At 63.0% G+C, this 55,915-nt stretch carries 59 protein-coding genes and 1 pseudogene; 32 read left to right on the plus strand and 28 right to left on the minus strand.

Annotation, left to right across the window (positions count from 1 at the left end; genetic code table 11):
* Positions 1-207: 207 nt before the first annotated feature.
* Entirely contained in the window at positions 208-378 is a 171-nt protein-coding gene (locus tag C7450_RS33960) for a hypothetical protein (protein WP_170147248.1), read from the plus strand.
* Here C7450_RS33960 and C7450_RS14390 read toward each other — a convergent pair.
* Positions 365-1,513, minus strand: a complete 1,149-nt coding sequence (locus C7450_RS14390) for an acyl-CoA dehydrogenase family protein (protein WP_110375169.1) — start codon at positions 1,511-1,513, stop codon at positions 365-367. The two genes, C7450_RS33960 and C7450_RS14390, sit on opposite strands and share 14 nt — an antisense overlap.
* A 169-nt stretch (positions 1,514-1,682) precedes the next feature.
* Between C7450_RS14390 and C7450_RS14395 the strand changes: the two genes are divergently transcribed.
* The 3 genes from C7450_RS14395 to C7450_RS14410 all read left to right on the plus strand — a co-directional run bounded on the left by C7450_RS14395 (position 1,683) and on the right by C7450_RS14410 (position 4,343).
* Entirely contained in the window at positions 1,683-2,882 is a 1,200-nt protein-coding gene (locus C7450_RS14395; RefSeq protein WP_110375170.1) for a CaiB/BaiF CoA transferase family protein, read from the plus strand.
* Positions 2,883-2,901: 19 nt separating this feature from the next.
* On the plus strand, positions 2,902-3,504 hold the full coding sequence (locus tag C7450_RS14400) for a TetR/AcrR family transcriptional regulator (protein WP_110375171.1): 603 nt from the start codon (positions 2,902-2,904) through the stop codon (positions 3,502-3,504).
* A gap of 638 nt (positions 3,505-4,142) precedes the next feature.
* Positions 4,143-4,343, plus strand: coding sequence for a hypothetical protein (locus tag C7450_RS14410; protein ID WP_110375173.1), 201 nt, complete (start codon positions 4,143-4,145; stop codon positions 4,341-4,343).
* A gap of 326 nt (positions 4,344-4,669) precedes the next feature.
* On the opposite strand, the gene C7450_RS14415 is transcribed toward C7450_RS14410, so the two are convergent.
* Positions 4,670-5,428, minus strand: a complete 759-nt coding sequence (locus C7450_RS14415) for an IclR family transcriptional regulator (RefSeq protein WP_210206448.1) — start codon at positions 5,426-5,428, stop codon at positions 4,670-4,672.
* 227 nt (positions 5,429-5,655) lie between these two features.
* Here C7450_RS14415 and C7450_RS14420 point away from each other — a divergent pair, with 227 nt between their 5' ends.
* From C7450_RS14420 to C7450_RS33965, 15 genes are all read left to right on the plus strand, one after another.
* Entirely contained in the window at positions 5,656-6,534 is an 879-nt protein-coding gene (locus C7450_RS14420; protein ID WP_110375175.1) for an amino acid ABC transporter permease, read from the plus strand.
* Complete coding sequence (locus C7450_RS14425; protein WP_110375176.1) at positions 6,531-7,307, plus strand: amino acid ABC transporter ATP-binding protein; 777 nt, start codon at positions 6,531-6,533, stop codon at positions 7,305-7,307. The genes C7450_RS14420 and C7450_RS14425 overlap by 4 nt, the downstream gene beginning before the upstream one ends.
* 28 nt (positions 7,308-7,335) lie before the next feature.
* A complete protein-coding gene (locus C7450_RS14430) occupies positions 7,336-8,193 on the plus strand; it encodes an ABC transporter substrate-binding protein (protein ID WP_110375177.1) in 858 nt (285 codons plus the stop codon).
* Between the two features lie 40 nt (positions 8,194-8,233).
* Complete coding sequence (locus C7450_RS14435; RefSeq protein WP_210206449.1) at positions 8,234-9,937, plus strand: M24 family metallopeptidase; 1,704 nt, start codon at positions 8,234-8,236, stop codon at positions 9,935-9,937.
* Positions 9,934-11,091, plus strand: coding sequence for a M20 family metallopeptidase (locus C7450_RS14440; RefSeq protein ID WP_110375179.1), 1,158 nt, complete (start codon positions 9,934-9,936; stop codon positions 11,089-11,091). Before C7450_RS14435 ends, C7450_RS14440 begins: the two co-directional genes overlap by 4 nt.
* Before the next feature lies 1 nt (position 11,092).
* The gene (locus tag C7450_RS14445; protein ID WP_110375180.1) at positions 11,093-12,859 is read left to right on the plus strand and encodes a M28 family peptidase; all 1,767 of its coding nucleotides are present in this window, start codon (positions 11,093-11,095) and stop codon (positions 12,857-12,859) included.
* Between the two features lie 21 nt (positions 12,860-12,880).
* A complete protein-coding gene (locus tag C7450_RS14450; protein ID WP_110375181.1) occupies positions 12,881-13,567 on the plus strand; it encodes an aspartate/glutamate racemase family protein in 687 nt (228 codons plus the stop codon).
* Positions 13,560-14,771 carry an amidohydrolase family protein gene (locus C7450_RS14455; protein WP_210206450.1) on the plus strand — a complete coding sequence of 404 codons (1,212 nt, stop codon included), beginning with the start codon at positions 13,560-13,562 and terminating at the stop codon, positions 14,769-14,771. The genes C7450_RS14450 and C7450_RS14455 overlap by 8 nt, the downstream gene beginning before the upstream one ends.
* An 11-nt stretch (positions 14,772-14,782) precedes the next feature.
* Positions 14,783-15,814, plus strand: a complete 1,032-nt coding sequence (locus C7450_RS14460) for an ABC transporter substrate-binding protein (RefSeq protein ID WP_110375183.1) — start codon at positions 14,783-14,785, stop codon at positions 15,812-15,814.
* 9 nt (positions 15,815-15,823) lie between these two features.
* Positions 15,824-16,894, plus strand: coding sequence for an ABC transporter ATP-binding protein (locus C7450_RS14465; protein ID WP_110375184.1), 1,071 nt, complete (start codon positions 15,824-15,826; stop codon positions 16,892-16,894).
* A gap of 4 nt (positions 16,895-16,898) precedes the next feature.
* A complete protein-coding gene (locus C7450_RS14470) occupies positions 16,899-17,753 on the plus strand; it encodes an ABC transporter permease (protein WP_110375185.1) in 855 nt (284 codons plus the stop codon).
* Positions 17,750-18,550: an ABC transporter permease gene (locus C7450_RS14475; RefSeq protein WP_110375186.1), complete on the plus strand. Its 801-nt coding sequence runs from the start codon at positions 17,750-17,752 to the stop codon at positions 18,548-18,550. The genes C7450_RS14470 and C7450_RS14475 overlap by 4 nt, the downstream gene beginning before the upstream one ends.
* A gap of 33 nt (positions 18,551-18,583) precedes the next feature.
* Positions 18,584-19,450, plus strand: a complete 867-nt coding sequence (locus C7450_RS14480) for a polysaccharide deacetylase family protein (RefSeq protein WP_110375187.1) — start codon at positions 18,584-18,586, stop codon at positions 19,448-19,450.
* 491 nt (positions 19,451-19,941) lie between these two features.
* Positions 19,942-21,783: an amidohydrolase gene (locus C7450_RS14485; protein ID WP_110375188.1), complete on the plus strand. Its 1,842-nt coding sequence runs from the start codon at positions 19,942-19,944 to the stop codon at positions 21,781-21,783.
* Positions 21,784-21,964: 181 nt separating this feature from the next.
* Positions 21,965-22,177, plus strand: a complete 213-nt coding sequence (locus C7450_RS33965; RefSeq protein WP_170147249.1) for a hypothetical protein — start codon at positions 21,965-21,967, stop codon at positions 22,175-22,177.
* Positions 22,178-22,289: 112 nt separating this feature from the next.
* Here the strand turns inward: C7450_RS33965 and C7450_RS14495 are convergent, their stop codons facing one another.
* Genes C7450_RS14495 through C7450_RS14515 form a run of 5 tightly spaced genes read right to left on the minus strand, consistent with a single transcriptional unit; the run spans position 22,290 to position 25,267 of the window.
* Positions 22,290-22,979, minus strand: coding sequence for a type 1 glutamine amidotransferase domain-containing protein (locus tag C7450_RS14495; protein ID WP_110375189.1), 690 nt, complete (start codon positions 22,977-22,979; stop codon positions 22,290-22,292).
* Positions 22,980-23,018: 39 nt separating this feature from the next.
* Positions 23,019-24,005 carry an MDR family NADPH-dependent oxidoreductase gene (locus C7450_RS14500; protein WP_110375190.1) on the minus strand — a complete coding sequence of 329 codons (987 nt, stop codon included), beginning with the start codon at positions 24,003-24,005 and terminating at the stop codon, positions 23,019-23,021.
* Positions 24,002-24,355 carry a TfoX/Sxy family protein gene (locus tag C7450_RS14505; RefSeq protein WP_110375191.1) on the minus strand — a complete coding sequence of 118 codons (354 nt, stop codon included), beginning with the start codon at positions 24,353-24,355 and terminating at the stop codon, positions 24,002-24,004. The genes C7450_RS14500 and C7450_RS14505 overlap by 4 nt, the downstream gene beginning before the upstream one ends.
* Positions 24,352-24,729, minus strand: a complete 378-nt coding sequence (locus tag C7450_RS14510; RefSeq protein ID WP_110375192.1) for a nuclear transport factor 2 family protein — start codon at positions 24,727-24,729, stop codon at positions 24,352-24,354. The genes C7450_RS14505 and C7450_RS14510 overlap by 4 nt, the downstream gene beginning before the upstream one ends.
* The gene (locus tag C7450_RS14515; RefSeq protein ID WP_110375193.1) at positions 24,719-25,267 is read right to left on the minus strand and encodes a TetR/AcrR family transcriptional regulator; all 549 of its coding nucleotides are present in this window, start codon (positions 25,265-25,267) and stop codon (positions 24,719-24,721) included. The genes C7450_RS14510 and C7450_RS14515 overlap by 11 nt, the downstream gene beginning before the upstream one ends.
* Before the next feature lie 49 nt (positions 25,268-25,316).
* Between C7450_RS14515 and C7450_RS35115 the strand changes: the two genes are divergently transcribed.
* The gene (locus tag C7450_RS35115; protein ID WP_425351210.1) at positions 25,317-25,550 is read left to right on the plus strand and encodes a hypothetical protein; all 234 of its coding nucleotides are present in this window, start codon (positions 25,317-25,319) and stop codon (positions 25,548-25,550) included.
* Positions 25,551-25,865: 315 nt separating this feature from the next.
* Here C7450_RS35115 and C7450_RS14525 read toward each other — a convergent pair whose 3' ends face one another.
* Complete coding sequence (locus C7450_RS14525) at positions 25,866-26,441, minus strand: TetR/AcrR family transcriptional regulator (RefSeq protein ID WP_110375194.1); 576 nt, start codon at positions 26,439-26,441, stop codon at positions 25,866-25,868.
* A 105-nt stretch (positions 26,442-26,546) separates the two neighbouring features.
* Here C7450_RS14525 and C7450_RS14530 point away from each other — a divergent pair, with 105 nt between their 5' ends.
* On the plus strand, positions 26,547-27,233 hold the full coding sequence (locus tag C7450_RS14530) for a glutathione S-transferase family protein (RefSeq protein WP_110375195.1): 687 nt from the start codon (positions 26,547-26,549) through the stop codon (positions 27,231-27,233).
* A 159-nt stretch (positions 27,234-27,392) separates the two neighbouring features.
* Positions 27,393-27,800: pseudogene (locus C7450_RS14535) on the plus strand (type IV secretory system conjugative DNA transfer family protein); the annotation flags it as partial.
* A gap of 39 nt (positions 27,801-27,839) precedes the next feature.
* Here C7450_RS14535 and C7450_RS14540 read toward each other — a convergent pair.
* From C7450_RS14540 to C7450_RS14555, 3 genes are all read right to left on the minus strand, one after another.
* A complete protein-coding gene (locus tag C7450_RS14540; protein WP_110375196.1) occupies positions 27,840-28,121 on the minus strand; it encodes a DUF4326 domain-containing protein in 282 nt (93 codons plus the stop codon).
* A 253-nt stretch (positions 28,122-28,374) separates the two neighbouring features.
* Positions 28,375-29,010 carry an NrsF family protein gene (locus tag C7450_RS14550; protein ID WP_110375197.1) on the minus strand — a complete coding sequence of 212 codons (636 nt, stop codon included), beginning with the start codon at positions 29,008-29,010 and terminating at the stop codon, positions 28,375-28,377.
* A gap of 13 nt (positions 29,011-29,023) precedes the next feature.
* On the minus strand, positions 29,024-29,572 hold the full coding sequence (locus C7450_RS14555; RefSeq protein ID WP_110375198.1) for a sigma-70 family RNA polymerase sigma factor: 549 nt from the start codon (positions 29,570-29,572) through the stop codon (positions 29,024-29,026).
* 196 nt (positions 29,573-29,768) lie between these two features.
* Between C7450_RS14555 and C7450_RS14560 the strand changes: the two genes are divergently transcribed.
* From C7450_RS14560 to C7450_RS14580, 6 genes are all read left to right on the plus strand, one after another.
* Positions 29,769-30,056, plus strand: a complete 288-nt coding sequence (locus C7450_RS14560) for a BufA1 family periplasmic bufferin-type metallophore (protein WP_110375199.1) — start codon at positions 29,769-29,771, stop codon at positions 30,054-30,056.
* Between the two features lie 63 nt (positions 30,057-30,119).
* Positions 30,120-30,974 (plus strand): MNIO family bufferin maturase, encoded by an 855-nt coding sequence (bufB, locus tag C7450_RS14565; RefSeq protein ID WP_425351211.1) that lies wholly within the window; start codon positions 30,120-30,122, stop codon positions 30,972-30,974.
* 3 nt (positions 30,975-30,977) lie between these two features.
* A complete protein-coding gene (locus C7450_RS14570) occupies positions 30,978-31,736 on the plus strand; it encodes an HvfC/BufC N-terminal domain-containing protein (RefSeq protein ID WP_110375200.1) in 759 nt (252 codons plus the stop codon).
* A 53-nt stretch (positions 31,737-31,789) separates the two neighbouring features.
* Entirely contained in the window at positions 31,790-32,203 is a 414-nt protein-coding gene (locus tag C7450_RS14575; RefSeq protein ID WP_245449816.1) for a DoxX family protein, read from the plus strand.
* Between the two features lie 56 nt (positions 32,204-32,259).
* Positions 32,260-32,400, plus strand: coding sequence for a hypothetical protein (locus tag C7450_RS33970; RefSeq protein ID WP_170147250.1), 141 nt, complete (start codon positions 32,260-32,262; stop codon positions 32,398-32,400).
* 389 nt (positions 32,401-32,789) lie between these two features.
* Positions 32,790-33,248 carry a M10 family metallopeptidase C-terminal domain-containing protein gene (locus C7450_RS14580; RefSeq protein WP_170147251.1) on the plus strand — a complete coding sequence of 153 codons (459 nt, stop codon included), beginning with the start codon at positions 32,790-32,792 and terminating at the stop codon, positions 33,246-33,248.
* Between the two features lie 167 nt (positions 33,249-33,415).
* Here C7450_RS14580 and C7450_RS14585 read toward each other — a convergent pair whose 3' ends face one another.
* Complete coding sequence (locus C7450_RS14585) at positions 33,416-33,829, minus strand: 3-hydroxyacyl-CoA dehydrogenase NAD-binding domain-containing protein (RefSeq protein ID WP_210206451.1); 414 nt, start codon at positions 33,827-33,829, stop codon at positions 33,416-33,418.
* Between the two features lie 160 nt (positions 33,830-33,989).
* On the opposite strand from C7450_RS14585, the gene C7450_RS14590 reads away from it, so the two are divergent.
* The 4 genes from C7450_RS14590 (at position 33,990) to C7450_RS14605 (ending at position 37,715) form a co-directional block, all read left to right on the plus strand.
* Positions 33,990-34,811: an ABC transporter permease gene (locus tag C7450_RS14590; RefSeq protein ID WP_146227341.1), complete on the plus strand. Its 822-nt coding sequence runs from the start codon at positions 33,990-33,992 to the stop codon at positions 34,809-34,811.
* Positions 34,811-35,815 carry an ABC transporter ATP-binding protein gene (locus tag C7450_RS14595; RefSeq protein ID WP_110375204.1) on the plus strand — a complete coding sequence of 335 codons (1,005 nt, stop codon included), beginning with the start codon at positions 34,811-34,813 and terminating at the stop codon, positions 35,813-35,815. The genes C7450_RS14590 and C7450_RS14595 overlap by 1 nt, the downstream gene beginning before the upstream one ends.
* 14 nt (positions 35,816-35,829) lie before the next feature.
* Positions 35,830-36,870 (plus strand): ABC transporter substrate-binding protein, encoded by a 1,041-nt coding sequence (locus C7450_RS14600; RefSeq protein WP_110375205.1) that lies wholly within the window; start codon positions 35,830-35,832, stop codon positions 36,868-36,870.
* Between the two features lie 65 nt (positions 36,871-36,935).
* Positions 36,936-37,715, plus strand: coding sequence for an ABC transporter permease (locus C7450_RS14605; protein WP_170147252.1), 780 nt, complete (start codon positions 36,936-36,938; stop codon positions 37,713-37,715).
* Positions 37,716-37,864: 149 nt separating this feature from the next.
* Here the strand turns inward: C7450_RS14605 and C7450_RS14610 are convergent, their stop codons facing one another.
* The 16 genes from C7450_RS14610 to C7450_RS14685 form a co-directional block, all read right to left on the minus strand.
* Positions 37,865-38,653: an SDR family NAD(P)-dependent oxidoreductase gene (locus C7450_RS14610; protein WP_170147253.1), complete on the minus strand. Its 789-nt coding sequence runs from the start codon at positions 38,651-38,653 to the stop codon at positions 37,865-37,867.
* Between the two features lie 134 nt (positions 38,654-38,787).
* Positions 38,788-40,101, minus strand: coding sequence for an aspartate aminotransferase family protein (locus C7450_RS14615; protein WP_110375208.1), 1,314 nt, complete (start codon positions 40,099-40,101; stop codon positions 38,788-38,790).
* Complete coding sequence (locus tag C7450_RS14620; protein WP_110375209.1) at positions 40,098-41,609, minus strand: M81 family metallopeptidase; 1,512 nt, start codon at positions 41,607-41,609, stop codon at positions 40,098-40,100. Before C7450_RS14620 ends, C7450_RS14615 begins: the two co-directional genes overlap by 4 nt.
* Positions 41,606-42,730 (minus strand): CaiB/BaiF CoA transferase family protein, encoded by a 1,125-nt coding sequence (locus C7450_RS14625; RefSeq protein ID WP_110375210.1) that lies wholly within the window; start codon positions 42,728-42,730, stop codon positions 41,606-41,608. Before C7450_RS14625 ends, C7450_RS14620 begins: the two co-directional genes overlap by 4 nt.
* Positions 42,727-43,353 carry a 3-hydroxyacyl-CoA dehydrogenase family protein gene (locus tag C7450_RS14630; protein ID WP_245449753.1) on the minus strand — a complete coding sequence of 209 codons (627 nt, stop codon included), beginning with the start codon at positions 43,351-43,353 and terminating at the stop codon, positions 42,727-42,729. The genes C7450_RS14625 and C7450_RS14630 overlap by 4 nt, the downstream gene beginning before the upstream one ends.
* 5 nt (positions 43,354-43,358) lie before the next feature.
* A complete protein-coding gene (locus C7450_RS14635) occupies positions 43,359-44,237 on the minus strand; it encodes a 3-hydroxyacyl-CoA dehydrogenase family protein (RefSeq protein ID WP_110375212.1) in 879 nt (292 codons plus the stop codon).
* Entirely contained in the window at positions 44,234-45,400 is a 1,167-nt protein-coding gene (locus tag C7450_RS14640) for an acyl-CoA dehydrogenase family protein (protein WP_110375213.1), read from the minus strand. Before C7450_RS14640 ends, C7450_RS14635 begins: the two co-directional genes overlap by 4 nt.
* The gene (locus C7450_RS14645) at positions 45,400-46,107 is read right to left on the minus strand and encodes an SDR family NAD(P)-dependent oxidoreductase (protein ID WP_110375214.1); all 708 of its coding nucleotides are present in this window, start codon (positions 46,105-46,107) and stop codon (positions 45,400-45,402) included. The genes C7450_RS14640 and C7450_RS14645 overlap by 1 nt, the downstream gene beginning before the upstream one ends.
* Entirely contained in the window at positions 46,100-46,867 is a 768-nt protein-coding gene (locus C7450_RS14650; protein WP_110375215.1) for an enoyl-CoA hydratase/isomerase family protein, read from the minus strand. The genes C7450_RS14645 and C7450_RS14650 overlap by 8 nt, the downstream gene beginning before the upstream one ends.
* Positions 46,864-48,480 carry a class I adenylate-forming enzyme family protein gene (locus C7450_RS14655; RefSeq protein ID WP_110375216.1) on the minus strand — a complete coding sequence of 539 codons (1,617 nt, stop codon included), beginning with the start codon at positions 48,478-48,480 and terminating at the stop codon, positions 46,864-46,866. The genes C7450_RS14650 and C7450_RS14655 overlap by 4 nt, the downstream gene beginning before the upstream one ends.
* Positions 48,481-48,482: 2 nt before the next feature.
* A complete protein-coding gene (locus tag C7450_RS14660; RefSeq protein WP_110375217.1) occupies positions 48,483-49,262 on the minus strand; it encodes an enoyl-CoA hydratase-related protein in 780 nt (259 codons plus the stop codon).
* 8 nt (positions 49,263-49,270) lie between these two features.
* The gene (locus tag C7450_RS14665; RefSeq protein ID WP_110375218.1) at positions 49,271-50,515 is read right to left on the minus strand and encodes a CaiB/BaiF CoA transferase family protein; all 1,245 of its coding nucleotides are present in this window, start codon (positions 50,513-50,515) and stop codon (positions 49,271-49,273) included.
* A gap of 6 nt (positions 50,516-50,521) precedes the next feature.
* Positions 50,522-51,301, minus strand: a complete 780-nt coding sequence (locus tag C7450_RS14670) for an SDR family NAD(P)-dependent oxidoreductase (protein ID WP_110375219.1) — start codon at positions 51,299-51,301, stop codon at positions 50,522-50,524.
* 12 nt (positions 51,302-51,313) lie between these two features.
* Positions 51,314-52,624, minus strand: coding sequence for an MmgE/PrpD family protein (locus tag C7450_RS14675; protein WP_170147254.1), 1,311 nt, complete (start codon positions 52,622-52,624; stop codon positions 51,314-51,316).
* Between the two features lie 29 nt (positions 52,625-52,653).
* Positions 52,654-54,150, minus strand: coding sequence for an aldehyde dehydrogenase (locus C7450_RS14680; protein WP_245449759.1), 1,497 nt, complete (start codon positions 54,148-54,150; stop codon positions 52,654-52,656).
* Positions 54,143-55,876: a thiamine pyrophosphate-binding protein gene (locus C7450_RS14685; RefSeq protein WP_110375222.1), complete on the minus strand. Its 1,734-nt coding sequence runs from the start codon at positions 55,874-55,876 to the stop codon at positions 54,143-54,145. The genes C7450_RS14680 and C7450_RS14685 overlap by 8 nt, the downstream gene beginning before the upstream one ends.
* Between the last annotated feature and the right edge of the window lie 39 nt (positions 55,877-55,915).

The raw sequence follows: 55,915 nt of genomic DNA on the forward strand, positions 1-55,915 counted from the left end.
GCCAAGACCGCCGCTGCCTTCGAGGTGAAGCTCTAGGATCAATCGATCCTTGGCGACAGGGATTGGCCCGTCCGCAAGGGCAGCGGGCGACCGGACGACCGAGCATTCTCAATACTGTCCTATCCTGAAGTCGACTTCAGCGCTGTCGACCCTGGTTGCCGGTTCACGGGAACACAATTCCCCAGTCGTCAAGGAACGGCAGGGCGAATGGCGCTCGCCTTCATTTCGCTGAAGTCTCGGATCGTGATGAAAAAGCGGCTTCATAATCGTCCAGGCATCGCCTTCATTCCAGATGGCTTCCAACGTCGGGAGAACATGATCATTGGCCTAATTCCGACCGGCTGGTACGAGGGCCAGGCGATGCTCAGAGATCCCTGACCATGTTGCGTGCGATGACGATCTGCTGGATCTGCGAGGTACCCTCGTAGATCCGGAACAGCCGCGCATCCCTGTAGAAGCGCTCGATGCCGTGGTCGGCGATGTAGCCGGCCCCACCATGGATCTGCACGGCCCGGTCGACGACACGGCCGACCATCTCGCTGGCGAAGAGCTTGCAGCAGGCGGCGTCGGTCGCGACGTCCGCACCGCGATCCTTGCTGCGCGCCGTCTCCAGCACCATGCAGCGCGCCGCGTAGGCCTCCGTCCGGCTGTCGGCGAGCATGGCCTGGACGAGCTGGAACTCGGCGATCGGCTGGCCGAACTGCTTGCGCTCGACGGCATAGCGCAGGCTGTCGTCGATCACACGCTCGGCCATCGCGACGCAGACCGCGGAGATGTGCAGCCGCCCGCGGTCAAGCACCTTCATCGCCGTGCGGAAGCCCTGCCCTTCCCGCCCGCCGAGCAGAGCGTCGCTTGGCACATGGCAATCCTCGAAGATCACGTCCGACGTATGAGAGCCGCTCTGGCCCATTTTCCTGTCGATCGGACCACACGAAAGCCCCGGCGTCCCCGCCTCGACAAGGAAGGCCGAGACCCCCCTCGCGCCCGGCTGCGACGGGTCTGTCCGCGCGAACACCGTGAACAGGCCGGCATGCGGGGCATTGGTGATGAAGCGCTTGGTGCCGTTGAGGACATAGCCGCCCTCGCCCCGCCGCGCCGAGGTCTTGAGCGAGGCCGCATCCGAGCCCGCTTCCGGCTCGGTCAGGGCGAATGAGCTGATCAGCTCACCAGAGGCCAACCGCGGCAGGTAGCGCTGCTTCTGCTCTTCCGTGCCGTCCATGATCAGCCCTTGCGAGCCAATGCCGTTATTGGTTCCGATCAGCGAGCGGAAGGCCGGCGAGGTCTTGCCGAGTTCGAAAGCGACCCGGACCTCCTCCTCCATCGTCAGGCCGAGGCCGCCATAGTCTTCCGGGATCGACAGGCCGAACAGGCCCATCGCGGCGATCTCCCGCCGAATCTCGGCGGGGATGCAGTCCTCCCGCGCCACCTGATGCTCCAGGGGCCGCAGACGCTCGCGGACGAAGCGCGCAACGCTCTCCAGCAACCCCTGCATCGTCTCGTTATCCAAAGCCATCGCACACCGCCCTCACGTCGCCCCCGGCAGGGCACTTCTTGACAACAGATTCGCGTTATATACCATCTAGCCGGTATGTAAATTGGGTGATCGTTGGCCGCCCGGGAGATAGCGATGTCTTCACGTCTCCTATGGATGAGCGTCCGATTATGAGCAAAGACGAGGGGTCATGAGCACTGCACTGGAAGGCATCAAGGTCCTCGATCTGTCCCGCGTCCTGGCCGGCCCCTGGGCAACCATGACGCTGGGCGATCTCGGCGCGGAGATCTGGAAGATCGAGCAGCCCGGTTCGGGCGACGACACGCGCAGCTTTGCGCCCCCCTTGGTCAAAGGGATTTCGACCTACTATCTCGGGGCCAACCGCAACAAGAAGAGCCTTGCCATCGATATCGGCACCTCAGAGGGTCGCGAAATCATTGTCGACCTTGCCCGCAAGGCCGATATCCTCGTCGAGAATTTCCGGCCAGCGTCGCTACGCAAGTTCCGGCTCACCTATGACGACCTGAAAGTGATCAATCCGCGCCTGATCGTCTGCTCCATATCCGGCTACGGGCGCGGGCACGCGCTGGAGGAGCGCCCGGGCTACGACTTCATTCTCCAGGCTGAATCCGGCTTCATGGCGATCACCGGCGAGCGTGACGGCGAGCCGATGCGGCTGGGTGTCGCGTTCATCGACCTCGTCACCGGCATGAATGCCGTGCAGGCCGTGCTCGCTGCGCTCTACATGCGTGAGCGGACCGGCGAGGGACAATGGCTTGACATCGGGCTCAACGACAGCGCCCTGTTCCTGCTGGCGAATGTCGCCTCGGGCTATCTCAACACCGGCAAGGAACACGGCCGCTACGGCAATGCCCATCCCAGCATCGTGCCCTACCAGATATTCGCCTGTATCGGCGGCCGGATTGCCATTGCCGTGGGCAACGACGAGCAGTTTCGCCGCTTCTGCCGCGCGATCGGGTTAATCGAGCTTTCGGATGACCCCCGATACGCCACCAACCGCAGGCGCACCGAACATCGCGAGACGCTCCTCCCCCTGCTCGAGAAGCATCTCGGCAACCTTGAACTCACGAAGCTGCTCGCCGATCTGCGCGCCGCCGGCGTTCCGGCCGGCGATGTCCGCAGCGTCGGGCAGGCCCTGACGAGCGACATCGCGGAACTGCGCCGGAGCGTCATGTCCGTTGAGGATCCCAGGATCGGCACCTTCCGGTCGGTCCGCAACCCGGTGCGCATGTCCGCCAGCATGTCCGGGCCTCCGACGCCACCACCAGATATCGGCCAGCACACGGCCGAGGTTCTTGCGGAGCAACTCGGTTTCGCGCCACACCACATCAGAAGGCTCCAGGAATCGGGTGCGATCAGTTGCCCCTGAGGAATGCGGGAAAGTTGTGATGAAACCGAAGCGCCAGGGCCGCCCGCCCGTTATTGAGAATGCCCGGGACCGCATCCTCGACGATGCGGCCCATCTCTTCGCGCGGGAAGGCTACGAGGGGACATCCCTTGGCGACGTCGCCGACGCGATAGGCGCGACCAAGGCGGCGATCTATCACTATTTTCCCAACAAGAAGGATATCTACGAAGCCATCATCGTGCGGACGTTGGAGGGACTGCTGCGCTCAGTCTCCGCTGCCACGGCGCAGGCTGCCGGTCCCGAGGAGAAGTTGGCGCGGTTCATGACCGCTCACGCCGACTTCTTCGAGAACAATTACGACGGGTTTCTCGCCATGCTCGTCGGGTATGGCGGCATGCAGAACGTCGTGATGATCGCGGAGGCTCAGCGCCTACGCGACAGCTACGAACATGCGCTACGGCAGATCATCACTGACGGCATTGTCCAAGGGGTGTTCCGGCAGGTTGATGCCAAGGTCACGAGCCGTGCCGTCCTCTCGATGCTGAACTGGATGGTGCGCTGGTTCAAGCCAGGCAAGGACCGTCGCGCCGCATCCTTCGCGCAGGAATATTGCGATCTCATGCTTGGAGGCATCCGCAACTGAACCTGTAAAGCCCAAGCCTCGCAGGAAGCACGCAGCTCAAAGCTGTCTCGAGTTCCGCATAGATGCTTAGGAGTGCATGAACGGCACCGCTTTCCTCTCCGCCGGCTTGTCTCGACTATCCCCGAGCCAGCGGCAAGCTTCGCTCGGTCAAAGCCGATGGACTCGGTCCACTCGGAACCAGATCCACCGGCCTCCCAACAACCGTTTCGCATGGCGGTTGATGCGCGCTGAGGGACAGTGATTTGCCAGGCCCTTGGATTGGGACGCCTCTGGGCAGGCCGGTCGAATCTCGGCATGTCGTAAAATGGCAAGTGCGATCGCCGTCATCCCTGTAAGGGTGTCGTTCTGAGTGGATGCTTGGGCGGGCCGCACCCGGCCCGACGCAATGAGGAGATGTCAATGAAAGCTGTTCTCTATGCTTGCGGTGTGCTTTTCGCGGGTTCCATGCTCACGGGATGCCAGACGTCGGAAGCACGGTCGGCGCAGCTTGCGAAGATATGCGCGGACCCAGGCAATCGGCAGCCCGGATCCTTTTACTTCGCGGAATGCCAGGCGGTGGATCCGTCGTCGGACAGGTCCCTGCAGAAAGACTATGTACTTGGTTCGCCCACGGGGGATTGATCAAACGCGGAGCTCCCATGCCCGGAGTTCATCGTTTTCTGGGGGGCTGGGCAGGCCGTCTCTACGGCGTCGGGCGGGCGCCGGAGCCGAACGGCTATGCCTGGTGGGTCTTGCTCTATCCCACCATGACCGAGACCGCCTTCATCAATGAATGGGCGGCCACGTCCGAGGCCAAGGCCCTCATGCGGCGGATGTCCGCAACCGGAATCCCAGCCTGATGCACCTTCAGCACCGAAATGCTCTGCCTTTCGCTGAGCCGGCTCTTTTTTCATCTCCGTCTCCTTCCGACGGAGTCCAATTCAAACCGAGGGCGCTCCGGGGAGCAGCGTCAGACTCAATGCACTTTTGAGCGCGATAAAATGATTAGGTAACTAGGATTGCGGATCTCATCGTGGCCAGCGGTCGATGACCGATTTTACGGGCCGGACATAGGACTGAAACGTCGGACGGCGATTCACGCGGAAAATCCTTTCTAACCGGGCCGTTACATATATGAGTCAGAGCCGAATTGACCCGGCTATGGTTCCGCTCCTGCTGAATGTTTTCAGCGGGCCGAAATGACGGCTTTCGTGTCGAATTCGACATTGGGCATCTGTCCATCCAGTGTTGCCCTTAATTCGATTGCCATTCGCTTGGCAACTGCGCCAAGTTCCTGGAGCCGGTTGTTTGAAAAATAGACGGTTGCACCGTTGATGGAACAAGCAACGCGTAACCGGTCGTTTACCTGAAAGCTCGAGGCGACACCGCAGGTGCCGAAATTACATTCATCAATGTCGATCGCGACGTTGTTTCGTTGTGCGTTCTTGAAGTCGGCCATGATGTCTTCGGCGGTTCGCGGATAGTCCGCCGGTATCTTGTCGATGAAGGTTTGCCATTGCTTCTGTGGCAGATTGCCGATGAGAACCTTCCCCACCGCCGTCATGTAAGCTGTGTTGCGAAGGCCAGGAAAAGAATTGATCCGTAGTTGTCGGTCACCGAACACGCGGTCGAGAAGCACGATGTCCTTTCCATCCAGAACGGCCAAATGGATGGTGTCGTTTGTCAGCGTTGCATATTTATTTAATACGGGGCGTAGAGCATCGAGAAAATTGAGATTCCGCCGCTTGGCTTCGCCAAGCTCCAGCAATCGATAGCCGAGGCCGTATTTTTTGCCTTCCAACAGAAGGTAGTTGTGCTCGACGAGCGTTGCGAGCAGGCGATGGGTGGTGCTGCGGGACATGCCCGATGCCGTCGCCAGGGCGGAAAGAGTCTCCACGCCCTCCGCAACCAAATCGACCAGGCGGATCGCCTTCTCCAAAACCATACTCATTTCAATGACCTAACCCGTTATCGTGTCTGCCTCCGGCGAGAGATTACAAGCGGCCTGCGCGCTTCGCAAGGCATTTTTCCCAAATATTGGGATGATCATCCTGACTATTGACACAAAAATCCCCGTGTGCGAACTTTCTATCCGGCAATCCCGCGTTGCCTAAAAAATAGACAACATTTCGGGCGCAACGCTGCGGACCGAGGGTGAACAACGGACAAGTCATGGATGAGATTGGAACGCGGCTCCCGCCCATGGCGGGGGTCGTCAGGGTGGGCCTGCGCCATCCGGTCAGGTGGATAATCGCCGCCCTATGCGTCGTCGTTCTCGTAATTGTCGGGCGCGCCTTCGCCTACGGCCAGATCGAATGGGCGTATGTTGGCCGCTTCCTCACGGCCAAGGCCATTGTCCAGGGGTTTGGCAACACCCTACTGTTGACCGCTTTGGCCATGGCACTCGGTATTATCCTCGGCCTGATAGCGGCCTTGATGCGGCTGTCGGAAAACCCTGTCGCGAAAGCGATTGCGGGCGGCTACATCTGGTTTTTCCGTGGCACGCCGATCTACCTGCAGCTTCTCCTGTGGTTCAATCTCGCGCTGATCTTCCCGAGCGTCGGCATTCCCGGCCTTTGGGAAGCGCGGATGGTGGATGTCATGACACCGTTCTGGGCGGCATTGCTGGGTCTGGGCGTTTGTCAGGGCGCATATACTGCCGAAGTCATTCGCGCCGGGATTCTCTCCGTCGATGCAGGGCAGGTCGAGGCGGCTCGCGCCGTCGGTATGCGCGGCCCACAGGTCATGCGCCACATCGTGCTGCCACAGACGCTGCGCATTATCACCCCGCCGATCAGCAATGAAGTGATCGGCATGCTCAAGCATACCTCCATCGCTGCGGTCATCAGCTACAATGAGGTGATGCATACGGCGTCGATGATCTACTTTGTCAATAACCGCGTCATCGAGATGCTGATCGTCTGCTCGATCTACTATCTGGCAGCGGTTACGATCCTCAGCATTTTGCAATCCCTGCTTGAAAAGCGCCTTGGCCGTTCCCTCAACCGCTCTTCCCGGCGCGTTGCTTCCGAAGAAGGTGCCGGCGCATGATCCCTGCCATCGTTGCAAGAAATGTCCGCAAGTCGTTCGGCCAGGTGGAGGTGCTGCGTGGCATTACGCTCGAAGTCCGCTTCGGCGAGGTCTTCGGCATGATCGGCCCTTCGGGAAGTGGCAAGAGCACTTTCCTGCGTTGCCTGAACAGCCTTGAAACGGTCGATGACGGCGACGTCTACGTCAACGGCGAGTTCGTCGGCTACCGCTTTCAGGACGGCGTGTTGCGCCAGCTCGATGACCGTGAACTTTCGGCGCAACGTATGCGCACCGGCATGGTTTTTCAGCGCTTCAACCTGTTCGCCCATATGACGGCGCTTGAGAATGTCTGCTGTGGCCCGATGGTCGTGCAAGGCGTCGCGCGGGAAGAGGCGCATAAAACCGGCCGCGCCCTCCTCGATCAGGTGGGGCTGAAGGGCTATTACGACCGCTACCCAGTCCAGCTTTCCGGCGGCCAGCAGCAGCGCGTGGCAATTGCCCGCGCCATGGCCATGAAGCCGGAGATTCTTCTGTTCGACGAACCGACATCGGCACTCGATCCCGAGCTTGTCGACGAGGTTCTTGAAACCATCAAGGCGCTGGCCAAGGAAGGCCGGACGATGGTGGTGGTCACCCACGAACTCGCCTTCGCCCGCGATGTCTGCGACCGGGTCGCTTTCATGGACGAGGGTCAACTCGTGGAATGCGCCACATCCGCCGAACTGTTCGGCGCACCGAAAATGCCGCGTACGCGGGACTTTCTGCAGCGCCTCAATGCCCAGGCCGCAGCCTGAAACCAACGATACAGAGAGGAACTGACCGATGAAGAAGACCGTCTTGGCCGCTTGCGCCGCGCTGCTCGGAGCCTGCATATCCATGGCTCATGCGCAGGATGCGGTGAAGGTCCCGGCAAAGATCAAGCAAGCCGGCAAGCTGGTTGTCGGCACCAGCCCCACCTATCCGCCGCTGGAGTTCAAGGATCCTGCGACGCTTGAACTGAAGGGTCTCGACATCGATCTGGCGGAAGAAATCGGCAAGCGCCTTGGCGTGAAGGTCGAGTGGCAGGAGCAGTCTTTCGACCAGCTCATCAACTCGCTTGATACCGGCCGTATCAATATGGGCGCATCGGGTATGACGGATATTCCCGCGCGCCGCGAAAAGACCGATTTCGTGGACTATTTCGCGACCGGCTCGCAGCTCTTCACCACGGCGGATGCAGGCCCCGACCTGAAGAAGGCCGAAGATGTCTGCGGCAAGCCGGTGGCGGTGAACCGCAACGGCATTTTCTTCATCCGTCTCAAGGAGTTCAACGAAACGGTCTGCAAAGCCAAGGGGCTGGCAGAGGTCAAATACGTGCTGGTCGACAAGACGGCTGATGCCCGCCTTCAGCTTATCCAGAAGCGTGCCGTCGCGGCCGTGCAGGGCGTCGATGCCATCCGCTATCTCAACGAGCATGAGGGCTCCGCTGACAAGGGCAAGTTTATCCTGATCGATCAGCCGATTGCCGTCGATTATGCCGGCTTCGGCTTCTCCAAGGCAGAGACGGAACTGCGTGATGCGGTGGCGGTGGTGGTCGACGCGATGATCGCGGACGGCACCTATTCCAGGATCTTCGCCAAGTGGGAAATGCCCTACGCGGAAGTGAAGAAGACCATGATCAACACTCAGCCGCGCAACTGATTGCGGCTAGTCCCGGAACGACCCATCCGCCTGTCGGCGGATGGGTGACAGACAGAACGTCGGCCCTTGCTTGCCGCGCGGAAGCAAAATCATGACGGTTAAACTTATCGCTTGCCTTGAAGACGTTGTCGCACGTCTTGGCACCGCGTTCGGTGAACAGCTCACCTATCCCGGTATCTATCGCGGTTCACGCCTCAACGTGACGCCGGTGGTGATCGAGAAGGATGGCGTGTCGAGCGTCGTCATCAGCGATGCGGATTCCGATGCCTGCAAGGTTATGCCCGCAACGGTCGGAAAATCCGTCTACGGTCGCTACTTCGATTGGCTGAAGGATAGCAGCCAACCGCCGGTGAGCTTTGAGCAGTCCGTGCGCTCCATCACAGGCGATGAAACGATTTCATGCGATCCGTCGCTGCCTGTCACGCGGTATCAGGCCCTTGCGCGCAGCGGGCCGGTGTCGCTTTGGCCAGCAGCCCCCCTTCCGGCGGTACATATCTATCGCAAGAGACGATCCGAAATTGAAGCCCAATGGCTGGTAACCCGAACCGCCGATGCGGCCGCCTTCACCCCCTTCGTTCAGACCTTGCGCGATGGGAAGAGGCTTGTCGCAGCCATGACCGCGACGGCAAAGGGTTTTGCCCCGCTTGACGCACTTTGCGCCGAAACGGGTTCTCCGGCGCTCTACATCACCGCGTCGCATGAAGTGGAAATGTTTACCGGACTTCCAGCAACTGCCTGCGAGCAGTTCGGCGTTACGGCCCTGTTTCATCCTGATGCAGAAGACATCACCGTCTTCGCGGAGCAGCCCCTGCCGCGGTCCGATTTTCATCGCGCAGGAGAAGCGGCGAATATCGTGGATGCGCTCGCCAGCGCGGGCACCGGGACGATTGCGATCCAGAAAGACAGTCTTTCCGCTGGCATATACGTCGAATTGGAAAAGACGGCGATCCGGTTCGAGGATGCGAGCTATGTCATTCGTCGCTGGCAGGATCGGCGTGCAAGCGACGACGCTGTGTATTTCTTCTTTGCCGCCAATGCGGTGCTGAAGGGGATCGACGCCGCTCGCGCGTTCTTTCACCGCAATGCTGGTGCGCAGATGACAGAGCGCGATCTGGTCGCGGCCTACCATCAGGGCGTTTCGCGCTTTGCCGGGCGCTATGGATTTGCCGACCGTGTGGGGGCCTATTTCGACATCGTTCATTCCGGCGCGCGGACGCTGCTTCCGGCCACGGCTGGTGACTACCCCGTTAGCGCCACCGACAAGACAATCAAGTTCGACATGGGGCTGACCGTTGCCGACGCATTCGGCTGTATTCGCGCCGTCTCGGATATCGCACGCACGATCTGCCGTGACCCCGAGCTTGAAGCGCTCCACGACCGCCTGCGCGACATTCTCATCGATGGCCTGATCCCGTCGATCAAGGCCGGCCTGAGCGGCGGCCAAATCCATGCCATCGGCGTCGATCTGCTGCGCCCGTTGGAAGGCGAGTTTCGGCGGCTTGGCCTCCTGCCCGCGGGCAAGGGGATCGATGACTATACGCGCGATTGCGGCCACACGATTCAGCGGCAGACGATTTCCGCCGTCTACTTCCTGCCCGGCGTTCAGGAGACGGTCGAGGCGGATATGCTCGGCTGTGCCGAATACGTCTGGCCCATCGGTGACGTGCTGATCGCCGTCGAAGACGGTTACATCGTGATGACGGACGGCGGGATCGCATTTACGGCTGAAGGCGCCGGCCAATGACATCCGCCGCCAACACCTATGATGAGGAACTCATCGGTCTGCTGAGCGATCTCGTTTCCATCCAGAGCTTCTCCGGTGAGGAGGGCGATGTCCAGACCTGGATCGCGAACTGGTTCGAACGCCAGGGCATGGAAGCGATATTGGAAGAAGCGGATGGCGGTCTGAAGAACGTCGTCGTGACCGTCGAAGGTAACGGACACGGCCCCGCTCTGTGGATCGGCGGCCATTGCGACACCGTTGGCATCGCGTCGAACTGGACCAAGGCGCCGCATGCACCCGTTATCGCGGACAATCGCCTTTACGGGTTGGGTGCGATGGACATGAAGGGCGGGCTCGCCGCCGCCATGCTGACCGTTCGCGCTCTGCATAGCGCGCGCGACAGATGGGCGGGCAAAGTGATTTTCGCCGCGCTTGCCGATGAAGAAGCCTGGTCGCGCGGCGCCAACGCCTTTGTTCGAACGGAGCGCGGCATCGATGCGGCTATCATGTGCGAGCCGCATTTCCACGACGTCGTCATCGGCGCCATGGGCAAGATCAATATTCGCGTCGACGTCACCGGTCGTTCCGCCCACGGCTCTCGCCCGGAAGAGGGGGTGAATGCGGTGATCGAGGCGGCTCGCCTGCTCGTCGCCATCGACGCGATGGAACGGTTCCGGCACCCTGAATTTGGCGCGGCAACGCATTGCGTCCTGAACGTCAGTTCCGGCGATGGCCGATATGAGATCCGCGTTCCCGATCAAACAGCCTTCGTCATCAACTGGCATTTCATGCCGGGCGAAACGGTGGAGGGCACGCTGGAAGCCCTGCGGGAATTGGCGGACTCGCTAGGCTCCGCCGCAAGCTTTTTGATTACCGTGGGCGAACCGCGATATGAAAGCTTTCTCCTCGACCGACAAAACTCGTTCATTCGCCAGTTTTCCGAGAGCTATCGGACCTTACTTGGCAAGGAACCCGATCTGCGCTTCGGCCGTGGTGTCTCGGACGCCAATATTTTTATGGGCCGCGCAGGCATCCCCACGCTTCTCTTCGGGCCGGACGGGGCGAACATGCATTCCGGCGACGAGTGGGTCGACCTCGATCAACTCCATCTTGCGCGAACCGTCTATCTCGATTTTGCCCGCCGGTTCCTGACATCCAATCATGAAAGCCAATAAAATGAAGACCGGCACGACCGCGCTCGATTACTCCTTCCCGACTGTGATGCAGCATGTGGACCACATGCGCGCCCACTTCCTGAACCGCAAAAGCGGACAGGGCGTCGATCTTGCGGCTGGAAAATATGTGGTCGAGACGATGAATACCTATGGTCTCGATGCGTATTTGCAGGAATTCGAAACCTACGACAGCGACATCGGTGCGTCTTTTGTGGCGCTGGGCGGGCCCGATGGCCAAATACTGGATTCACGACCTTGCCTGCATATCGAGCCGACGCCTGAACAGGGACTGACTGCCGAACTGGTCGACGTCGGCCCCGGCGGCTTGTCGGACTATGAGGGCAAGGACGTGCGCGGCAAGATCGTGCTGGCGGAAGTTTCCTATGCTCCGGCAACCCCGGAGAAAGCGCGCATTGCTGCATCGCTGGGGGCTGCCGGCATCGTGCTGATGAACTGGGGCGAAGACGACAGCCGGTATATTCCCTGGCGCGCGCTGAAAGCCGTCTGGGGCAACCCGACGCCTGAAAGCTGGAACGACATCCCCCGGCTCTTCGGTGTCAGCATTTCGCGGGCGGATGGCATCATGTTGCGCAGGAGAATGAAGGACGGTCCGGTTTCCCTTCATGTCCGTGCCACGGCGTCGCGCGTCTGGCGCACGCTGTCGCAGCCTCTCGCATGGTTGCACGCCCCTGAGGCCTCGACGGAACGCGAGCAGTTCGTGGTCGTCTCCGGCCATATCGATTCCTGGAATCCCGGTGTAACCGACAATATGACCGGCATGTCGGTCATGCTCGAGATTGCCCGGCTGCTGGCCAGCAAACGTGAGACCTTGCGCCGCTCGGTGGTGTTCTGCTTCTGGAACGGCCACGAGGTGGCGGAAGCCGCAGGTTCCACCTATTTCGTCGACAGCCATTGGGAGCGCATCAACCGCGATGCAGTCGCTTACTTCAATATCGACTCCGTCGGCATGAAGGGGACGAGCGAGTTCCACATCAACAGTTGCCCCGAACTCGCCGCCTTCTCGGAAACACTATCCCACGCTGTTTTCGACGACAGCCTGCCGCAGAAAGTGACGACGCTAGGCCGCGTCGGCGATCAATCGTTCTTCGGTATCGGCGTTGCCGCCGCCACGGGCCGTCACAGCTACGGCGCCGACATCGTGAAAGCGCATAACGGCGCGACACTCGGCTGGTACAACCATACCGAATACGACACGATTGACGTGATGGACCCCGAAGCCCTGGAGGCCGATCTCGACTGGTGCAGCCGTTATGTACACGCGCTGGCGACTGAACCAGTCTTGCCGCAGCGCTTTACGGCACGTCTGAGCGATATGCGGCAGCGTTTCGCGGCAATACTGCCCGAAGCAAATACACCGCCGGAACTCGCGCCGATCCCCGCGGGATTGGCCGATCTTGAACATCGGATCCACTGGTTTGATGCCTTTCTGGAGCGCGCTTCCAGCATGGAAGACGCACTTCGCCAGCGTGCGAACCGCATCGTGCTTCGCCTGTCTCGTCTTCTTACCTTCCCGACGGCATCGGCATCGGGCCGCTATGGCCAGGACAGCTACGGCATCAGTACCTTGGCCTATCCCGTACCTCTGCTGGCCGAACTCGAGATATTCCGGGCGCTGGACAGAAACTCCACGGATGGACGGTTGCTCTCCACGAAACTGATCCGCCTGCGGCATGAGATTACCGATGCGCTTCAGGCGGCCAGCGATCTCATTGACGATTTCCGTTTCACCGTCGAGCACAGCACCTGAAGCGATGAGGAGAGTGTTTCGATGAATGGCGTCATTCATGTCATCAACGCTTCGAGCCGCACGGATACCGGCATTACCGAAGACATCGCTCTCAGCCTTGCCTGGGCAACGGGCGAAGGCCTGCCGCGCGTGAACTGCGTGACGCTGGAGGACGGGCCCCACGGCATCAGCACCGCCCGCGATAGCGACGATGCCGCACCGGCAATTCTTCGCTTCATCGAGCGGGAAGCAAAGAATGCGGAAACAGCCGGTTTTGTCGTGGCCTGTTTTTCAGATCCCGGCGTGTTCGCCGCCCGTGGATTGACGAGCAAGCCGGTGGCCGGCATCGGCGAAGCAGGCTTTTTCGCCGCGCTTTCCATGGGCGAGACGATCGGCACCATCGGCGTTGCCGCCGGCAAGGGCGCAAAGAGCATGCGGCTGGCCCGCCATATCGGGGTCGGCCAGCGCGTCGCGGGCCATCGCGGGCTGGGGCTGGATTACGGCCAGCTGCAAGACCCGGCGCTGGTGACAGCACGGCTGATTGAAGCCGGACAATCGTTACGCGATGAGAACGGTGCGGAGTCCCTGCTTTTCGCAGGTGCCGGCCTTGCCCGCTACGTTGCACCGCTGGAACAGGCAGTTGGCCTGCCGGTCATTGACCCAACACAAGCCGCTTTCGCCATTGTGCTGGGGCAAGTCATGCAGCAGAGGTATGCGCACCGTGGCTGAACCCGTCTTCTGCCGCATATGCACACCAGCGCTTTATGCGCCCGCCAATCTCGGCGCGCAGGAGCTGCTCGTCGGCGGCGGCAGGATACTGGCAATCGGGCCGGATCTCGCAACGGCCGCACAGGCGCTGGGCGCCCGGGATATCGATGCTCCGGGCAGGGTCATGCCCGGCCTGATCGACCAGCACATGCATTTCATCGGCGGCGGCGATGGGGACGGGCCATTGGCGCGGATGCCCGAACTGTCGTTTACGGACATCGCTTCCGCAGGCATCACCACCGCCGTTGGCCTGCTTGGCAGCGAAGTGGAGGCGAAGAACCTCAACCAGTTGCTCCGCAAGGCCAACGAGCTCGACCGTCTCGGACTGACAACCTTCATCTACACGGGGTCGATGCAGCTGCCCGCGCCGTTTCTGACGAGCAGCATCCGTTCGGACATCGTATTGATCGACAAGGTCATTGGGGCCAAGAGCGCCATTGCCGAACGCATCTTCCCTAATCTCGATTTCCCCGCTCTTGCGGCACTGGCCGGTGAGTTGTTGCAGGCCAAAGCGAACAGCGGCAAGGCAAGCCTCCTCCACCTGCATGTCGGTCGCCTGAAAACCGGTCTCGAGCCGTTGTTCGAGCTTATGGAAAAGCTTGACTTTCCCGCTTCGATGGCCGTGCCGACCCACATCAACCGATCGCCCGCCGTCACACCCTTGTTCGAGCATGGCATTCGCCTCGCCAAGGCAGGCGGCACCATCGACTTCACCTGCTGCCTCGGGCCGCTCGACAACCTGCCGGTCGGCCTCGATCCGGTCGCGGCCGTAAAACGGGCGCTCGATGCGGGCGTGGCCATCGAGAATATCACGCTGTCGGGCGACAGCGGCGTCGCCGTGCCAGACGGCGCGGGCGGCATGTGCGCCGTGGCGCCCTCCATCCTGTTCCGCGATGTGCGCCGGCTTGTCCACGAAGGCCGATTGAGCTGGGACATGGCGCTTCTGCCGACGACCGTCAATCCGGCGCGCGTGCTTGGCCTGAGCGGACGCAAGGGCGTGATCGCTGCCGGCGCGGATGCGGATCTTCTTTTTCTCGATGAGGACGACCGGATCGCCGCCGTGATGGCGGGCGGGCGCTTCGTCCATGGTCAAACCAATCTCAACCCATATGGGGAAGCCGCCGCCGGCGGCGGCATCTCGATAAGACCCAAACAAACACCATGAAGGGAACACAAATGAAACTCGCAAGACGCAATCTTCTCAAGGCCGGCGCAACACTCATCGCCGCAGCCTCGATCATGGCCGTTCCGTCGATGGCATCAGCCGCCGACAAGGTCGTGCGTGTCCTGACATTCGGTTCGACATGGGAAAAGGTTATCAAGCCGCTCGCGCCCAAGTTCAAGGAGCAGACCGGCTATGAAATCGTGCCGGTGATCGAGAACAGCTCCGCCGAGGGTCTTGCCAAGCTTCAGGCCTCCCGCGCCAATCCGGGCGTCGACGTCTGGTTCACCGGCGAGGCGATCGCGATGCGCGCGGCAACCGACAAAGATCTCTTCCTGCCGCTGCCGAAGGACAAGATCCCCAACCTGGCAAACGTGATGCCGGGTGCGGTTAACGACAAATTCGTCGCCTTCTGGTACTTCCCGACTGGCATCGTCTATCGCCCCGATTTGGTGCCCGGCGGCAAGATCACCGCCTGGTCCGACCTGTTCAAGCCCGCAATGAAAAACAAGGTCGCCCTGCCGGCGCCGACCGTCTATCCGGGCCGCACCATCCTGATCACCGCGCTGCTGAACGGTGGCTCGGAAGACAATGTCAAGCCCGGCATCGAGTTCCTTGCCAAGCACAAGGACGACATCGCCATGTTCCACTCGTCGGATTCCAATGCCCGCAAGGCTTTGGCAAGCGGCGAGATCTCGGCGATGATCGGTTCGCCCTCGGCCGTCAAGGCGCTGAAGGACGATGGTATTCCGGCTGCCATGACTTCGCCCAAGCCAACTCCGCTGATCTTCGAAGGCATGATGATGGTCAACAACGGCAATCCGGACGGGGCTGCCGCCTTCATCAACGCATCGATGTCGGACGAATGGCAGAAGTTCATGACCGACGTCTACAATCTGGCGCCGGTCAACAAGAACGTGAAGCCCGCCGAGGCGCTGGTCGCCGTGCTGCCGACGCCTGAAAACGCCGTCAAGTTCGACGAAGCGAAGATCAACGAGAAACTGGGCGCCTGGACGGAAGAGTTCAACGCCGCAGTCGCCAAGTAAGGACGAGCAATGGCTGGCTACGCTTCCTGCCGTCTGGATATCGACGGCATCAGAAAGACATACGCTGGCGGTGTAGTGGCCGTTGACGACATTTCTCTGACCGTCGAGAAGGGCGAGGTTCTCGCTCTTCTCGGACCATCCGGCTGCGGCAAGACGACCCTCCTGCAGTCGATTGCGGGCTTTGTCACGCCCGACAGGGGTGATATCGCGCTCGATGGGCAGTCGATCCTGACGGTCGCGCCGGAGCGCCGCCGCACCGCCATGATGTTCCAGCACTACGCGCTCTTTCCTCATATGAGTGTGCGCGACAATATCGGCTTCGGCCTGAAGATGATGAAGGTCGCCAAGCCGGAGGCCGTCAGGCGGATCGACGACGTACTGCGGCTCGTGCGCATTGAGGCGTTGGCCGAGCGTATGCCAAGCCAACTTTCGGGTGGCCAGCGCCAGCGCGTTGCGCTGGCGCGCGCCGTCGTGACCGAGCCGCGTATGCTGCTTCTGGATGAACCTCTCGGCGCGCTCGACCAGAACCTGCGCGAGGAAATGCAGTCCGAACTGCGCAAGCTCCAGCAGCGGCTCGGACTAACAACAGTCATGGTGACGCATGATCAGCGTGAGGCAATCGTGCTGTCCGACCGGATCGCCGTCATGCATGACGGCAAGGTGGAGCAGATCGGCACCGCGCGCGACATCTACGATCATCCATGCACCTGCTATGTCGCCAATTTTACCGGCGTGGAGAATCTCCTGCCGGCTGAGCGAGGGGCTGAAGGCGTCGTCATCCTTGCCGGCGTCGCCATCGAAGGCATCGTCGATCCCGGCCTTGCGGCTCGCAAGGGTGCAGTCACGCTTGCCGTCCGCTCCGAAGCAATTTCGCTGTCGCCCGGCGTCTCGCATGGGGCAATTCCCGCCACCGTGACATTCGTCCAGATGCTCGGCGCCAGCATGCGCTACGAGGTCGAGCTTGACGACGGCACCCGGCTGGTGGTCGCGGAAGTCCGCCGCGAGACTGCGCCCTATAGCGTCGGCGACAAGGTTTCGGCGCGCTTTGCAGCCAACCGCTGCAGCATTCTGGAGGCGTGAGGCGATGACCCGCCAGGCCTTCCTGCTGTCCCTTCCGGCGCTCTTGCTGGTCTGCCTCTTTGGCGTCGTCATGTTTTCCTTCGCGGAGATCAGCCTGCTCAGCATGAAGCCCGGGGCCGCGGTCTTCTCCGGGCCGCCAAGTCTTGCCAACTACGAAAGACTGCTGGCGTCGAGCGGCGCTTGGCGCGCCGTTGCCACGACCATGCGCCTGTCGTTCATCATCACGGTGCTGTGCATCGTCGCAGGCTATCCGCTGGCGCGGGTCCTCGCCCGATCCCCCTCGGCAAGCCTTCGCCGTTTCGTTCTCTTCTGCCTCGTCGGCACCTTTCTGTCGGGCGGCGTGACGCGGGCCTATGCCTGGCTCATCATCCTCGGCAACCGCGGCATCATCAATCGTGGCTTGGAAGCGTTCGGCCTCCCGACACTGAAACTCTTGAACAACGAATTCGCCGTCGTCGTCTCGGTTCTTAACTTCGTCCTTCCTTTTTTCGTGATGACGCTGTTCGGCGCGCTGAAGACGATCCCAGCGACGCTTGAGGACGCATCGCGCAATCTGGGCGCATCGCCGATGCGCACCTTCCTCCATGTAACGCTGCCGCTTTCGATCCCCGGTCTCGCCGTGTCGACATCCCTGTGCTTTGCCATGTCGCTCGGGGCCTTTCTCTTCCCCCAGATGCTGGGCGGAGGCCGGGTCCAGGTTCTGGCGACCGCGATCTACGAGCGGATCCAGGCGAGCTACAATATTCCGGAAGCGGCCGCGCTTGCCTTCCTGTTCTTTATTCTCGTGATTGTCATCCTCGTCGTCACCGGCCTCCTCCGCCGCCTGGTCGGTCGCCGCTTTGCAGGAGACCCGGCATGACAAGCTCGCGCGGCGCAGGCCCGATCTTCATGTGCGTGGGAATGGCGACGCTCGCTTTCATCGTCCTCCCTTTACCGTTCATCATCCTCTATTCCTTCAGCCCAAATGCCTATGCCGTGATCAGCAGCCAGGGCTTCACCCTGAAATGGTTCGTCAGCTTCTTTGAGAACGACCGCTTCATGGCGGCGACGGCCGCTTCCTTACAGATCGCCGCAATCACCACGGTTGCATCGCTGCTCCTGGCCATACCCACTGCGGTCATGGCAGTCCGACACCGGTTCGTCGGACGTGAGCTGCTGCTGACGCTGATTTCGGCCCCCCTCGTGGTGCCGGGTGTTATCGTCGGCACGGCTGCTCTCGGGTTTGTGTCGCAGACCGGCATCGGTCCAGGCTTTTGGCCGCTGACGGTTGCGATGATCGCCCTCGCCCTGCCGCTCACCATGCGGCCGCTGATTGCCAATCTCTCCGGTCTGGACCCGGATTTGGAGAACGCCGCCCGCAATCTGGGCGCCTCACCCTTCAGCGCCTTCATGCGGATCACGCTCCCACAGCTGGCACCCGGCCTCGTTGCCGGTGGAACATTCGCCTTCGTCGAGGCAATGGACAATTTTGCCATCGCGGCTTTCCTGTCGAACATTACCTTCACGACGCTTCCGGTCGAATCCTACAGTTATATCCGCGACATCGACGATCCGACCGTTGCGGCGATGGCAACACTCCTCATCCTCTTCAGCGTCTTCGTCGTCTTCCTGATCGAACGGCTCCTGGGACTCGATAAGTTTCTCGACCTTGGCTGATCGTCGAAAATATCTGCAGAAAAGGTTTTATTCATGAGAGATCTCAGCCCCAAGCCCGCCAATACTGCCGGTCCGGCCCCCGAATTTCCCTGGCCGGAGGCAAAGACCTGCGCCCTGTTTCCCGCTTTCGACGTCGATGCCGAATCCGTCTGGCTCGGCGCCGACCCGCAGAACGCCCGTCGCCTGATCACCCGCTCCTATGGCGGTTACGAAGCACGTGTCGGCATTCCGAAAATCCTCGAAGTGCTGCGCAGGCATGAGGTCAAGGCGACTTTTTTCGTCACCGGCTGGGCGATCGACGCCCATCCCCGGACCTGCGAGGCGATCCTGAAGGATGGTCACGAGATTGCCCATCACGGTTATCTTCACCTGCGGCCGGATACGGCCGACGAGGCGACGCTGGTTGACGAAATGGATCGGGCAATCGAGACGATGCAACGCGTTCTCGGGATCACGCCTGCCGGTTATCGCGCACCCTGGGGCGAGACGTCTGATGAGCAGATGGAGCTTCTGAAGTCGCGCGGCATTCGATATTCCAGTTCCTTTCGCGACGACATTCGCCCCTATCGCCACGAACTGGCCTCAGGCAAGGGTCCAGTTGAAATCCCCGTCAATTATAGCTTTGACGACTGGAGTTACGGCCTGACGCATCGCACCAGCCCGCGCGCGATGTTCGGTCGCGAGGAGGTTCTCGCCATCTGGAAGGACGAATTCGACCAGACGCGCGAATGGGGCGGCGTCACGACCATGGTCATGCACCCGCAGGTGACCGGCCGGCCGATGCGTATTCGCATCCTGGACCAGTTCCTGGACCATGTGCGGGGTTATGATGATGTCTGGATCGGTCGCGGTGTCGACTTCACCGATCATTTCGAAGCGTGTGAGGCGGCCGCGTCATAAACGCGACGATGAAAGCCGTCATGTTCGAAGAGGTCGGCCCGCCGGACAATCTCCGGATCGGGGAACGGGCTATGCCCGTTCCCGCCATGCGGCCATATCGAGCGATGCGCCTGGTCGATTGCAGGGCATCAGTCGATCACGAAGCTCTGACATGGAGAGCGGCTGCAACGTGGCATAAAGCGCAGCGGCAGCGATGACCGCGCCCTCCACCTCCGCCCTCTCGTCGTCGCTCCACTCCTGCGGGTTGCGCTGATGACTTGGATCAAAGGCAAAAGCTGCCGCAGCGCTATCATCCCACAAGCGCAGGGCACGTTTATTTCCCAGTTTAGTCACCGTCTTCCATCAGGCGGATAGCGCCTTGAGATGCTACGCTAATGTGCCCTGTGCCGCGCCTGCTCACAGTCATTCACCATTGTGGGCGGACAGAGTCATCCTGCTTCGGCTTACGACGATTTGCCGGGCAGGCAGGCCTGAAAGGGTAGGAAAAAGCCATGTGCGTCATGTGCAACCCGGCCTTTGCCGATGCCTTCCGGAACTACGCCTTTCCTTCGCGCCGCCAGATCCTGCGATCCGCCGCTGCGGCGACAGCCTCCGCCTTTATCTGCGAGACGGCCACCTCCGCTGCGGCACAGGCTGAGGAAGCCTCCCTTCAGGATCTGGCCAACCGGTTCGACCAGCCAAGCCTGCCACGGGTCACGATCTTTCGCGCTCGGGAGATCATCACGCTCGATCCCGACAAGCCGTCGACGACAGGTGTTGCGGTTTTGGGCGACCGCATCCTGGCGGTCGGATCCGTCGACGAATTACAGTCCGTTGCAGGCGGCCAGCCCTATGTGATCGACGATACCTTCGCAGACAAGGTGATCACGCCCGGCTTGATCGCCCAGCACGATCATCCACTCTTGACGGGACTCACGATGGTGTCGGAGATCATCGCCATCGAGGATTGGGTTCTGCCGTCTGGGGTTGTGCCAGCCGCCAACAGCCCCAGCGAATATCGCGCGAGGCTCGCTGCCGCCAACGCCAAGCTCGCGAACCCAGTGGAACTGCTGGTGACCTGGGGCTATCACCCCGTCTTTCACGGCCCCCTGACGCGCTCGGACCTCGACCAGATCAGCAGCACCCGGCCCATCATCGTCTGGCATCGGTCGGCGCACGAATTCATCGTCAATAGCAAGGCACTGCGGGCCTATGGCATCGACGCGGCCTTCGTCGCCGACCTGCCGGCCGCAGCCCAGAAGCAGTGCGATCTCGCGGAGGGTCATTTCTGGGAAGGCGGCATGTTCGGCGTCATCCCGAAGCTGCTTCCGGCCATCGCCACACCGGATCGGCTTCGGCGCGGCCTCGAATTCGTCGTGCGCTACTATCACGCCAATGGCGTGACCTTGGGTTGCGAGCCCGGCGGGCTTTTCTCGAAACAGCTTCAAGACGCCCAGAATGCGGTCCTGTCGCGCGCCGACAGCCCTTTCCGCTTCTATTTCATTCCAGACGGCAAATCGATCAACGCAGCCTTCCCCGACACGACCATCAGCGAGACCGAGAAGGTGCTTGGGTGGGGCGAAGGCATGACGGCCATGATGCCCGGCGCCATCAAGCTGTTTGCGGATGGCGCCATCTATTCGCTAGCGATGCGGGTTCGTGAACCTTATAGCGGCGGCGGCAACGGTGAGTGGATCATGGAGCCGGAGTTCTTTGCGCGGGCCTTCAAGGTCTATTGGGACGCGGGGTACCAGATCCACGTCCATGTCAACGGCGACGCGGGGCTCGACACCGTGCTCGACAATGTCGAGACCAATATGCGCCGGCACCCGCGCTACGATCACCGCACGGTCGCCATTCACCTTGCCGTCTCGCAAAAGGATCAGGTTGAGCGCATGAGGCGGCTCGGCGTGATCATCAGCGCCAATCCCTATTACGTGCGGGCGCTGGCCGACGCATATTCAAAGGACGGACTCGGACCGGAGCGGGCCGACAACATGGTCCGTCTCGGAGACATCGAGCGGGCGGGCATTTCCTATTCGCTTCATTCCGACATGCCCATGGCTCCCGGCCAGCCCCTGTTCCTGATGCATTGCGCGGTGAACCGCACCACCGTGTCCGGCAGGGTGGCGGCGCCCGACCAGCGGGCAACCCGGCTTGGCGCGCTCAAGGGCGTGACGCTGAGTGCCGCCCACTCGCTGCGCCTCGAAAACGATATGGGCAGCATCGTCACCGGCAAGCTCGCCAATTTCAGTATCCTCGAGGACAACCCGCTGACCGTCGACGCAGCAAAGATCAAGGACATCCCTGTGTGGGGCACGGTGTTCGAGGGCAAGGTGCGCCCGGTCGTGTGATCGCGCGTTCAAAAGGGCAAATTGCGCACCTGGTCCCGGCGTCCTGTGGCGTTAACGTCGAGATTGTCCGGGAGGGCGGACGTTCTTTGCGACTGCTCACGGCAAGCAGGAGACTCCAGTCTTCCAGTCCGGTCGCGCTGGCCCAAGGAGGATTGCCAATCACGAGATCGTACTGGCCGTCATGCTCCTCACCGATGAGCGGGCCAAGGCTTCCCAACTGTTTTGCTTCGGGACGATCAACATCGGTGGTGTCGACTGGTCGATGCAAGACGACACCGCGCAAATCGTCAAAGTGAAGCTTGTCCGCGGGCCGAGGATTGGGGTCGAGTTCGATCGACAGCTAGAGCATTTTCGAGCGAAGTGGACACCGGTTCGCGTGAAGAAAATGCGCTAAAATAAAGACATGGAGCATTTTCGCGATTCGGAGAAACGCGAAAATGCTCTAGTAGAGGCCAAGAGCGCAAAAGCGCAGCGCTGCCTCCTTGGCACCCTCTCGACCCGGACGATCAACTCCGCCCGAGAAGAGACAGAACCTTCTCGGCGGCGCTCTTCGAAGAGGCCGGATTCTGGCCGGTCACCAGCCGGCCATCGGTCACGACATGCTCGCCGAAGGCCGCACCGACGACAAAATGCCCGCCCGCCGCGCCAAGCTGGTCTTGCAGCAGGAACGGGACGACCGCGGTCAGTCCGACCGCGGCCTCCTCGTCATTGGTGAAACCGGTCAGTCGCATGCCGCGGACCAGAGGATGGCCGCCGTCGGTGCGCAGGCTGAGCAATCCCGCCACACCATGGCACACCGCTCCGATTGGCTTGTCGTCCGCATGGGCGCGGCCGAGAAGCTGCGAAAGGCCCGGCCAGTCCGGAAAATCCCACATCGTTCCATGGCCGCCGACGAGGAACACGGCGGCGTAATCGGCCGGCGCGTCTTCGGCCCTGATGGTCCGCTCGAGCGCCGCGCGCGCCTCGCTGTCGGCAGCGAAACGCTCGACACTCGGGCTCCGGACATTCGGGCTCTCGCTGCCGGGATCGATCGGTGGGCACCCCCCCTTGGGGGACACGAGGACCGGGGCAAGCCCGGCGTCCTTGAACACGTAGTAGGGCGCGGCCAGTTCCTCGTACCAGAAGCCGGTCTTCTTGCCGGTGTCGCCCAGATCGTCGTGCGAGGTCACGATGAGAAGTACGGTCTCGGAGGTCATGCCGTCAGCGTCCTTTGACGTTTGAGGGATGTGCGGTGGTCAGGGCCGGTCGAACGTGACCAGCGTCTTGCCCTGACCCATGGTCTCTTCGGCATGGGCAAGCGCCGCCCTGATGTCGGAGACCTGAAACCGGGCCGAAACCCCGGGCGCCAAGGCGCCGGTCCGGGCCAGGGCGGACAGGCGCTGATAGAGCGCGACGATGTCCGCGCGTGGCGTTTCGGCCAAGTATCGCGTCAGCCAGAAGCCACGCAGCCGCAGATCCCCGAACACCAGGCGAGCGGGGTCGATCCGCATTGGGTCGCCGCTCATGGCGCCATAGGTGACCAGGGTCCCGCCTGCACTCAGGCAACCGGCAAGCCTCCCCGTCGACGCCCCGCCGACGGCATCGACTGCCAACCGGATTGGCGCGTCACCGGTCAGCGTGGCCACCTGCCCGGCGAGATCGTCGCCGTCGAGGAGCACATGATCGCCGCCGAGCGCGCGCAACTCGTCCGCGAGGCCCTGCCTGCGCACGATATTGACCGTGCGGAGCCCCTTGGCCGCGGCAAGGGCGATCAGAGCGCGGCCGACAGCCGAATTCGCCGCGTTCTGGATGACCCAGTCTCCGGGCGACAAGGCCGCGTAGGTCTCCAGCAAAAGCAAGGCCGTGGCCGGGTTGACCTTCAGGACGGCGGCCGCCTCGCGCCCGATCTCCGGGGAGAGCCGGATGAGTTCGTGTTCTCTCAGCAGAAGCCGTTCACGCCAATTATCCGTGCGGAGCGAGATGACGCGATCACCCGGTGCAATGCCGCGCACCGCCGCACCAACCGCCTCGACGATGCCCGTCGCTTCATTGCCGAGCGCGTCCCCATTCGCCGGGTTGCGCGGATAGACGCCGCGAAACAAGAGAAGGTCGGCGGGATTGATCGGGAACGCGTCCACCCGCACCAGAATCTGGTCATCAGAGGTCAAAACCGGATCCGGCACGTCGACGCATTCGGCCACATCCGCCGGGCGGCCGGTCGTGGGAAACGTGATCTGTCTCATGATGCGGCGCGCTTTCGTTGCGGAACCGAGCGGGCGGCCCGGAGCGCGTCCGCTGCCCAGCCGGACAAGCCTTCCGGGTCGTCGAGGATCTCGCCCGGTGCCTCGTAATAGGCCGTGACCGTCACTTGGCCTGAGGCGCCGGCGTAGCTGAACGGCGCGCAGCCATGGCGTTCGAAGGCACCGCGACCGGCCTCGTCGGCCTTGAGATAGAGGACGCCCTTCATGACGAAGCCGAACTGAACGCCATCGGCCCGCAGGCTCGCGCCCCCGAAGTACCGGTGCACGGAAATCGGGCCGAGACCTTCGATCCGGGCGGCGTACTCCTCCGCCAACGCCCACTGCGACGTCATGTCGAGACGCCCGCCGCGGGGTCCGACGACGTCAGCGGGAAGAACCCGCTGATCTCCTTCAGGCGCCCCTCGGCATCGTGATGGGCATAGCTCGCGCCGAGCTGCAGCACGGCGCCATCCGCATTCTGGAGCGCCCATCGGGCGAGAGACCGGCCGTTGTGTGCGATCACCTGGATGATCCGGAAACGGCCGCCCGGCACGCTCTGCTGGAAGCCGGCCATATAGTCGGACAGCGCGGCCCGGCCCTTCAGCGGACCGTTCGGATCGCAGTAGCTGGCGTCGTCGGCGAGGCATTCTTTCAGCTCGCTCTCCCGCCGCGCCGGGTCGGACGACCAGATGGCGGCATAGCGGGGCCAGAGCGCTTCAGCATCCATGGCGTTTCTCCAATGTCTCGAAATGCTGCGTGATCATCGCTTCAAGCGCGGCCTTGTCGTAGCCGGCCCGGATCAGAACGAGGATGCCCTGGTAAAGCGCGAGCAAGGCGACGGCGTCAGTGTCGTTGCCGCGGAGGCGGTCGGCGAAACACGCGCGGAGAATGGCGAATCCCTCGGTGACGAAACCAGGCTGTTCCCTGCCCCCGAATTCGACGGCGCTGTTGGTGATCAGGCAGCCGGACGAGCCGCCGTCCGGCTCATGCAGGAGGGACAGGAACAGCCGCCGAAGGCCAGCGATACCCGCGCCCTCGGGCGCATGCTCCTCGATACGGCGGGCGAGGACCGTCCGGTTGTAATGGGCGGATGCGGTCTCGAAGAGGCCCCGCTTGTCGCGGTAGCTGTTGTAGAGGCTTCCGGAGGTCAGGCCGGTCGCCTCCTCCAGATCGCGCACCGAACTTGCAGCGAAGCCCCGACGGCGGAACACGTGCATCGCCCCGGTCAAGAGACGGTCTTCGTCGAAGGTCCGTGGGCGGGCCATTTTTGGGGTCTCCATTTCATAACGCGTATTATATAATGCGTGTTATGAAATGTGGTCAAGTCCCCTCAGGCAGGGAATAGGCCTGTTCCCGCCGAGGCCGCGCGATCCGGAACCGGTTGCCCGTGTCATCGTCGCCTGCCGCGACGAAGCCCAGGCGGACGAGGCGATGCGTCGGATCCGGCAGACGACTCCCGGCCGCATCGCCACCAGATACGACAAACTTGCCAGCAACTTTCCAAGCGCAACCTATCGCGCCGCCGTCGTTGCCTATTGGCTCAATTGAGTCCGGAGCCCAGCGGGGCGCCGCCTGCTCGAGCCGCTTCGAGCCGATCCTTCGCCCTATGTCCAGGACTCGGTCGGCAACTACAACGAGGTCAGACCCCACAGCGCGATCGGATACAACGTCCCGGTCGACATGCATAATCCCGGTGGCGCACCCAGCGCGTCAGCGTGATCAGAGCCGGAAAACTCCAGCTGCCGGCGATCCAAGGCTGGGGAGCAGAGCACAGGGTGGATCGGTCTCGTGGCAATTGGGGCGGCAAAAGGGACTGGAACTCTAACAACCGCCGGCCTAACGTTCCAAGTCAATTTCACCCGGCTAACCAGATGGTTGGCCATCCAAGATGAGTTGGTCACTTATCTTGTAGCAGGCATCAAGGACACGCTCAGAAAGACGCTCATCATTTAGCGCGCGTGCGATCGCAACACCGCCAATCATTAGAGCAGTTACGGCTAACGTCGATTCCCGATCATGGGTCATTTGTAAGTCGTTTACACGGCTGATCATATCCTTGAAGACCCGTGTGTAGACCTCTCGAATTTCTTGCTCCTGATTGGCAACGTCCGTCACTAGGAAGGCGAGCAGACAGATAGGCCCATCCTGCTTGACGTGGGCCATGTCGAGATAACCTCGAATCATAGCCCTCAATGCCGTCTCATCGGTTTTTTCATTGAGAGCAGCAACCGGACCGTGGACGGCGGCGTGAAAAATCGCCTCCACATACACTTTCCGTTTGGAATCGAAATGGGCGTAGAACGCGCCACGAGTGAGCTGAGCACCCCGCATGAGGTCGTCCAGCGTAACGCCCTCATACCCGTGCTTGGAAAAGAGGTGAACAGCGCTGTCGAGGATGCGCTGCCTTGTGTTGAGCGTATGCTCCTTGGAATAGGGCATTTTTGCTTCCCGACCACCAGAATATGTTCTTTAACATAAATTGGATGGCGCTAGCGTGCAAGGCTGATGGATCAACATCCAGTTCTTGCAAGGGAGCCTACCTACATGATTAATTCAGACTTGGAAAACGCCGCAGGGGAGCAAATCGGAGGTTATATCGGCCTTTACTATTCGCCAGGAGCTTGTTCCCTTGCTATCCATATCGTGCTGGAAGAATTGAATTTACCATACCAACTGAAGCTGGTTTCTGTCGCTGAGGGGAAGACGTCGGAGCCAGAGTTTTTAAGCGTCAACCCCAAGGGCCGTGTTCCCGTTTTGGAACTTGACGATGCCATTCTCACCGAGGCACCGGCTATCCTGGTTTATCTGGCGAAGGCGAAACCGGAATCCGGACTCTTACCGTCCGAACTACTTGATGGCTTTCGTTGCTTGGAATGGCTGAACTGGCTTTCAAGCACGGTTCATGCGGTGGGTTATGGGCAGCTCTGGCGCCCCGAACGCTTCACTGATGACAGAACTCAATTCGAAAACATCATCGCCAAAGGGCGCGAAAACATCATCGCCGCCTATCGCCACATAGAGAAAATCCTCTCAGGCAGGCAATGGAGCGTCGGCGATGGATATTCCTGCGTAGACCCGTTTCTTCTCGTTTTCTATTTGTGGGGAAATGCTGTCGGCTTCGCTATGCAGACCGAATACCCGGCATGGTCGGCACATGCAGCGCGCGTCCTCGCTCGCGATGCCGTTCAGCGCGCTATCGCGCAAGAGGGACTGACGCTCCCTTCTTCCTGATCAAGCACAAGCCGACTTCGGCATCATCGGTCTGACGGTCAGATCAAGTGGAAGGCGTCTTTTGAGCGCATTCCAGAGAGGACTGTTAGACCGCGAAACAGGTCAACGGGTAAAAATGCGCCGACGTTCCTCTCTTCAGATCAAAGATGACAGTCCGTTCAGGAGCAACTTGGAAGCCCCTGGTTCGAACTGGGCGGCTGGCCGGTCTACTATCCGCTGCTCTTCTTCTGGTGGTCGTATTCCTACGACGCCTATGCGCCGGCGATCTTCGTCGCGGGCGCGATCATCGCCGCGTCGGGCGGGTTCATGTCCATCGCCGTCGCCATCACCCTGTCGATCATCCGGGCGCGCGAGGCGAAGAACGTTGCCACCTACGGCTCGGCGCGCTGGGCCTCACCCGAGGAGGTGAAGGCGGCCGGGCTGCTCGGCCGGGACGGCATAGTGCTCGGCAGGCTGGAGCGCGACTATCTGCGCCACGATGGTCCGGAGCATGTGCTGTGCTTTGCGCCGACCCGTTCCGGCAAGGGCGTCGGCCTCGTCGTGCCGACGCTCCCGACCTGGCCCGGCCCTTGCCGACGAGGATGACTTTGTTGACTGATGCGGCCATCAGGCGGGCTCCCTGTTCGCGAATTCGAGAAGAATGTCAGCGTGGCAAGGCTGGTCGGGCGGACACCAGCACCTGAGGTTCTTACCCCGCAACCGGCTGAGATCAGCTCGGATGCGAACGACAACGGGAAGACCGTTGACCATGGCGTCGCGGAAGCAATGGACGCACATGGCGCGGAGTTCATCGTCCGTGCCCAGGTATCCGACCTCGCGCGCCTTCGCGATGGTCCAGGGGTTGCCCCATTTCGTCGAGCGATCGACCTTCACCGTGTTGGGCGGCATGCGCCAGCCTCCACTGTCCTGGATTGGGTCAAGGCCTCAGGCTTTCGCAGCGAGGGCAATCCGGTCGAGGGTGTGACCAAGGGCCTTCCCAAACAGCGGGATCGCGACGCGCACCATGCGGCATAGCCCTATGACAAGGTACCAGCGTTCATCCAGACGATACGCGCTCAATCCAATCCACCAAATGCTGGGACTAAACAACTAGCTCGGTCGCTGGATTGCCATGCTCTGCTTAGGCGCAACCTGCGCGCTCCTACCAGGACAGCACACGGCGGCCGATCAGCGCGCCGGCGGCGGTCACGAAGCCGATGGCGATCCCGTACCAGACCAGCACGAAGAGCGGCGAATCGTCGACGCAATGCAGCGCGTAGAGCGCGGCTCCGAGGCTGCCGGCCAGCGCGCCGCCAGCCGCTCCGGCCAGCATTGGATGTTCCGGCGCCCCGCGCTTCAATGCATAGAGCGCCGACACCAGAACCGGAGCGGCCATGAGCGTCACCAGAGACAGGCAATAGATCGCGCTGTGGCCGAAGAGGCCAGGCATCCAGCCCGGCAAAGGCGTGACGACCAGTTCCGTGACCACCCCCAGCATCAGCGCGCCAGCCGGGATGGCTAGCGCCCACACCAAAGGTCGCGCATCCGCGCCCGGACGCACGAGACGCAACGCCAACCATATTGATGTCGCGGCCAACGACAGCGTGACGATGAATTTGAGCAGGATGCGCGGCTCCATCATCAATCCCGGCATGCCTGCGCGTGGTGACAGGATCAGCGCGAACAGCGCGACCGCTCCCGCCAGTCCAATGCAGAGCGCACGCGCCAGACCGCTTTCCAGGCTGCGCTCACGCCGCGTATCGGCGGCAAGGCCGCGTATGAGATCGTCGGTCTTCACGTCATCTGGTCCTTCATTCGTCGGCTTTCAGCCGGGCCGAGAGGCTGGCAAAGGCACGATGCAGCGTCACGCGTACCGCCCCCGGCGCCATCTTCATGCGTTCGGCGGTCTCGCCGACCGAGGCCCCATCGACCGCGATCGACCGTATCACCGAGCGCTGCTTGTCCGGCAGCAGCGCCAGATGGCGTTCAACGTCTTCGGCCTCCGTGCCAGGACGCTCCTCGGGCGCGGCGAGCATTTCGGCGAAATCCTCCACCGGCACTTCGACCCGCCGCCCACGCCGACGCAGATGGTCGATCAACTTGTTGCGCGCGATGGTGCGAAGCCACGGCCCGAGCGGATCGCCCACCCGCCAGGTATGCCGCTTCAGATGCACCGCCAGCAGCGTCTCCTGCACCACATCCTCGCTCTCACCGGTCGGCGCGCCCATCCGCCAGAGCCGCCGCTCCACCACGGAACGTATTGCGGGCGCGATCTCGCGCAGCAACCGCTGATAGGCCGGCTGATCGCCGCCCAGCGCCGCCTGCATCAGCTGCATCCAGCGCTGCTCGCGATCATCCATCAACACATTCCTTAAGGTAAGTTCGCCGGCTGCCGGCAGATCGTTACAGCGCGTCCGCGCAACCGGCGAAATTCGTGCCGCGGCATATTTATTCGCCGGCCGCTGTAACGCAACGGCGGATGAGCCCGAAAGAGGATGTAGCGCCGGCCTGAATGACAGGCCCGCGCCAAAGCAACCTCACAGAGGACATCCTTCCATGACCACCAAGAACACCCTCGCCGCCGCTACCTTTGCCGGTTCGCTCGCCGCTGCGCTCGGCATGGTGGCCGCCGCGTCGGCCAGCCCGGTCGCCCCGCAGCCGAACATGGACAAGTGCTATGGCGTCTCGATGGCCGGCCAGAACGATTGCGCCGCTGGCGCCGGCACCACCTGCGCGGGTACGTCCAAGGTGAATTACGACGCCAAGGCCTGGAAATACGTCGCCAAGGGCACCTGCGAGACGATCAAGACCCCGAAAGGCATGGGCCACCTGAAGGCCATGTGACGGCAATCCCGCGAACCGGAGGGCGCCCTGCCGCGCCCTCCGCACCGCACGCAGGAGATCACCATGATGAAGCAACTTCCAGCCGGTGTCGGTGTCGGCTTCAAGCCCGAACATTTCGACGCGATCATTGCTGATCCAGCCGCGCCCATCGCCTTCCTCGAAATCCATGCCGAGAACTATATGGGCGCGGGTGGCCGGCCCCATGCGCAACTCGCTCAGCTGCGCGAGCGTTTCGCACTGTCAGTCCATGGTGTCGGCCTGTCCATCGGCGGTGAAGCGCCGCTCGACAATGCGCATCTCGCGCGGCTGAAGACACTGATCCAGCGCTACCGGCCCGAGAGCTTTTCCGAGCACCTTGCCTGGTCCTCTCATGGCGAAGCATTCTTCAATGATCTGCTGCCGTTGCCCTATACGCCGGCGACGCTGGCGCGGATCGCCGACCATATCGCTGAAGTGCAGGACACGCTGGGTTGCCGCATGCTGCTGGAGAACCCCTCGACCTATGTGCGCTTCGAAGAGAGTACGATCGGCGAGGTGGATTTCCTCGCCGCTTTGGTGGAGCGCACCGGCTGCGGCCTGCTGCTCGACATCAACAACGTGTTCGTCTCGGCGGTGAACCACGGCATAGATGCGCGCGCCTATCTCGCCGATTTCCCGCTGGAAGCGGTCGGCGAAATCCATCTTGGCGGCCATGACGAGGATATGGACGACAACGGCGCGCCGCTGCTGATCGATGCCCATGGCAGCCCGGTCGCTGATGCTGTCTGGACCCTGTTCGCCGAGGTGATCGCACGTACCGGGTCGCTGCCCAGCCTAATCGAGTGGGACAATGACGTGCCCGCATGGCCAGTGCTCCGCGCCGAGGCGGCGCGCGCGGCCGCAGTGCTGGCGCGTCCTTCCCGCCACGCAGCGGCCTGAGCCATGACCGCGCTCAGCGCATTTGCGGCGGCGCTTACAGCGCCGGACCGGCGCCCACCGCCGGAATTCGCCGGGCGGGCCGAGCGCCGCTTCGCAGTCTACCGCAACAATGTCATGGTCGGGCTGATCCGCGCACTGGAGACGCGGTTTCCTGTCTTGGTCTCGCTACTGGGTGAGGAGTTCTTCCGCGCGATGGCGCGGGAGTTCACCCGTGCGCACCCACCGAGTTCGCCAGTGCTGATGAGCTTCGGCGATGAGCTGCCCGACTTCATCGGCGGCTTCGAGCCAGCGGAGGAGATGCCCTATCTCGCTGATGTCGCCCGGATCGAGATAGCCCGCACACGCGCCTATCACGCGGCGGATGTGCCCCGGCTCGGCACGGATGCCTACTCGGAACTGACGCCTTCCAATTTCGAGGCGATGCTTATCGACCTTCACCCGGCGGTCGCGGTGATCCACTCGCATCATCCGATCTGGACCATTCTCGCCATGGCAAGCGGCTGGCAGCCCGCCGCCGCCATAGAAGACTGGCAGCCGCAGGCAGTACTGGTCAACCGTCCCGATCTCGACGTCCTCGTGCGTCCGCTGACCACCGGCGCCGCGCTGTTCCTTGAAGCGCTCGGTGCGGGTCGGCCCCTCGGCATCGCGGCGACCGAAGTCGCACAAGATGTGCCGGATTTCGATCTGCCCGCTGCGCTTGCCACCCTCATTGGCGATGGGCTGGCCACCCGCATTCATGTTTTTGGTGGAGACTTACCATGACCGCATTCAACTCGACCGCGTCGGCAGCGAGACTCTCCACCACGCTGGAGCGCATGCGCGACCGTCTCGACGCCGTTCCACTCTCTCTGGTGCTTCTCTGCGCCCGCATCTTCCCCGCCGCGGTATTCTGGCAGTCCGGCCAAACCAAGGTCGAAGGCTGGCAGGTGACGGACAGTGCCGTTGCCCTGTTTCACGAAGAGTACCGGCTACCCGTCATCGATCCATGGCTCGCTGCGCATCTCGCTGCTTTCGCCGAACATTTCTTCCCGGTGCTGCTGGTGATCGGCCTTGCGACACGGCTCTCGGCGCTTGCGCTCTTCGGGATGACGATGGTGATCGAGATCCTGGTCTATCCGGATGCGTGGCCGACCCACGGCGTGTGGGCAACCTGCTTCCTGCTGCTCATCCTGCGCGGTCCAGGTGCGGTCTCGCTGGATGCGTTGATCGCGAAGCGGTTACGATCGTGAAGCGCTCGCGACTTCGGCACATCGAAACTGGTCGCCGCTCTCGCGGGGTCGCACGCATGACCCGGCTTGCAGTCGCCCAGATGCCGACCTTCTTCCGCATCGGCACCGGCGGCACGGGACTGGCGATGATCGCGCCCATCCCGCTGCTGCAGTGGAGGAGAAGATCCGAAATGCTGACCGCGCACGAACAGACGTAAAGCGGATGTTCGGGATGGCTGTTCGGGGTGATGAGCAGGCTTTCATGGACCAATTCCGCCGGAAGACAATTCGACAACACAACGCACGCAGTTTTCAGAAGGACCTCCGTCCGTTTAGTCGTCCCATATGCGGATGCATCATCCAGTCCGCTTGCGTCCTTCCGAGTCTCGCGGCCTGAACCTTCAGCGACAAAGACCCACTGACGTGCCGAAACGGTGCTCCCAACAGAATTTTTCGACTCATTCGCAAAGACCCAGACGACGGCGGGCAGGCCATTATGACTATGAGAGCCGGCGCGACTTCGTGGAACAGTACGACCGGGCCGTCACCCCTGACCATCAAAGGATCGAATGGCGATAATGACATTCGATTTGAGGGTGAGGCGGATATGGTCATCATCACACAAGGCGGCCAGGATGTGATCTGGTCCTGCGCAGGCGCCAATACGATCACACCAGGCGGGGGAGCTGACACCATCTACCTCGAATATGGTCACACCACGCTGCGCTATGAGAGCCTCAGCGATTCAACACTCACGGCGACAGACGGCATCTCATTTTTCACGCATGGCAGGGATAAAATTGACCTGACGGGGCTCGGCCTATCGCTTGCGTCTCAAGAGGTGCTTGAGGCAGCGCAAGCTGCGGCTGCTACGCAAACAAGTCTGTCGGCGGCACTGGATGTCTTCGCCCAGCTCATTGGCCGCCACGGCGCGGGTTACTTTTCCTATGGCGATTACATCTATGCATTCGGAAACAACGGTTCCGCCGCATTCAGCTCAACCGATGATCTCGTCATTCGCCTTGGGGGAAGCATCGGGTTCACGAGCGAAGATTTCATTTTTTGAGCATCCCATCCCACCCAAAAAAACACCGGGATTGTTGAGGCATACTCGCTCGCATCGGTCCAACTCATGTGACTTTAGCGGCGGTCTGGCCGCAACAGGTGGCGTGACTGTCTTCTGCTTCCCAAACATTTGCCTTGGTAGGGAATAATAGCATCGCAAACATCGGCTCATAGTTGGCTTTGTGCGGCTATTGAAGCTCCAGCTTGACCTTGGCTTGCAAGTGTGCAGCAGGCCAAGGCTATTAGTGCGCCGACGCCCCGGCGTATGTTGCTGTACGTCAAGCGCATGTCGGCACAGGCAGAGCGCGGTCGCGTCATCACGCCTTGGGTCTGGTTGCCTGCCGAACCCTTATCGCTTCGCGCGACGGTGGCCCGCGCACGCTCCGTGACGGTGGTATCCACATCGATGATCGTCACTGGCAGCCCGGCGTTCACGCATGACATTGCGATGCCGCAGCCCTTACTGCCCGCACCGACAACGCCGACCTTGGAGATTCGGCGGGGAGTTATTCCATCGAGCCCTGCTACCCGGTCCGCTTCGGCGACTTCCAGATAACGCGCCGCGGACTGCTCGTTGCTCATTCCTCGCACCCATAGAAGAGCCATTGAGGGGAACGTGTACGCCAAGTCGGCCGTCAAGATAATAAAAAAATTTCACTTAGATGTAAATTCGTTGACGGGGCGATGTTGGCGAAGATAGGGTCGCTTCCGCACATTCGGAGACGAGAATTGGAGACGAGCGTTGGAGACAACCAGACGAGGCAGGTACGGCAACGCCGTGCTGGTCATGGCCACAGTGCCGGGATTCGCACTGCTGTTAGTGCCGCTGCTGCTGATCGTCTGGATGAGCTTTTTCAGCGATCCGATCCTTGCCTTCCCTCCGTCCGGGTATAGCATTGAGTGGTATGGCAACGCGTTGGCGCAGAAGCCGTTTGTCGATGGCTTCTTTCTCAGCCTGCAGGTGGCGGTTGCCGCCACCTTCCTCGCGCTCGTAATCGGGGCGCCGGCGTGCATCATCGCGGCCCGGCAGGCGCCGGTCCACCGCGCGGCGACGGTGGCGTTCCTTACCTCGCCCCTCATCATCCCCTCGGTCGCGCTGGGCACAGCGATCTACCTGGTGCTCGTGGAGTTCGAGGTGGTTTCGGGCGTGCGGCTCTCGGGCAATTCCATCGGTCTCACCCTCGCGCACACGCTCATCGCGCTCCCCTGGATCGTGCGGCTGTTGACGGCGGCGCTGGGCGGCTTCGACAAACACCTCGAAGAGGCTGCGATCAGTCTCGGCGCCCACCCGGTGCGCGCCTTCCTCTCCGTCACTCTCCCCGCCCTGCGCCCCGCCATCGTCGCGGGCGCGCTGTTCGGGTTTGTCACATCCTTTGGAAACCTCGAAATGTCGCTGTTCCTTGTTTCACCCGGCTCGGTCACCCTGCCGATCGCCACCCTGCAGTACCTCATGTCCCGGCTGGACCCGACGGTCGCCGCCGCCGCCGTCCTGCAGGTCGTCATCATCCTCGCTGCGGTACTCGCAACCAATCGCTTCGTGCGACTTTCGAAGGTGATGGTCTGATGGCCGATATAGCGATCCGCGGCCTCTCCAAGCACTACGGCGGCATGGCAGCGGTGGAAGATCTGCACCTGGCGATCCCCGAAGGCGCGCTGCTCTCCCTGCTGGGGCCAAGCGGCTGCGGCAAGACCACGACGCTACGCATGGTGGCGGGGTTCATCGAGCCGACCCGGGGCAGCATCGACATCGGCGGCACCGAGGTTGTGCGCGTGCCGCCGCACCGGCGCGACCTCGGCCTCGTCTTCCAGTCTTACGCCCTCTTCCCGCATATGACGGCGGCAGAGAATATCGGCTTCGGCCTGCGCATGCGCCGTGTGCCGAAACCGGAGATTGGCGAGCGCGTGACGCGCACCCTCAATATGGTGCGCCTCGGCGGGCTGGGCGACCGCTATCCACGCCAGCTTTCGGGCGGCCAGCAGCAGCGCGTAGCGCTCGCCCGCGCGCTCGTCATCGAACCGCGAGCCCTGTTGCTCGACGAGCCGCTCTCGAACCTTGATGCGAACCTGCGCGAGGAAGTACGCGTGGAGATTCGTGAGGTACAGAAATCGCTAGGCGTCACCACGCTGTTCGTCACGCACGACCAGAGTGAGGCGCTGTCTGTCTCCGATTACGTGGGTGTGATGCGCGCAGGGCGGCTGGAGCAGCTTGGCACAGCGACCGACATCTACCAGAAACCGCGCACGGGGTTCGTCGCGACGTTCCTCGGCGGCGCCAACGTGATTAAGCTCGACGCGCTGGCTGCCGTTGTGCCCGCGGCGGTTGTCGAGGCGCTGCGAGGCCAGGGCAACGCCATCGGCGTTCGCCCCGAAACGCTGGCGATCCGGTCCGGGCTCGACGTGGAATTCGACGCCAGGATCGAGGCCTCGGATTTTCTGGGTGCCTATTGGGAGTTGCTCCTGGGCACGCCCATCGGCCCGCTCAAGATCAGAACCAACCAACCGCAGCCGGTCGGAAGCAGCGTCCGCGCCGGCTGGATGAACAATGACGCTGTGTCATTAGAAGCCTGACTGGAGAACGAGAAATGACGACAAGACTGTCGCGCCGCCAGGCGCTGGCGCTGCTTGGGTCAGCCGCCGGCACCTCGATGCTGCCCAAATCGAGCCTGGCCGCTTCGGGCAAGGTGACGGTGGGCACATGGGGCGGAGCTTTCCAGGACGTGCTGACCAGCTCCGTCAGCCCAATACTCGCCAAGGACCAGATCGAGATCGTCTTCGACATCGCTATGCAGGGCGAACGCAAGACCAAGCTGCTCGCCGAGAAGCGGCTCCGCACCGGCAGTCTCGATATTGTCCTGCTGGCCGACAACGACATGTACGAAATGAACCTCGCTGGCGTTCTGGCCCCGCTGCCTGCCGACCGGATCCCCCAACTCGAGAAGCTGTTCCCCGAGTTCCGCAACAGCTATTCCGTGCCGCAGATTTCGAGCGGCCTCGTCATCATCTACCGGTCCGACCGCGTCGCCGCGGCACCCAAGAGCTACGCGGACCTGTGGACATCGAAGTTCGCGGGCAAGCTTGGCATCGCCGATACGCTTTTCGTACAGAACATCATCGTCGCGTCGCAGGTCGCAGCGGCCGGTGGCCCAATTGATTACGAGGCGGGCAAGAAGAAGCTGTTGGAACTCAAAGCGTCGGGCGTCAAGATCTATCCCGGCGTCGACCAGCTCGCACAGGGAATGAAATCGGGCGAAGTGACGACGACCATCATGTGGCGCGCGCGCGCCGCGCAGTGGAAGGACGCTGGCATTCCGGTGGACAATGTGGGCGCGACCGAAGGCATCCTGCCGGTCACATTCGAGATCGGCATCCCCGCCAATGCGCCCAACCTCAGCCGCTCAATCGCCTTCATCAAGAGTGCGCTGAGCCCGGAGGCTCAGGTCGCGTTCGCCAAGCAATTCGGCTACGCGCCGACGGTCAGCGATTCGGGCATCAGCCAGGAGATGCTCGACAAGCTGGGCTTCACCGACCAGGAGCGAGCACACTACTTCAAGCCGGACATCAAGCAGATCGCCGAGCTGACGCCGGCCTGGTCCGATTGGTGGCAGACCGTCTTCCTCGCATGACGCGATCGTCCACCGCTTCACTCCTCCTCGTACCTGCGACGATACTCATCGTTGCAGGTGTGCTGGTGCCGTTCGCCTATCTGTTTCGGATCAGTTTCAACGAGTTCCGACCGGCACTGTTCATGGTCGAGGCCCTAACCCTCGCAAACTATACCAAGATCCTGACCGAGCCGTATTGGATGATGGTCATGGCCAACACGCTCAGCACCAGCTTGGCATCGACGCTCGTCTGTATGCTGCTCGCCTTCCCGATCGGGCTGATGCTGGCGCGCAGCCGCAGCCGGTTCAAATCGCTGCTGGTGATGATCATCGTGATCCCGCTCTTCATCGGCAGCGCCGTGCGCGCGTCCGGCTGGGTAGGCCTGCTCGGCTATGGCGGCATTGCTGACACGCTGGCGAAGGTCATCGGCGCCGATGGGAGTTTGGGTCTGATGTTCACCCAGTTCGCGGTGATCATTGGTACCGCATCGGTGGTGATTCCCTATATAGCGCTGTCGGTGCAGGCCGGTATCGAGGGCGTGCCGCCCGACCTCGAATCGGCGGCACAGAGCCTAGGGGCGACACCGTCCAAGGCGTTCATACAGACGGTACTGCCACTCGCCGCCCCCAGCATCCTCAGCGGCACGGTGCTGGTCTTCATCCTGTGCGTCAATTCGTTCGCGACGCCAGTGCTGCTGGGAGGACCGCGGTTCAAGATGATGGGGCCGGCGATCTACGACCAGATCGCCGGGAAATCGAACTGGCCGTTCGGCGCAGCCCTCTGCTTCGTCTTGGTCTGCATGACGCTCGCCACCCTATCCCTCGCCTTCGTGGCACGGCGGCTGTTCTTCCGCCGGAGCTTCTGAGAGCGTTAGAGCAAATCCGACTTAGATGGAATCGCCTGATACCATCTAAGTCGGTGAATTTTCTCGTTAATTTTCGAGCGGAGCAAGCCCGCAAAAGACGGACTTGCTCTAGGTGACCCGGCGGTTTTCGGACCGCCGGGGACGCGGCTTCAGTGGTGGCCGGTCCAGTGGCGTTCGGCCCGCACAGGCTGTTCTAGACCGTCCACTGGCACGCAACGGCCATTGACCCAATGCGAGCGGCAGGATGCCAGAAAGACTATGACGTCGGCCACCTCTTCGGGGCGCCCGAGGCGGCCCATCGGGAATGCAGCGGCGAGATAGGCGGCATAGTCTTCCGGGTGCTGCTTGCTGTAGCTACCCCAGCCTCTGCCCTCGACGAAGATCGCTCCGGGCGCGACGGCGTTGACCCGGATGCCATGTTCGTTGAGCTCGAGCGCCCAGCGCTCGGTATCGAAGATCAGGGCTGCCTTGGAGCCACCATACTGGCCGCTGCTCGCAAGCTGCGGTACCCAGCCCGAGATTGAAGCCACGTTGACCATGGCAGCGCCGGGCCGTCCAGACATATGCGGGATGGCGAGCCGCATCAGCCGCGCGGTTTGGACGACATTGCGCTCGAACGTGATGCGCCATTCCTCGTCGGTGCTGTTGGCAAGCAGCCGGCCGCCCACTGCACCACCGACATTGTTGACGAGGATATCGATGCCGCCGTGGCGGGCGACGACTGTGTCGATCAGGCGAGCCCCGTCAGCCGGGTCGACCGCGTCGCAGACCACCGGCAGAACCGGGTTCGCGGAGGCTGGCATCTGTTCAAGCACCGCGCGCAGCTGCGCCTCGTCCCGTCCGCAGATGGTGACCTTCGCTCCCTCGCGGACGAATTCCCGCGCCGTCGCGAGGCCGATGCCGGAGGTCGAGCCCACCACCACAACAACCTTGTTCACCAATCCCAAGTCCACTTTCGTCCTCCGATCGGCTAGAGCAAGTCCGTCTGTCGCGGACTTGCTCCGCTCAGAAATTGACGAGCAAATTCAAATAATTAAATGGTTCAAACGATTCCATCTAAGCCGGATTTGCTCTAGGTAGCCTGCTGGGCCTCAAGTGCGGCATACGCATCGAATGTCTCGATGATGAGTTGCAAATCTTCCTCCGTCATGGGCGTCGACAAGCAGATCATGCCACTCGCGGGCACGAGAAGTCCCGCTTCGATGAAATGGTTGACGTAGCGGGATATCGCCGCACGTTCTGCGGGAGTTTCCACCGCGTCGCGGTAGTCGAGGGGCGCCACCGCCTTCGCATGGACGCGCAGCAGTGAGGCTGCGCCCGTGACAGAGAACGACAGCCCATGCCTCGAGATGCTCTGACGGAGCCCCGAACGCACGGTGTCACCGGCCGCGGCGAGCCTGTCGAAAACAGCCGGGGTCAGTGCCTCCATCCCTGCCCGGCCCGCAACCATCGAGACCGGATTGGCCGAGAAGGTGCCGCCCTGGGGAACCAATGGGCCGCCGGGCTTCTTGGAGAATACGTCCATGATGTCGGCCAGTCCGCCGATCGCACCGATCGGGAAGCCGCCGCCGATGATCTTCCCCAGCGCGACGATATCGGGTTTGAGGCCGATCCGCGCGGAAGCGCCATGATAGCTCTGACGCAGATTGAGCACTTCGTCGGCAATGACCAGCACACCGTGCCGCGCTGCCGTTTGCTGTATCGCCGTGACGAAGGCCGGCGTCGGCTCGATCAGTCCGGCGCGGCTCGGCATCGGATCGAGCAGAACCGCCGCGAGACGATCCGCGTGCTGTTCTATCAGCGCTGCGGCACCCTCAGCGTCGTTGAATCGCAGGGTCACAACATCATCGAGCACGCGTTCGGGCATGCCACGATAGTAGCTCGTGTTCGCCGGCGCATGGGGCGGCCCCCAGTTGGTGGACGCGCTTGTCTGGCTTACTTCGACCCAGTCATACCCGCCGTGGTAAGCGCCCTCGATCTTGGCGATGGCCGGCCGACCCGTCATGGCACGGGCGGCCTTGACGGCAAACATCACCGCTTCCGTGCCGCTGTTTACGAACCGTAGCCGCTCGACGCCAGGGATACGGCCGCAGATCAACGCGGCGAGCGCGATCTCGGCCTCGGTCGGGTTGGCGAAGCAGGTGCCATCGCGCAGCTGCCGGGTCACCGCTTCGACGACGGGAGCGAAGGCGTGCCCGTTGATGAGCGCCGTGAAATTCCCATGCAGGTCGAGGAACCGCCTGCCGTCGACGTCGAACAGCGCCGCTCCTTCGCCGCGCGCAGCGTAGATGGGATAGGGGTCGCGCTCGATGGTGATACGCGTTGTGCCATCGGGGAAAACGTTGAGACCCCGCTTAAAGGCCTCAACGGACTTTGATCTGGTCATGGCACATCCTTTGTTCCGGAAGGCAGAGGAGGCGGCGGGAAGCGCCGGACTTGAAGATCGGGAACGATATGCGGCGCTTCCGGCCACAGGGGCGGGCGCCGCTGGAATGTGAAGTAGCCGGACACATAGTTGGTGAGTCCCGGCGTATCGACGACGACGCACCTGCCCAGCCGCTTGAAGGCCATCTCGAAATGGAAGCCGGACTTGCAAACGACGAGGTCGTATTCCTCCGGATTCTCGCCCGTGCTGATAAAGGCCTGAGGGTCCTGACTCAGTGCGGGCCGGCTGCTCACGACCAGCATGCAATTGCCCGATTGCAGCACCGCTGTCGGACCCATGTCGGCAGGTTCGTTGGCAAGGAAGGGCCCCTCCTGGACGAACCGGCCGTCCGTGAGGTTTCGTACCTTCCAGGCGGCTGCGACGGGGCGCTCCGTGCCCACGATGGTGCCACCTACGGCGATATCGACAGTGGCCCCGATACCCGCCGCCCTGGCGGCTGAGACCGCGGCGGCATCCGTGATCGGGATCAGTGCCCTGAGATCGGAGCCGGTCTTGATGAGATGACGGAGGATATAGGTGCCGTCGCCCGATCCACCGCCGAGAACCCGGTCCCCCTGGTCGCCCAGAACGAGCAACCCGGTTCCGGGCCGGTGCGATGCGAGCACGCTCTCAAGCGTGGGGCGATCAACGCCGAACTGTTCGCGTCGGCTCCACAGGTCTTCGGCGAGCCGGCGGACGGCGGCGGACGCGGCGGTGCCGTCGGACAGCGTCGTCACGCACTGACCTGAAGGGGCTCCATCAAGAAACATGTAAGTGTTGTAGATCGACGCATCGAGCAGGTCCGCCTCGAGCTGACGACGAAGCGCGTGGATCTCCTTGAGCGGCCCCGCCCCGGTTCCGAGTTTGCCCGGCAGCAGCAGCGGCAGCCATATTGCACGGGCGACGGGTGCGATGGTTCCGGCCAGAGTTTCGAGCAGCAGCCTCGCCGCACGTTCGCCCGCCAAATGATAGTCGCTGTGCGGATTCTCCTTGCACGAAATCCACAGCGGGGTCGCCTCGAGCATGGCCGGCGTCATGTTGCCATGCATGTCGAGGCTCGCGGCGATCGGCACATCAGGCCCGAGCACCTTGCGCAGTGCCGTGGCGATGTCACCCTCGGTGTCCGCTAGTTCCGTAGTGCCCATCGCCCCGTGCAGATCAAGGAACACCGCGTCGGGCCGATGCCGCTCCGCAGCGGCAACGATGCGATCGCGCAGCAGGACATACGCCGCGTGCTCGGCGAGACCACCCGGCGGCGCGACCGCCGAGACAGTCGGGATAAGGCTGGCTCCAGCGGCCTGGAGGTAGCGCACACCCCCGCCCAGCCCGGTCCCGGACTCGAGGGCCTTCCCGATGAGCGCCTCGCCTTCGACGACGACGAAATCCTCGGCCTGGGTCTTTCGCGGCGCGAAGCTGTGCGCCTCGAGAAAGATCCCACCGACGAGCACCCGGGGGCTGCCTGTCGTCACGGCCGGGGCGCTTCGAACAATGCGTTGTGCTCGCCGACCGCCGGTGCGCGCAGCGACTGGGCGGGACGCCTCAGTCCGGGGTCAAGCGGCACCGGTAGAGCGGGCATGCGCGCCGCGCCATTGGCAGAGACGAGTTCGTGCCCGAACAGGCCGCGCGCATGGAAGTGCGGATGGGCGACAGCCTGCTCGAGACTGCGAACGATCGAGCAGCAGCACTCCTCATTGGCGAAGATGTCCCGCCAGTGCGACGCCGGCCTCGAAACGACAATGGTGGCAACACGCTCGATGACGCCAACCCTGTCGGCCGCGTCATCGGCAAGTGACGGCGGGAGTTCGATCAGGCGACAGAAGGTCTCCCAGAACTTCTGTTCGATCGGTGCGGCGGCCACGAGTTGGCCGTCGCTGGTCGGGTAGAGCCGATAGCGCGGGGTCCCACCGGTTTCGAGACCGTCCGAGCGGCCGGGCCACTGGCCCGTGCCGAAACCCTTGCCCAGGGCCCAGTACATGAAGGGGAAGAGGTTGTCGGCCATCGACACATCTATGCGGCAGCCATCTCCCGTGCGACGGCGCTGCTCCAGCGCGAGCAGGATGTTGATCACCGCAGGCAAGGCACCGCCCGCGATGTCGCCGATCAACGCAGGTGGCACGACCGGCTGTTCCACGGGGCCGCTGGAAAGAGCCAGCAATCCCGTCTCGGCGACGAAATTGAGATCGTGTGCCGCGGTCATGCTGAGAGGACCCGATTGACCGTAGCTAGTGATGGAGCAGTAAACGAGCCGTGGGTTGAGCGCACGAAGGGCGGCGTAACCGAGACCCAGGCGATCCATCACACCGGGGCGAAACTGCTCGATCAGGACGTCGGCGCGTGCGATCTGCGCAATCACCCGGTCACGGTCGACCGGATTCTTGAGGTCGACGGCGACGCTCTTCTTGCCACGGTTGAGGAGGGCGAAGTTGGTGCTTACCCCATCCCAATCAGGATCGTAGCGGCGCATCTCCTCCCCGTCGGGACGCTCCACCTTGGTGACATCCGCCCCCGCCTCGGCCAGGATCAGTGAGGCCATCGGCCCCGGGAGCAGGGTCGAGAAGTCGATGACGACAATTCCGTCAAGCGGGGTCATGTCCGGGCCGCCCTGCGTTGGGCCGCTGCAACGCTGCGCGCTGCGGGGGCGAAACCTGGCGTGCCGAAGGTCTCGAACAGCGCCGCGGTGACGTCGTAGTGATGTGCAAGACCGCCGCGCTCCACACGCTCGACCGGTCCGTCGACATAGCCCAGGCCCAGCCGACAGGTGAGGTCGAGATCGGCCTGGGTGGCAAGGCCCTCGTCCACGAGCCGTAGAGCGGCATTATAGACCGGACGGATAAGTCGATCGACAATCCGCCCGGGCTGATCAGCGCAGACCACAACCTGGTAGCCTGCAGCCTCGAAAAGAGCGCGGGCGGCAGCTACGGCGCTATCGCCCGTAGCGCGAGCACGCACGAGCTCGACCAGCCTGCTCGGCGCATCGGTGCCGTTGGCATAGCGCGTAAAGCCGAGGATGTTCTCGGCCTCCGCCGCCCACGGATCTCCAGCCAGCGCGGCCAGCATACGGTGGTCGAGTTCGACCAGAACGGCGACACTCTCAGGATGAGGAACGACTGGGCTGCCCAGTGCATGGACATCGATCGTACCTTGGCCATCGAAATGCGGGCTATCGAGCCAGTGGGCGGCGCCGTCGGCGCCCGTATGAATACGGCAGGTCATCGCTATCATGCCCCAAACATCGCTTGTCCCGAATACGCGAAGAATCCGCGGCCGGACTTTCGGCCGAGCAGCCCCGCAGCCACCATCCGCTTGAGCAAGGGCGGGGCCGCGGCGCGTGGATCGTAGGTGTTGGCATAGAAGGCATCGCAGAGCCGCACTTGCGTATCGAGCCCGACCAGATCGACCAATTCGAGCGGGCCGAGCTTGTTACCCAGCGCAGTCTTGATGGCCCGGTCAATGTCGGCGGGCGATGCAACGCCCGCCTCGACCGCCCGAATGGCGTCGTTGTTGAACGGCACCAGAAGCGCGTTGAGAATGAAGCCCGGTTTATCCTGCGTGCGGACCGGGACCTGTCCGGCCGCCGTAACCCAGTTCCAGGCGGCATCGAACACGGCAGCATCGGTTCGCAGTCCCGGGGTCATTTCCACAAGCGCCATGAGCTGCGCGGGGAGGCAGAAGTGCATTCCGACCACCCGATCCGGCCGGGCCGAGCCGGCCGCAATCTCGGTGATCGAGAGCGTCGAGGTGTTGGAAGCAAACACCGCCGTCTCGGCGCAGACAGAGTCCAGCTTGCCGAAGAGCTGCTTCTTCACCTCGAGATTCTCGAACACCGCTTCAATCACGAGTTCGCAGGCGCCCAGATCATCAAGCGATGTCGTCATGGTGAGGCCGTCGAGAGCACGGGCCTGTTGTTCTGCGGTGAGCTTGCCCAAGGAGACAGACTTGGCGAAGAATTTCTCGATCTGCCCGCGGGCGCGCTCCAGACCGGAAGCGCTTGTGTCGTAGCAGATCGTGCGATGGCCCGAGCGCGCCGAGACGATCGCAATACCTGCTCCCATGGTGCCACCCGCACCGCACACCGCCACATTCGTCGATTGTTTCATTTGCGCACGAAGCTCTTTCCGATGAACTGGCGGTGGACCTGGTTGGTGCCTTCCCATATCTGGGTGATCTTGGCGTCGCGCATCAGCCGCTCGACCCGCAGGTCTTGGCAGTAGCCGCTGCCGCCGTGCAGTTGCACGGCCTCGGTGGTCATCCGCATCGCGAGATCCGACGCCCGCATTTTAGCGATCGACGCCTCGACGCCAAAATCGCGTTCGCCATCGTCTATCTGGGCGCACACATGATCCAGCCAAGCCTCGGTCAATGCCAATTCTGAAGCTAGGTCGGCCAGGAGAAACTGGATGCCTTGGAACTCGACGATGCGATGTCCCGACTGCCGCCGCAGGTTTATGTACTCGACGGTGTCGGCGAAGGCAGCGCGAGCAATGCCGATAGCGTGAGCAGCGATGCTGGGCCGTGACCTGTTGAGTGACGCAAGCAGGATCTTCAGGCCATCTCCGGGCGCGCCGACGAGGTTTGCCCGTGGGACCCGCACGCCCGAGAATGAGAGCGCGGCAGTGGACGAGGCGCGATGACCCATCTTCTTTTCGATCGCGTTGACCGAGAAGCCCGGTGTCCCCTTCTTGAGCACCAGCACCGAGATCGCCCTCTTCGGATCGGCGATATCCGACCATTTGCCGAACAGCAGGATGAGGTCCGCAACATCCCCGCTGGTGATGAAGAGCTTGGACCCGTCGATGACGATGCTGTCGCCGTCGGGAGTGAAGCGCGTCTGCATGCCGATGGCATCGGAGCCGGCCTCCGCCTCGGTGATCGCGAGTGCCGCGAGGCCGCCCTCGAACATTCGCGGGAGGAAACGGGCCTTCTGCTCCTCGGTGCCGAACTCGATCAGCGGACCGATCGCATGCATGTTGGTTGCGTAGATGATGCCCGTCGAGGCACAGGCCGCCGAGATCGTCTTGACGATTTCGGCGTAGAGCCTGAATGGCGCACCAATGCCGCCATGCGCCTCGGGAATGAAGATGGCGTTCAGCCCCAGGCCGTTGAGCGCCTCGACGCTCGACGTGGGAAATTCGCCGTTCGCGTCGAAGCGCGCAGCATGAGGGGCGATACTCTCCGCCACGACACGCTGCACCTGTTCGAGGATCAGGGCCTCCTCCCCGCTCCAACGGCGGCGGCGATCGAGGGCTTCAAATATCTTCATCAGTGATTCATCCCCTGCCCGCCATCGACGTAAAGCGTGGCGCCCGTGAAGAAGGCGACATCGGCGTCGAACACGGCGCCAACCAGCCGACCCACCTCCTCTGCCTGTCCGACGCGGCCGACGGGAATGCGCCTGGCCAGCCATGCGCGCGTGCGCTCGCTGGCCAGGAAGTCGCGATTGAGGTCGGTCTCGATGTAGCCGGGCGCGACATTGAGCAGTCGAATGCCGTCGTGGGCCCATTCGACCGCGAGGCAGCGCGTCATGGCGCCGACGGCCGCCTTGGCGGCGGAGTAGGCAACGTTCTCGCCTGTGCCCAGCTTGTCGAAGAACGAACCGATATTGACGATCAGTCCGCCGCCGGCACGCAGGAGATGTGGGTGGACGAGGCGCGACGCGAGCAGAACCGACCCTGCGTTCAGCTCCATGAGAGACTGGAAGTCGCCCAGCGACAGGGTTGTGCTGGGCTGCGACTGATGGCGGCCGGCATTGTTGACGAGACCGACAATTGGCGCTTCCGCTGCCAGTTCAGCGAAGTGCGCGGCAAGTGCCGCCTCATCGAGAACGTCGCAGGTCAGGTCACGTCCAGCGCTGGCGCCGCCGGAACGCGAGATCGAGGCGACACGCGCTCCGCGACCTTCGAGGTCCCTGGCGATGGCGGCGCCGATGCCGCGGTTGCCGCCGGTAACAACGATCCATCCTTCACGCATCGCCAAACACCGCTTTCCGCTTTTCGGCAAAGGCCGCCAGCCCTTCCTCGGCGTCCGCGGTGCGGTACGCGAGGGTCGACAGTTCTGCCTCGGTCCGCAGACCATCGCCCAGCGACACCTGCGCGGCGCGCTGCACGGCCGCACGGGCAAAGCCCAGAACGGGGAGGCTGTAGTCGATGAACCCCGCCGCGAATGCGAGGCCTTCCTCGAGCGCATCGCCTTCGACGACGCGCGTCGCGAGCCCGATACGCTCGGCCTCGGCGCAATCGATCGTCCGCCCGGTCATGATGAGATCGAGGGCACGCGCCTCACCCACCAGGCGCGGCAGGCGCTGTGTACCGCCATAGCCGGGGATAAGCCCCAGCTTTATCTCGGGTAGCCCGAGTTTTGCGTTGGGCCGCAACAACCGAAAGGTGCAGGCGAGCGCCAGTTCGAGGCCGCCGCCAAAGGCGTAGCCATTGATCGAGGCGATCGACGGCACAGGAAGGCTGGCCAGTTTGTCGAAGACGTCCTGGCCCAGTTCGGCCCCGCGCTTCTGATCGATCAGTGAGCGATTGCGCAGCTCGCCAATTTCTGCGCCCGCACAGAAGGCCTTCGGCCCTGAACCGACGACGATCAGCGCGCGGGCGGCGGATCCGGCCACTTCGTCGAGCAGCGGCCCCATCGCCCGAAGCGCAGCGAAGTTCAGCGCATTGAGGGTCTGCGGACCATCGAGGGTGAGGATCGCCACGCGATCACGGTAGTCGAGCTGCAGCTTCATGAACTGGCGCCTTCCGATTGGCGGACGGGTTCTGGCGCCAGCTCACCGCGCCGGATGCGGTCGACCAGTTCCCGCTTCAGCACCTTGCCGCTCGCCGTGAGGGGGAAGGATTCGACGCGGAGCAGAAACTCGGGCAGGTCGGCCTTCGAGAGTCCCTCGGCGAGCAGGCGCGGCACGATGTCCGTGAGTGCAGCGCTCCCCGAAAACACCAGGCACACGCGTTCGCCAAGCCGTGCATCTGCGACGGGTACAACCGCCGCTTTCTCGATGAGCTGATGGCGCAGCGCGAGCGCTTCGATCTGCGCAGGGTAGATATTGTGGCCGCCGCGGATGATAATGTCTTTCAGCCGCCCTTCGATCCGCAAATTTCCCTGAGCGTCGAGGCGGCCGACATCGCCGGACAGGAACCAACCGTCGGCGTTGAAGCTGTGCGCGGTGGCCTCCTGGTTGCTCAGATAACCCAGCATCAGCGCGGCACCGCGCCCGCCGATCTGACCGGCCACACCTTGCGGCACCTCCGCATTGGCGTTCTCCGTATCGAAGATCCGCACTTCATAGGCGCGGCCGCCGCGACCGCAGGTAGAGGTCGCAATGTCGGCCGCATCATCTGGAGCGGTATACTGGTGTGATGAGTTTTCCGTCATGCCGTAGACGTTCTGCGGCTTGATCCCCCGAGCGGCGAATGCCTCGGCAACGACAGGCGGGATCGACGAGCCTGCCATGTAAAAGATGCGAATGCTCGCCAGCATGTCCCGGCCCTGCGCTGCCTGCGCCGCGAGCAGATCAATGGCGTGCGTGGGAACGCCCATCACATAGTTCGGACGGTTGTCCGCGATCCACTCCAGGACCGACAGCGGCGCTTTCGGTGTCCCCGTGACCAGATAGCAGCCGGTCAGCAGCCACTGCGCGACGGCGACCCAGGCGATGTGATGGGAGAGGGGCGAAAGCGTCAGCAGCCGGGTCGAGCTGTCATGCCCCCAGTCTCGAACGAGATCACGCGCATTTGCGAGGAGCGTGTTGTCGGAGTGCATCACGCATTTGGGCGTGCCTGTGGTGCCGGAAGTGAAGGCGAGATAGACAATTTTGTCGGGGTCATCGACAGGCGGGGCCTCTCCCGCACCGCGTTTCGGCAGGTCCGCGACATCGTAGCGCGCGACCAGGCTCTGGACCCCATCCAGCAGCGGCTCGAGCGCGGTCGTCCGCCGGTCGATCCCCCAACCGCGCTCGGTCACGAACGCAGCCGCACCGAGACGCTCCAGCAATGCGACAATCTCGGCACTGGTGTAGGACCGATGCAGCGAGGGGTTACAGGCGAAGCCCCCCCGCGAACAGGCGAGAAGAACGGCGATCGACTCGATACGGCTCGATATCCAGAGCGAAACGATATCGCCACCCTCCAGGCCGCGGAGGCGCAGATCGTGCGCAACAGCGTCGACCTCGTCCCGAAGCTGCGCCCAGGTGACCTCGCGCAGGTGATCGCGGACCGCTGGCAGCGTTGGCGTCGCTTCCGCATGCAGGGCAAGCAGGCCGTAAAGCGTGTCGTCGCGCCAAGTTCCCTCTTCGTAGTAGCGCCGGGCAGCTCTGGGGTGATGCAGGGTGAGGAAGGGGCGCACAGCTATTTCCCGAAGCGGCTCACATCGGGATCGCGTCGCGCCTTGAAGGCGTCCGCAAGCTCCGCGCTCTCTTCGGTTTCCAGATAGCCCCGCAGAAGCAGATCGTGCGCCATTCGCGCGAGACCCGCGACGCCGCCGTGGCGGCTGCCGAAGGCCGCTTTGATTGAGGCCAGCGCGAAGGAACCGCGTTGAGCGATCTCGAGCGCCAGTGCGCGAGTCCGCTGTCGCAGCTCGTCATCAGGCACCACCATATTGATCATGCCCAGTTCCATCGCTTCGCGCGCGGTGATCTTGGGGTTCCGAAACCAGATCTCCTTGGCCTTCTTCTTCCCCACGAGATCTTCGAGGTACCAGGTTCCGAAGCCAGCATCGAAGGAGCCCATCATCGGGCCGACCTGTCGAAAGATGGCGCTTTCCTTGGCCACGGTCATGTCGCACATGACCTGGAGGACGTTGCCACCGCCCACTGCATAGCCGTTGACACTGGCGATCACCGGCTTCTGCAGCCGGTCTATCGCCTCGTAGACATCGAGGATGGGAAGCACGCCGGCATAGAGATTGGTCTCTTCCATGCCGTCCTTGCGACCGCCGATGCAAAAGAACGTGTCGCCCGCCCCGGTCAGCACAACCACCCGGGTCCGCGTCTCTCGGCGGATCTGCTCAATGCAGTCGCGCAGCTCGAAACAGGTCTGCACAGTGAACATGTTGCCGTCGTCCGGCCGGTTCAGGGTGATGGTCCCGATGGGGCCATCTTCCTCGTAAACGATGGACTCGAATGCCATTGCAGATCTCATCCGGTTGGCGGTTTGGAGAACAGCGCATCAAGGGCGCTCTGATCGTAGTTGAGCCAGTCGCCGAGTACCTCGCGCGAATGTGCGCCGAGCGCCGGTGGTGCAAAGCGCGGGGCGGCCGGCTCCCCATCGAAGTGAATGCCAAGTCCCACCTGCGGGATAACGCGCTCCTCCTCGGCGATCGCGAAGAAAAGGCCGCGCTCGCGCAGCGGCAGGTCGGCACTGACATCGGCAACAGTGTTGATCGGGCCAGCGGGAACGCGGGCAGTTCTGAACGCGGCAAGCCAGTGTGCCTGCGGCCTGTGCCTGATTACCTCGGCTATCTGCTCAACCAGCCACTCACGGTGGGCGCGACGATCGGCGTTGGTCTGGAATCTCGTATCGACAACCAGATCTGTACGGTTGATGGCCTCGCAGAAGCGGCGCCAGATCGAGTTGTTGCCGAGCCCGAGCGTGATCGGCCGGTCGGCGGTCTCGAATGTCCGGTAGATGGCGATAACGCTGTCGGTGCCGCCAGAGCGCGTCGGCATTTCGCCCGACCCCAGATAGGGCACCACCCGACAGGTCAGGAACCGGGTCATGCTTTCGAGGAGCGAGATGTCGATGAGGCTGCCGGCGCCCGATTTGTGGCGCGCCAGAAGTGCAGCAAGGGCGGCGAGAGCGGCGTCCTGGCCAGCCAGCATGTCGGCGGCAGGGACACCGACCTTCTGCGGTGCGCCGTCCTTTGCGCCGGTCAGATCCATGACGCCCGAATGGCCCTCGGCGATGAGGTCGTAGCAGGCGTGGTCGGCGCGCTCGCCGTCGAGCCCGAAGCCCGTGATCGAGGCGTACACCAGACGCGGATTGCGCGCGGACGCGGCTCCGTAGTCGATGCCGAGTCTGGCCGCCACCGCCGCCGGGCGATTGATGATCAGCACATCGGCGACGTCGATGAGGTCATGGAGCGCCTGCAGTCCCGCCTCTGACGCGAGGTCGAGCGCCACGCCACGCTTGTTGCGATTTACCGACAGGAACCACAGCGATTCCCCTTCGAGGAACGGCGGCCCCCAGGCGCGCGCATCATCGCCCCCGTCAATCGATTCCACTTTGACGACATCGGCACCGAAGTCGCCGAGCAGCATGGCCGCATAGGGGCCCGCGATCGACGTGGTGAGGTCCAGCACGCGGACGCCAGCGAGGAGCGCCAGTGGCTTCCCCTTCGGGGGCGGAAGCTCGACTGGCAGTGGTGAGAGGGCTGCGTGCATGTGAAGCTAGAGGCCCTTTGTCGCGCCGCCGTCGAGATCGACGATCGCGCCGTGGAGGTACGAGCCGGCATCCGACGCCATGAAGGCAACCAGCCCTCCCAGCTCTTCGGGATGACCGAAGCGCGAGATGCGATAACCGGCGAGCAGGCCGCTCTCGACAGCCTCGCGGGTCCGACCATCCGCGTTCATCGCGGCGACGATGCGGTGCTCAAGCCGGTCGGTGAGGAAATAGCCGGGATTGATGGCGTTCACCCGCACCCCGTCGGTGCGTCCACGATCGGCCAGCGCCTTCGTGAAGTTGAGCAGCGCCGAGTTCACCGAGCCGCCGATGGCGAAGTCGGCGGACGGCGTGCGCGACCCGGCACCGACGATGTTGACGATGGCACCACGTGAGGCGGCAAGCGACGGCCACAAGGCGCGGCACATGCGCATTGTCCCGAAGAACTTGAGCTCGAAGCCGTCGGCCCAGTCCTTGTCGGTCAGCGAGAAGAAATCACCGCGCTTGGTGGCGCCCGCGCAATTGACCAGGACGTCCACGGCGCGCCCGGCACTGGACGCCACAACTGTGTCTGCAGACGCGCGATCCATCAGATCTACCGCGAGACTATCGGCGCGAGTCGAACCCGCCGCCGTGCATTCTGCGGCCACGCCCGCCAATGCCTCGGCATTCCTTGCGACGAGGGTGATGTCCATGCCCTCGCGCGCCAGCGCTAGGGCGATGGCGCGGCCAAGACCACCGCTGCCCCCGGTGACAATCGCGCGCTTGCCGCGCAGGTTGAGATCCATCGCTGGCTCCACTCAATGTTGCAGTGCGGCTTGCAGTGCCGAAACATCCGGCGCCTGCCATAGCTGTTCGATCGCTTCGACCAGCCGGCCCAGTTGAAAGCCCGGCAGGGCCGCGGCGACGAGCTGCGCCGCCTTGGTCCGCACGGCGCCGCCATCCATGGGTCGGGCTGTCGTCCCCAGGCTGTCGAGCACCCGCTCGCTGCGGACTTCCCCGGCGCGGGTGACGATTTCAACCTCGGCGCCAAAGTGGGCCGGAAAGGCCTTCTCAAATCCTGGATCGACCTCGACCTGCACCATGTCCGCCCATGCCAGTATCTCGGCATTGGCGAGGTGGGTTGGCGTGAACGCCTCGAGGTCGTGCGGACCATGGGTAAGCGCCGCGCCGATGGCGAAGGGCAGGCTGTATTGCGCGGCCATGCTGCTCGCGGGCCGCCGCACCATGTGCTGGTCCATGAGCTTGCGCGGACCGCGGATGACAAGTGATCGCACCAGAGCCCGGTCGACCGCAAAGCCGGTCAGCGTACCAAGTGCGTCGATTGCCGCATGGAACAGCCGATTGCAGGCGTATGGCTTGATGCTGATCTCGCTGATGATAGTCGGCCTGTCGTCCGTCAGAACGCGGGCATCGGACCTCCCTCCCACCAGCGCGAACAGACCGTAGCGGCCCTCGATGCTGCCCAGCGGCGCGCTGATACCTGCCACGGCGAGGCGTGCCGCTAGAACTCCGTTCCTTGCGGCAAAGCCCGCGTGAAGCCGCTTGACCTCGGCGCCATCTGGCTCCTGCGAGAACTGCATCGATCCTGAGGCAAGCGACAGGCTGTGTCCCCAGGCGCGCTCCAGCAGCTGCGGCTCCGGCCGAATGAGCCGAAGAGCAGCGGTTGCAGCTCCGAAGACGCCGAACAGGGATGTCGGGTGCAAGCCGCGCGCGATGGCATGGGGCGCATCGGCAGCAACGCCGATCCGCCCCATTGCCTCGTAGCCCGCCACAATGGCACCCAGCAGTTGCCGGCCCGTCGCGCCGGTTTCAGCGGCGGCGGCGAGCGCGGTACCGATCACTGCGGCGCCGGGATGCGATAGCGAACCGTCGTGGGTGTCGTCGAGTTCGTAGCTGTGGCCAGACACTCCGTTGAGAAAGGCAGCCTGCTCGGCTCCAACGCGACTGTTACGCCCCACGACGACGGCCGGCCCCCGACTGAGAACCCCAGTTGCCGCCTCGGAAGCCTGCGAAACCGGCTGCCGACTTCCAAAGAGCGCAACGGCCAACTGGTCGAGGAGCAGTGTATTCAGCGTTCCGATGTCGGACTCGGCGACATCGAATGCCACGAGCCTCCCGGCAAAATCCGACGTCGCGCTCACGCGCGGATGACGAACGGGTCGTTGACCGCCGTCCCCAACTCGCACCAGACGCTCTTGGTCTGGAGGAATGCATTGACGGCATCGACGCCGTTGAGGCGCCCCTGCCCGCTGTTCTTGTAGCCACCGAACGGCGAGTTGTAGGTCAGCGCGCGATAGGTATTGATCCACACGGTGCCCGCCTTTATGGCGCGCGCCATACGGTGGGCACGGCGTAGATCGTTGGTCCACACGCCGGCTGCGAGGCCGAAGCGAGTGGCGTTGGCGGCCTCCACGATCTCATCCTCGTCGTCAAAGGGTGTTACGCAGAGCACCGGACCGAAGACCTCGTTCTGCATGATGAAGCTGTCGGCTGCCGCTCCGCCCAGAATGGTCGGCTCGAAGAAAAAGCCGCCTTCGTAGCCCGCGATGGAAGGTTGCCCACCGCCACCGAGCACGTCAGCGCCGTCGCTTTTGGCGCGCGCAACCATGTCAATGGTCTTTCGCAACTGCGCGGTGCTGGCGAGCGGTCCCATCTGGGTGCCGGCCTCAAGCGGATCGCCGATGCGAATCTTGCTTGCACGGCTCACCAGCCTGTCAACCAGCCGATCATAGGTGCCGCGCTGGATGTAGGCCCGCGAGCCCGCGACGCATGATTGCCCGGCTGCTGCGAAGATTCCGCCCAGGACGCCTGCTTCGGCGAGATCAAGGTCGGCGTCGTCGAAAACGATGTTGGGGCTCTTGCCGCCAAGCTCGAGGGTGCATCCAACCAGCCGTTGGCCAGCCCGCGCCGCGATGGCGCGCCCTGCCTCCTCGCCACCGGCAAACGAGATCTTGGCGACCAGTGGATGCTCGACCAGCGCCGCTCCCGCCTCGCGCGCCCCAGTGACGACGTTGATCACGCCAGCGGGGAAACCCGCCTCGATCGCGAGAGCAGCGATCTCGATCGCCGAGGCCGAGGTCACCTCGGAGGGCTTGAGAACGATGGCGTTGCCTGCCGACAGAGCCGGGGCGATCGCCATTATGGCAAGCAGGAGCGGCGAGTTCCACGGCACGATCACCGCGATCACACCGAGCGGCTCTTTGAGGGTGTAGTTGAGAACGGAGGTCTGCTTCAGCGGGATCACCGACCCCTCGATCTTGTCGGCGAGGCCGCCATAGTAGGCCAGCCATTCCGGTACGACCCGAACCTGGGCCAGCATTTCGCTCAGCAGCTTGCCGTTCTGGCCGGTCTCGATGCGCGCCAGGCGCTCGGCATTGGCAAGGATGAGGTCGCCCCAACGCAGCATCAGCCGACCGCGCTCGCTGGCGGAGACGCGGCCCCAGTCACCGGTAAATGCCGTATGCGCAGAGCTGACGGCGGCGTCGACATCTTCGATGCGAGAGTCGGTGAAGGTCCCCCACACCGCCCCCGTCGTCGGATTTGTCGCCTCGAACAGACCGCTGCCCGCCGAAACTCGCCGACCGCTGATGAAATTGCCGTAGCTCTGCGTCGTCATGTCTGCGGCCCTATGCATTCTCGGTCACCGCGTAAGGGTCGGCAGGCGCCTTGTAGGGATCGGCGGCCTTGCCGCGGTGCGATACGATCGGCGATTCCTCAGCGCTGGTGATGACCTCGACGAGGAACGGCCCCGATGCGTCGGCCGCCGTTCGCAGCGCGGCGGCCAGATCTTCCGGCTTTTCGACGCGGATCGCGGGGCAGCCCATGCCATTGGCAACAGCCACGTAGTCGAAGCGAGGCATATGCGTCTCGGCCAGATCCCCGCCGAAGCGCGCGCTGTAGGAGTGCTTGATCCAGCCATAGGAGCCGTTGTTGATGACAATGGCCCGAACCTTGAGTCCGAACTTGACGGCCACAGCCAGCTCCTGGACCGAATAGGCAAAGCCGCCATCGCCCGAGAGGAGGAACACCGACGCGTCGGGCCGGCCTGCCGCTGCACCTACGGCTGCTGGCAAACCGAAGCCGAGCCCCGCCATGCCGCGTGGAAAGATCGTCCGTCGGCCGGCCTGCTTGATGGAATAGTACATCGCGCCCCAGGCGCTCGCGAAGCTCGCGTCGCACACGAACACGTCCTGCGCCGCGGCAGCCTTCGAGATCTCGTCAACCACACGCTGGGGAGCAATGGGGACGAAATCGAGCGCCGCCTGGCGGCCGAGTTCGACGCGCGCGCGCTTGAGCACATCGGAGTACTTCGCGCGCCACTCCGGCCGATCGACCTTGGCCGAGCCCGTAAGTGCGTCGGCAAGCTGGGTCAGCACGAGGCGGGCATCGCCAACCAGCGACACGTCAGTGCGGAAGACGCGCCCGGTCTCCATCCCATCCACGTCGAGATGAATCACCTTCTGTCCGATGCTCGGAATGGTCCAGCGATAGGTGCTGTTCTGCGATGACTTGGTACCCACCATGAAGATCAGGTCAGCGGCCTTCGCCGCATCCTCGAGACCGGGATAGCCTGCCGCATTGCCGAGAATACCCAGAGCCAGAGGATGGTCTTCGGCGATGATGCCCTTGCCCGTCCAGGTGGTGGCGACCGGAGCTTGAAGCAGTTCCGCCACGCGCAGGACTTCCTCATTGGCATCGCAGCCGACGGCACCGCCCCCGACGAGCAGCAGCGGACGCTGCGCGTCGCGCAAAAGCGTCACCGCGTCAGCAACGGCGGCTGGATCTGCGATTGAGCGGGCAGGCCGGACAACGCTTGTCGAGATCGAACCAAGGCGGGGGGGAACCACTTCGGTCTCGAACATGTCCATCGGGATGATGATGGCGACAGGACCCGGCCTGCCCGTCAGCGCCGCAAGAATGGCGCGATTGAGCATGTAGTGAAATTCGTGCGCCTCGCGAACCGCGTAGACGGCCTTGCAGACGGGGCGCAGCAGTTCGACCTGATCGATGCCCTGCGAGGCGGTGCCCCACTCGCTGAAGTGGATCGTCTCGGACTGGAGTTCGGACACGATGGCGAGGATCGGGCTGGACGAGTTGAGCGCTTCGGCGAGGCCCGACACGAGATTGGTCGCGCCCGGACCCACGGTGCCGTCACAGACACCGAGCTTCCCGGTAGCGCGTGCATATGCGTCGGCCGCGTAAGCGCCAGTGCGCTCGTCGAGGACGGTCAGGTGCCGGATCCGCCCGTTGCTCTGCGAGAGTGCATGGTAGAACCCTAAGGTCTGCCCACCGGGAACCCCGATTACAGTGTCTACGCCGTTGCTCGCCAAGGTTTCGCGTAATAGCTCTGCAATTTTCACGGCGGCCTCTTGGGTGGGTTCGATGGCACGAGAGATAGC

This window comes from Chelatococcus asaccharovorans (genome assembly GCF_003201475.1).
Classification (GTDB): domain Bacteria; phylum Pseudomonadota; class Alphaproteobacteria; order Rhizobiales; family Beijerinckiaceae; genus Chelatococcus; species Chelatococcus asaccharovorans.

Coding starts and splice junctions, on each gene's coding strand:
- C7450_RS33960 (WP_170147248.1), top strand. CDS start 208: ATGGCGCTCGCCTTCATTTCGCTGAAGTCTCGGATCGTGATGAAAAAG.
- C7450_RS14390 (WP_110375169.1), bottom strand. CDS start 1,513: ATGGCTTTGGATAACGAGACGATGCAGGGGTTGCTGGAGAGCGTTGCG.
- C7450_RS14395 (WP_110375170.1), top strand. CDS start 1,683: ATGAGCACTGCACTGGAAGGCATCAAGGTCCTCGATCTGTCCCGCGTC.
- C7450_RS14400 (WP_110375171.1), top strand. CDS start 2,902: ATGAAACCGAAGCGCCAGGGCCGCCCGCCCGTTATTGAGAATGCCCGG.
- C7450_RS14410 (WP_110375173.1), top strand. CDS start 4,143: ATGCCCGGAGTTCATCGTTTTCTGGGGGGCTGGGCAGGCCGTCTCTAC.
- C7450_RS14415 (WP_210206448.1), bottom strand. CDS start 5,428: ATGGTTTTGGAGAAGGCGATCCGCCTGGTCGATTTGGTTGCGGAGGGC.
- C7450_RS14420 (WP_110375175.1), top strand. CDS start 5,656: ATGGATGAGATTGGAACGCGGCTCCCGCCCATGGCGGGGGTCGTCAGG.
- C7450_RS14425 (WP_110375176.1), top strand. CDS start 6,531: ATGATCCCTGCCATCGTTGCAAGAAATGTCCGCAAGTCGTTCGGCCAG.
- C7450_RS14430 (WP_110375177.1), top strand. CDS start 7,336: ATGAAGAAGACCGTCTTGGCCGCTTGCGCCGCGCTGCTCGGAGCCTGC.
- C7450_RS14435 (WP_210206449.1), top strand. CDS start 8,234: ATGGGTGACAGACAGAACGTCGGCCCTTGCTTGCCGCGCGGAAGCAAA.
- C7450_RS14440 (WP_110375179.1), top strand. CDS start 9,934: ATGACATCCGCCGCCAACACCTATGATGAGGAACTCATCGGTCTGCTG.
- C7450_RS14445 (WP_110375180.1), top strand. CDS start 11,093: ATGAAGACCGGCACGACCGCGCTCGATTACTCCTTCCCGACTGTGATG.
- C7450_RS14450 (WP_110375181.1), top strand. CDS start 12,881: ATGAATGGCGTCATTCATGTCATCAACGCTTCGAGCCGCACGGATACC.
- C7450_RS14460 (WP_110375183.1), top strand. CDS start 14,783: ATGAAACTCGCAAGACGCAATCTTCTCAAGGCCGGCGCAACACTCATC.
- C7450_RS14465 (WP_110375184.1), top strand. CDS start 15,824: ATGGCTGGCTACGCTTCCTGCCGTCTGGATATCGACGGCATCAGAAAG.
- C7450_RS14470 (WP_110375185.1), top strand. CDS start 16,899: ATGACCCGCCAGGCCTTCCTGCTGTCCCTTCCGGCGCTCTTGCTGGTC.
- C7450_RS14475 (WP_110375186.1), top strand. CDS start 17,750: ATGACAAGCTCGCGCGGCGCAGGCCCGATCTTCATGTGCGTGGGAATG.
- C7450_RS14480 (WP_110375187.1), top strand. CDS start 18,584: ATGAGAGATCTCAGCCCCAAGCCCGCCAATACTGCCGGTCCGGCCCCC.
- C7450_RS14485 (WP_110375188.1), top strand. CDS start 19,942: ATGTGCGTCATGTGCAACCCGGCCTTTGCCGATGCCTTCCGGAACTAC.
- C7450_RS33965 (WP_170147249.1), top strand. CDS start 21,965: ATGCTCCTCACCGATGAGCGGGCCAAGGCTTCCCAACTGTTTTGCTTC.
- C7450_RS14495 (WP_110375189.1), bottom strand. CDS start 22,979: ATGACCTCCGAGACCGTACTTCTCATCGTGACCTCGCACGACGATCTG.
- C7450_RS14500 (WP_110375190.1), bottom strand. CDS start 24,005: ATGAGACAGATCACGTTTCCCACGACCGGCCGCCCGGCGGATGTGGCC.
- C7450_RS14505 (WP_110375191.1), bottom strand. CDS start 24,355: ATGACGTCGCAGTGGGCGTTGGCGGAGGAGTACGCCGCCCGGATCGAA.
- C7450_RS14510 (WP_110375192.1), bottom strand. CDS start 24,729: ATGGATGCTGAAGCGCTCTGGCCCCGCTATGCCGCCATCTGGTCGTCC.
- C7450_RS14515 (WP_110375193.1), bottom strand. CDS start 25,267: ATGGCCCGCCCACGGACCTTCGACGAAGACCGTCTCTTGACCGGGGCG.
- C7450_RS35115 (WP_425351210.1), top strand. CDS start 25,317: ATGTGGTCAAGTCCCCTCAGGCAGGGAATAGGCCTGTTCCCGCCGAGG.
- C7450_RS14525 (WP_110375194.1), bottom strand. CDS start 26,441: ATGCCCTATTCCAAGGAGCATACGCTCAACACAAGGCAGCGCATCCTC.
- C7450_RS14530 (WP_110375195.1), top strand. CDS start 26,547: ATGATTAATTCAGACTTGGAAAACGCCGCAGGGGAGCAAATCGGAGGT.
- C7450_RS14540 (WP_110375196.1), bottom strand. CDS start 28,121: ATGCCGCCCAACACGGTGAAGGTCGATCGCTCGACGAAATGGGGCAAC.
- C7450_RS14555 (WP_110375198.1), bottom strand. CDS start 29,572: ATGGATGATCGCGAGCAGCGCTGGATGCAGCTGATGCAGGCGGCGCTG.
- C7450_RS14560 (WP_110375199.1), top strand. CDS start 29,769: ATGACCACCAAGAACACCCTCGCCGCCGCTACCTTTGCCGGTTCGCTC.
- bufB (WP_425351211.1), top strand. CDS start 30,120: ATGATGAAGCAACTTCCAGCCGGTGTCGGTGTCGGCTTCAAGCCCGAA.
- C7450_RS14570 (WP_110375200.1), top strand. CDS start 30,978: ATGACCGCGCTCAGCGCATTTGCGGCGGCGCTTACAGCGCCGGACCGG.
- C7450_RS14575 (WP_245449816.1), top strand. CDS start 31,790: ATGCGCGACCGTCTCGACGCCGTTCCACTCTCTCTGGTGCTTCTCTGC.
- C7450_RS33970 (WP_170147250.1), top strand. CDS start 32,260: ATGACCCGGCTTGCAGTCGCCCAGATGCCGACCTTCTTCCGCATCGGC.
- C7450_RS14580 (WP_170147251.1), top strand. CDS start 32,790: ATGGTCATCATCACACAAGGCGGCCAGGATGTGATCTGGTCCTGCGCA.
- C7450_RS14585 (WP_210206451.1), bottom strand. CDS start 33,829: ATGAGCAACGAGCAGTCCGCGGCGCGTTATCTGGAAGTCGCCGAAGCG.
- C7450_RS14595 (WP_110375204.1), top strand. CDS start 34,811: ATGGCCGATATAGCGATCCGCGGCCTCTCCAAGCACTACGGCGGCATG.
- C7450_RS14600 (WP_110375205.1), top strand. CDS start 35,830: ATGACGACAAGACTGTCGCGCCGCCAGGCGCTGGCGCTGCTTGGGTCA.
- C7450_RS14615 (WP_110375208.1), bottom strand. CDS start 40,101: ATGACCAGATCAAAGTCCGTTGAGGCCTTTAAGCGGGGTCTCAACGTT.
- C7450_RS14625 (WP_110375210.1), bottom strand. CDS start 42,730: ATGACCCCGCTTGACGGAATTGTCGTCATCGACTTCTCGACCCTGCTC.
- C7450_RS14630 (WP_245449753.1), bottom strand. CDS start 43,353: ATGACCTGCCGTATTCATACGGGCGCCGACGGCGCCGCCCACTGGCTC.
- C7450_RS14635 (WP_110375212.1), bottom strand. CDS start 44,237: ATGAAACAATCGACGAATGTGGCGGTGTGCGGTGCGGGTGGCACCATG.
- C7450_RS14640 (WP_110375213.1), bottom strand. CDS start 45,400: ATGAAGATATTTGAAGCCCTCGATCGCCGCCGCCGTTGGAGCGGGGAG.
- C7450_RS14645 (WP_110375214.1), bottom strand. CDS start 46,107: ATGCGTGAAGGATGGATCGTTGTTACCGGCGGCAACCGCGGCATCGGC.
- C7450_RS14650 (WP_110375215.1), bottom strand. CDS start 46,867: ATGAAGCTGCAGCTCGACTACCGTGATCGCGTGGCGATCCTCACCCTC.
- C7450_RS14660 (WP_110375217.1), bottom strand. CDS start 49,262: ATGGCATTCGAGTCCATCGTTTACGAGGAAGATGGCCCCATCGGGACC.
- C7450_RS14665 (WP_110375218.1), bottom strand. CDS start 50,515: ATGCACGCAGCCCTCTCACCACTGCCAGTCGAGCTTCCGCCCCCGAAG.
- C7450_RS14670 (WP_110375219.1), bottom strand. CDS start 51,301: ATGGATCTCAACCTGCGCGGCAAGCGCGCGATTGTCACCGGGGGCAGC.
- C7450_RS14680 (WP_245449759.1), bottom strand. CDS start 54,150: ATGCATAGGGCCGCAGACATGACGACGCAGAGCTACGGCAATTTCATC.